Origin of the sequence: Rhizobium sp. Root482 (assembly GCF_001426565.1) — a bacterium.
Taxonomy (GTDB): domain Bacteria; phylum Pseudomonadota; class Alphaproteobacteria; order Rhizobiales; family Rhizobiaceae; genus Pararhizobium.
Map to the genome: position 1 here is coordinate 450765 of NZ_LMFA01000012.1, position 55574 is coordinate 506338.

Genomic DNA, 55574 nt, shown 5'->3' on the forward strand with positions numbered 1-55574 from the left:
CGCCTTCGCCTGTACCCAGCGGATATGCAGGAGCATCGCCTCGTGGCGGCGGATATCGGCCGACAGCATCTTGAAGCGATTGGCCTGGCGCGACTGGCGCTTCAGGCTTTCGATCTGGCTTTCGAGCTGCGAAGTGACGTCTTCCAGCCGCTCCAGATTGGTCTCGGCGCCGCGAAGGCGCAGTTCTGCCTCGTGGCGGCGCGAATGCAGGCCGGAAATGCCGGCCGCCTCTTCGAGCAATTGCCGGCGGGCCTGCGGCTTGGCCGAAATCAGCTCGCCGATCCGCCCTTGCCCGACCATGGAGGGTGAGCGTGCGCCGGTGGAGGCATCGGCAAACAGAAGCTGCACGTCCTTGGCGCGCGCCTCCTTGCCGTTGATCCGGTAGACCGAGCCGTTCTCGCGCTCGATGCGCCGCGTCACCTGGATCTCGTCGCTGTCGTTGAAGGCGGCCGGCGCGGTGCGGTCGTAATTGTCGAGATAGAGGCCGACCTCGGCGGTATTGCGGGCCGGGCGGTTTCCCGACCCGGAAAAGATCACGTCGTCCATGCCGGACGCCCGCATGTTCTTGTAGGAATTCTCCCCCATCACCCAGCGCAGCGCCTCGACCAGGTTCGACTTGCCACACCCATTCGGCCCGACGACGCCCGTCAGCCCGCGCTCGATGACGAATTCGGAAGGCTCGACGAAGGACTTGAAACCGAGAAGGCGCAGCTTGGTGAATTTCATGGGCAACCACTGGTGCGCGCGGCAGCGTACCCCCCTCTGTCCCTTCGGGACATCTCCCCCTCAAGGGGGGAGATTGGCCGCGAACTCTGTGCCTCCCTAAGTGACAGGCCCTCAAGGGAAAAGAATGATCCCCCCCCTTGAGGGGGAGATGTCGGCGAAGCTGACAGAGGGGGGTAAACTCTCCGCTCATCTTGCAGCTTGCCGTCACAAAAAACGGGCGCACCGAGGCGCCCGTCTGGCGTTTGCGGGAAACGCGAGGGATCAGAGCATCGAGTCGATAATGGCCGACATGGAGTCAACCGACATTTCTCCGGAGTAACGCTTGCCGTTGATGAAGAAGGTCGGAGTGGCGGCGACGCCGAATTCCTTGGCGCCCTTCTGCATGGTGGCGTTCACATCATCCAGAAGTTTCTGGTTCGTCAAGCAGGTCTCGAAGCTCTCCTGTGTAAAACCGGCCAGTTTCGACATCTGCAGCAGTGCATCGCGGCCATCCTTGGCTGCGGCCCAGGTTTCCTGCTGCTTGAGCAGCATGGACACCATCGGGAAATACTGGCCTTCCGGCGCGCAGCGCGCCAGCATGAAGGCGGCGGCCGCACGCGGATCGAAGGGAAATTCGCGCATGACGAAGCGGACCTTGCCGCTATCGACATATTTCGTCTTGATCGGCTCGAAGGTCTCGTTGTGGAAGCGGGCGCAATGCGGGCAGGTCATCGACAGATATTCGACCACCGTTACCGGCGCATTCGCCTCGCCGATCGCCATGTCCGGCAACGGACCGGGCGCCATCAGCTTGGCGACATCGACTTCGCCTTCCGGCTGGGGCGCTTCGACCTTCGCGGCCGGTGCGGCAGCCTGCGCGACCTGTGTCTCGCCGGCGCTGGCGGCCGGGGTCGCGGCCTCTTCCGCAGGCTTGGCCTCGGTGGTTGCGGCGGCCATCATGGAATTTTCGGCCGGCTTCACCTCGGTCGTGGTGGTTGCCATCATCGAATTTTCGGCCGGCTTAACTTCGGTCGCCGCCGTATCGGTGGCTTCCTTGGCCGGCTCGGCAGTGGTCTCCTTCTGCTCGTCGCTGCAGGCGACAAGCGTCAGCGCGAGCGCTGCCATGGCAGCGCCGCTCAGGAGGCGCTTGAAGGGGCTGAAATCAGAAAGGGACATGGTTCTCACCTATGTAGGAGATGGACGAAAATGTTGAAAAATCGATAACTTGCCTTGCCGGGGGCGACAAGGGGGTGTTGCCTTCCATTGGTCAAACAATCGTGACCGGCCGATGTTTTGCCGTCATTTCCTCTGCGGCGACAGGACGGCGGTGCCGAGCCGGGTCAGGGCCGCCTTCAGCGCGTCGCTCTCGATCCCCTCGACCAGTTCCTCCAGATGGCGGGCCCGCTCGCCGGTCAAAGGTTTCGGCTTGCGCCAGGGTTTTTGCGGCGGCGAGACGGGTTTCTGCACGATCCGCATCTGGCTGACCGCCGGAAAGCCGAAGAAACCGTTGATCCGCTGGATCAGTTCTCCCTGCGCATGGGTGAGGAACAGGGCCCGGGCGCCTTCGCAGGCAATGATCAGAACGCCCGGCTGATAGCCGCCCTCACCCGTCATTTCGGATGCCCGGCGCGGCCAGGCGATCTTTTCCGGGCGGGTGCAATCGGCGAATTCCTCGCCGGCGATCTCGTCCCAGGAACCGAGCAGCAGCGTGCTGATCCCGGCGCGCTTGGCAAGCACGGGGTCGATCAGGCCATTGGCGATCTCGCTGATCTGGACAACGCCCCTGCGGGTGGAAACATGTTTCAATGCGGCTTTCCGTTCCGATTGCGCCTTGAAGGACGGCGGATATTTCTCCAGATATAGGGCCCGAGCAACCTTCCGGCAAATCATGCAGCAGACGATCAGCGCCCGCGATGCCAGCCAAAAACTCCTTGCCTGGTACGACCGGCATCATCGCGACCTGCCGTGGCGGGTTTCGCCACCCATGGCAAAGGCCGGCGTCACGGCCGATCCCTATCATGTCTGGCTCTCGGAAGTGATGCTGCAGCAGACGACCGTGCAGGCGGTCAAACCCTATTTCCACAAATTCCTTTCGCTCTGGCCAAGGGTGAGCAATCTCGCGGCGGCCGACACCGAAGAGGTGATGAAGGCCTGGGCCGGGCTCGGTTATTACGCCCGGGCGCGCAATCTGAAGAAATGCGCGGAGGTTGTCGCCCGCGAGCATGGCGGCATCTTTCCCGATAGCGAGGACGGATTGAAGGCGCTGCCGGGGATCGGCGATTATACGGCCGCCGCCATTGCCGCCATCGCCTTCAACCGGCGCAGCGCGGTGCTCGACGGCAATGTCGAGCGGGTGATATCGCGGCTCGACAGGATCGAAACGCCCCTGCCCGCCGCAAGAACACAGATGCGGGCGCGGGTGGGCGAGATGACGCCGGCCGGGCGTCCCGGCGATTTCGCGCAGGGGATGATGGATCTCGGCGCGACGATCTGCACCCCGAAACGGCCGGCCTGCGCGCTCTGTCCGCTGAACCACGGCTGCCTTGCCTTCCGCGCCGGCGACCAGGAGGATTTCCCGAAGAAGCCCGTGAAGAAGGCGCGCCCCTTGCGTGTCGGGGCGGCCTTCGTCGCCAGCCGCGCCGACGGCGCCGTCTATCTGCGCAAGCGGGCCGAGGACGGCCTGCTCGGCGGCATGACCGAAGTGCCCGGGACAGCCTGGACCGCACGCAAGGACGGTGGCATCACGCTCGACGCCCGACCTTTCGAGGGCGACTGGGAGGATTGCGGCACGATCAGCCATGTCTTCACCCATTTCGAATTGCGATTATCGGTCTATCGGGCAGAAGTCTGCGCCCGCAACGACAGCGCCAATGGCTGGTGGGAGCCGCTCGCCTCGCTCGAAGCGCAGGCCCTGCCTACCGTGATGAAAAAGGCGATTGCCCGGGCCCTGCCCCATGCGTTTTCGTCCGCCATAAGCCCGTCAGTGAACGAGGGAACACCCGAATGAGCATCGAAATCCGCCACATCGTCTTCGACATCGGCAAAGTGCTGATCCATTACGATCCGAATATTCCCTTCAGCCGGCTGATACCGGACGAGGAGGAGCGCAACTGGTTCTTCGCCAATGTCTGCACCCACGACTGGAATATCGAACAGGACCGAGGCCGCGACTGGCGCGAAGCCGAGGACATCCTGATCGCCGAGCATCCGGCCCATGAGGAGAATATCCGCGCCTTCCGCAAGCACTGGCACGAAATGGTGCCGCATGCCTATGAAGGGTCGGTGGCGATCCTGAAAAGCCTGATCGCCCGGGGCCATGACGTGACCATGCTGACCAATTTCGCCGCCGATACATTCAAGCACGCGCAGGAGCTGTTTCCGTTCCTCGCCCTGCCGCGCGGCGTCACTGTTTCCGGCGAGGCGCGGCTGATCAAGCCGGATGTGGCGATCTATGAAAGCCATGCGAGGACATTCCAGCTGGCGCCGGATGCCACCCTGTTCATCGATGACAGCATAGCCAATGTCGAGGGTGCCCGCGCGGCCGGCTGGCATGCCGTTCACTTTACCGGCCCGCAGAAGCTGCAATCCGATCTCCTGGCCTTCGGGATCAGTGCTTGAGAGGAAATGCTGGTGGCCGATGATCCAGGCGCCATGGTGGCGCAATATCCAGCGCGCCGGGGTCATCGAGTGTCCTTCTAGATGTCACCGAATGGCCGCAATTGGTTCAGCTGGCATTCACCTTGCCGATCGCATGATCGCCACCGGAATTAAACCTCACGAAAGGCTTTCTTCATGGCAACGATCCGCGGCACCGATGGCGACGACCTGCTGAAGCAGAACAGCAGGGTCGAGGTTTCGATCTACGGCTATGACGGCGACGACGACATTTATCTGAACCGCACCGATCGCTATGGCGGCAATAATTTCGTCGATGCCGGCGATGACAATGACCTGGTCGTTAATTATTTCGAAGGCGGCAACGACGTCCTTCTGGGCAATGGCAACGATCTCTACATCGCCGAAATCAAGGCCGGCGCCTCCGGCGAATATGACGTCGTCCGCGGCGGCTATGGCAATGACCGCTTCGAGGTCGATACCTATGCGAGCGACTATTACGGCGATGCGGGCAACGACACGTTCTTCTCCGTCGGCTACGACAATTATTTCAACGGCGGCAGCGGCACCGACACAATCAGCTACCAATTGCAGGATGACTATTCCTCGCAGCGCGGCAAGGGCGTGACGGTCGATCTCGGCCTCAAGAAGGCCACGACAGGCTCCGGCCACCGCGAAGACCTGATCAGCATTGAGAATGCCACCGGCACCAATTCCGGCCACGACGACATTACCGGCAGTTCGGCGGCAAACGTGCTGAAGGGCCTCGGCGGCAATGATATCCTCGAAGGGCTCGGCGGCAACGACGATCTCTATGGCGGCTCCGGCCATGACGATCTCTATGGCGGCTCGGGCAACGACATTCTCGTCGGAAATTCAGGCAGCGATTATCTCCACGGTGGCACCGGCACCGATACGTTCGACTTCAATTCGGTCAAGGATTCCGTCACCGGCTCCAACCGCGACGTCATTGCCGATTTCCATCGGTCGGAAGCCGACGTGATCGACCTGCGGACGATCGACGCCAACGAACTGCGCAGCGGCAACCAGGCCTTCACCTTCATTGGCGGGGCGGCGTTCAGCGGCAAGGCGGGCGAGTTGAGACTGTCCTCGTCGTCCGGCATCCTTGGCGGCGACACCGATGGCGACGGCCGTTCGGATTTCCACATCGACATGAACGGCATCACCAAGATGTATGCCGACGACTTCTTCCTGTAGGTCGATGCAGACATGACGTCTGAGAGCTCCGCTTCGGCGGGCTCGTTTCGTTCAAATAGCCATACGCAAACAGAAACGCCCAGGATCCTCTCGAATCCTGGGCGTTTAAGTCTTCTTCCGGGACTGAAGGTACGAAAACCGGACGAAAACTATCTCTGTGCCGAGCAGCTTTCCGCTGCCCTCGAAGGCGAGATCCGCGGTCTCGCATGGTTGATCACGCGGACTGTGCCTGCCTGTGACCAGACTAGGGGCGGATGGTTAAATTGTTGTAAAGGCCGCGCAATCCACTCCGCAATTCATGTCTGCCATGGTCCTCCTCAAAGCGCGAACGCCGCGCATCGGGGATGCACGGCGTTCCAATTCTCTTGCCGGCAATAGCAGCGGCTGTCAGTTGGCCCTGGCCATTTCGCTGCGGATGACGGCGCGCAGGTCGTCGATCGGGCGCAGGCTCTTGCCGTCCTCGTAGTGCCAGAAGGTCCAGCCATTGCAGGCATCGAGCCCCTGCACCTTGGCGCCGAGCCGGTGGATCGAGCCGGCGTCGCCGCCGCTTGCCACGGTTCCATCGGCGCGCACGATGGCGCTATAGCGGCGCCTTGCATCGGTCAGCACCGTGCCGGGCTTGATCATGCCGCTCTCGATCAGCGTGTTGAAGGCGACGCGCGGTTCGGCCTTCTTGCCGCTGAGCACGGACAGCGTCGCCTTGCCGAGCGGCTCGACGGCGTCGATGCGCTGGGTGGCGGCATCGATATAGGCCTGTTCGCGCTCGATACCGACGAAATGCCGGCCCAGCCGCTTGGCAACGGCACCGGTCGTGCCGGAGCCGAAGAAGGGATCGAGCACCACGTCGCCCGGCTTGGTCGAGGCCATCAGGATGCGAGCAAGCAGGGCTTCCGGCTTCTGCGTCGGATGGGCCTTCTTGCCGTCCTCGCCCTTCAGGCGTTCGCCGCCGGAGCAGATCGGAAACAGCCAGTCCGAGCGCATCTGCACGTCGTCGTTGGAGGCCTTCAGGGCATCATAGTTGAAGGTATAGGATTTTCCCTTGGCGCTCGGGCTTGCCCAGATCAGCGTCTCATGGGCGTTCTGGAACCGGCGGCCCTTGAAATTCGGCATCGGATTGGTCTTGCGCCAGATGATGTCGTTGAGGATCCAGAAGTTCAGGTCCTGCAGCGTGGCGCCGACGCGGAAGATATTGTGATAGGAGCCGATCACCCAGAGCGTGCCGGTGGGCTTCAGCACCCGGCGGCAGGCAAGCAGCCAGGCGCGGGTAAAGGCGTCATAGGCCTCGAAGGACACGAACTGGTCCCAATCGTCGTCGACCGCATCGACCAGCGACTGGTCGGGCCTGGTCAGCGCGCCGCCGAGTTGCAGATTATAGGGCGGATCGGCAAAAACGACATCGACCGAATTGTCGGGAAGCGCTTCAAGCGCTGCAACGCAATCGCCCTTGATGATGCTGTCGAGCCAACCGGACGGGCTGGCGGAGGGGCTGGCGCCACGGGAGATTTCGGCCATTGAAACAACTGTCGACATGGGCAACTCGCAAATACGCTTACTCGGAACTGATCAGCGCTTATGGTTACCGAACTTGGTTACCAAATGCTGAAAGAGGGCGTGAAATTCGCGTGATGATGCTGATGAATGAAATCCGCTGCCGCCATCTCCATCATCCCCGCCAATGGAGCGAGGATGATGGAAGCCGCGAATTATCCTAGCGCGCCGACGCCCGTGCTTCGTGAAACACTTGGCTGTCCTGCGGCGCCTCTTCGCGTTCTTTCATGCCGTAATCGCGGATGACGCCGGCGATTCTCAGGCGGTAATCGGCGAAAACGCCGGATCGGCCGGCGTGCTGGGCGGCGCGGTGTTCGGGGCCATTGCGCCAGGCCGCGATCGCCTTCTCGTCGCGCCAGAAGGACAGCGACAGGATCTTGCCCGGCAATTTCAGGCTCTCGAACCGCTCGATCGACAGGAAACCGTCGACTTTTTCCAGGCGGCTGAGCAGTTGCGCGGCGAGATCGAGATAGGCGGCGCGGCATCCATAGGCCGGGGTGACTTCGAAGATGACGGCGATCATCGCGATATCCTCTTCGCATGCGGTTCGGAGAGATTCTTCAGGAAAATCCGGTCCTCCTTCAGGATGAACCGCTCCCTCTTGGCAAACTGGTAGTTCTCGGCCCCAAGCGGATCGGCGGCAAGCCTTGCGCGATAGGCCTCGTAAGCGGCAAGATCGTCGATATTGTAGACGCCGTAGGCCGTGGTGGCGGAGCCTTCGTGCGGACCGAAATAGCCGATCAGGTCGGCGCCGCAGCGCGGGATCGCTTCGCCCCAGTTGCGGGCATAGGCGGCGAATTCCTCGCGCTTGAACGGGTCTATCTCGTAGCGGATGAAGCAGGTGATCATGGTCGTTTCCTTTCGAAACGGGGTGGATGCGGTATTGCGATGATCCCTTTTGCCAGCTTGATTGCGCTCGATGCTTCGGTTACGATCGAACTATGAAAGAAGGCCCCGACATAGCCCAGATCGGATCGCTGATCGGCGATCCCGCCCGCGCCAACATGCTGACCGCGCTGATGAGCGGCAAGGCCCTGACGGCGACGGAGCTTGCCGGCACGGCCGGCATCACGCTGCAGACGGCGAGTTCCCATCTGTCGAAACTGGAGGCCGGCTCGCTGATCAGCCAGCGCAAGCAGGGCCGCCACCGCTATTTTGCGCTGGCTGACGACGAGGTCGGCCTGCTCCTGGAAAGCCTGATGGGCTTTGCCGCCGATCGCGGCTTTACCCGCCATCGCACCGGTCCGAAGGACCCGGCGCTGCGCAAGGCGCGCGTCTGCTACAACCATCTGGCCGGGGATTACGGCGTGCGCCTGCTCGATAGCCTGGTTGCCGAGGAGGTGATCGCCGGCAGCGGCGACACGCTGGCACTGACCGGCGCGGGTCGCGAGAAGATGGCGGCGCTCGGCATCGACCTTTCGGCACTCACGAAATCGCGGCGGCCGGTCTGCCGCACCTGCCTCGACTGGAGCGAACGCCGCTCGCATCTGGCCGGATCGCTCGGTCAGGCGCTGCTCGGCCTGTTTCTCGACAGGGGCTGGGCCGTGCGCGAACCCGGCAGCCGCGCGGTGCGCTTCACCGGAAATGGCGAAAAGGAATTCGCCAGGCTGTTTCCGTTGCCGGGGTGATTTTGTTGACGGCGGGTTTCGATTTCGCGGAGAGTTTACCCCCTCTGTCCCTCCGGGACATCTCCCCCTCAAGGGGGGGAGATTGGCCGCGAACTTTGGGCGCTCCTCACATGGGCTGCGGGGGGAATGGATGATTTCCCCCTTGAGGGGGAGATGTCGGCGTCGCCGACAGAGGGGGTGAAACTCTCCTCGAATGCGTGGCCGCGATTCCCATCCCACCCCTCCCCGCATGGCAGCCTCCCGCCGGGCGTGGTTGAGGTTTCGGGTGGCATCGTGTACATCGCCAGCGTCTTCTTCCCAAGGATACCGGCATGAACAGCATTGACCTCATCATCTTCGACTGCGACGGCGTTCTGGTCGATTCGGAAATCATCGCCAGCGAGGTCGAGGCCGAACTGCTGACGGAGGCCGGTTATCCGATCAGCACCGAAGAAATGGCCGAGCGCTTTGCCGGCATGACCTGGCACAACACGCTGCTTGCCATCGAGAAGGAAGCGGATATTCCGATTTCAGCCTCGCTGCTCGGCCGCGTCGAGACGATCCTCGACCAGCGCCTTGCGCTCGACGTCCAGCTCATCGACGGCGTCAAGCCGATGCTTGCGCAGCTGAAGCTGCCGCACTGCATCTGCTCGAATTCCACGACGGCGCGGCTCTCGCTGATGCTGTCCAAGGTCGGCATCAAGGCGCATTTCGGCAAGCATATCTATTCGGCGCGCGATCTCGGCGAGGACCGGGTGAAGCCGAAGCCGGACATTTTCCTGCATGGCGCGAAACAGTTCGGCATCGATCCGTCGCGTGTCCTGGTCATCGAGGATTCCGTGCACGGCGTCCACGGCGCAGTGGCGGCCGGCATGCGCGTCGTCGGCTTCACCGGCGCCTCGCACACCTATCCCTCTCATGCCGACAAGCTGACGGAGGCCGGGGCGGAAACGGTGATCTCACGCATGAGCGCTTTGCCGGGCGTAATCGCGGCGCTTTCGGAATGGTCGGAAACGCTGATTGCGTGATTTTGAGCGCGAGCTCAAGTTCGCGCAAGTGGAGGGTTTACCCCCCTCTGTCCCTTCGGGACATCTCCCCCACGAGGGGGGAGATCATTCTTTTTCCTTAAAACTTCTTCGTAAGGCGGGCACTACACTCTCGGCCAATCTCCCCCCTTGTGAGGGAGATGTCACGCAGTGACAGAGGGGTGAAGCCGCAATCACGGAAGCCCCCCGAAGCAGCCCTATTTCTTCTTCTTGCCCGAAGCCGGGCCTTCGTCGAAGCCGATATAGACCTTGGCGAAGTCACCGGCGCCGCCTGGAAGGGCGATATCCGCCTTGGTGAAGATGAACTGGCTGGCGCCGGCGCCGGCCGCGATTTCCACCGGAAACTGTGTCAGCTCGGAATAGAGCGTGTTTTCGCCATCGGTGGCGGCGACGCGGATCGGCAGGTTGACGGTGCCCGGTCCGCCGGCCGGCCCGGAAACGACGCGACCCTGCACGACGACGGTCATCACCAGCTGGCTGTCGCTCTGGATGCACTGGCGGGTCGTATCGGCGAGCGACGCCTGGAAGACGATCTGGGTCGGATCGTCCTTGGCGCCCTTGGCATAGGTGCGGTAATTGGCCGTTCCATCGAGCAGGTAGACCTGCGGGCAGGTTCCCTGGATGACGGCGGGAGTCGGGGCGGCTGCACTGCCGCCGGCGTCGATCGCGCCGCCCGTATCAGTTTTGTTGCAGCCCGCGGCCAGCGCGAGAAGTGAAATTGCGAAAAGACGGCTGGAGACTTTACCGAACACCTGTTTAACCCTCTGCCTTGCACGTTGGATGCCGCGAGGGGCGTGACTGACCGTAAAATAAGGTATTTTTCGGTTTTTCGCCCCTGCAACTGGGTCTTTCAAGACCCTTGGCGATGGTCTATAGCAGCGACGCATCGAAAAATCGATTGGAGTCTGTGACAGGAAGCTCGAATTTTCCGATGCGCTGAACAGGTCGTTCAGAGGGCGGGTCGATGCGGTTCGCCTATGGTGACGAACAATCCCGCCGCGTGCCCGTGGCAGAACTCTATGACGAAGGATGGTCGCGGTGAAATATGTTTCGACACGGGGCGAAGCCCCATCGCTGGGTTTTTGCGACGCGCTTATGGCGGGCCTCGGGCGCGATGGCGGGCTTTACGTACCGGAGCAATGGCCGAGCTTTTCCAAAAGGGAAATCCGGGCGATGCGCGGAAAATCCTACCAGGAGATCGCCTTCACCGTTCTCAGCCCCTTCGTCGACGGCGAGATTGCCGACGACATTTTCCGCGAGATGATCGCCGAGGCCTATGGCACCTTCCGCCATCCTGCGATCGCGCCGCTCGTCCAGACCGGGCCGAACGCCTTCATCATGGAGCTTTTCCACGGCTCGACGCTGGCCTTCAAGGATGTGGCCATGCAATTGCTGGCGCGGCTGATGGACCATGTGCTGACGACGCGCGACCAGCGCGCCACCATTGTCGGGGCGACCTCGGGCGATACCGGGGGTGCCGCCATCGACGCCTTTGCCGGGCGCGACCGCACCGATATCTTCATCCTGTTTCCACATGGCAAGGTTTCCCCGGTGCAGCAGCACCAGATGACCACGTCGAGCGCCACCAACGTCCATGCGCTGGCGATCAAGGGAAATTTCGACGACTGCCAGACCCTCGTCAAGGCGATGTTCAACGACACTGCCTTCCGCGACGGCGTGGCGCTTTCGGGCGTCAACTCGATCAACTGGGCGCGCATCATGGCGCAGATCGTCTATTACTTCACGACCGCGCTTTCGCTCGGCGCGCCCGACCGAAAAATCTCCTTCACCGTGCCCACCGGCAATTTCGGCGATATTTTCGCGGGCTATGTCGCAAGGCAGATGGGCCTGCCGATCGACAAGCTGGTCGTTGCCACCAATGAGAACGATATTCTCGCCCGGGCGCTCAAGACCGGCCGCTACGAGATGCGCGACGTCAAGGCGACGACCTCGCCCTCGATGGACATCCAGATTTCCTCCAATTTCGAACGGCTGCTGTTCGAGGCCAACGACCGCGACGCCTCCAAGGTACGCGCCGCCATGGCGAGCCTGAAACAGTCCGGCGCCTTCGAGATCGAGGAGAAGGCGCTGAAAGCCATCCGCAAGCTGTTTCGCGCCGGCCGAGCCTCGGAGAAGGACGTGGCGCGCACCATCGCCTCGACGCTGGAGGCAACAGGTTACCTGCTCGATCCGCACAGCGCCATCGGCGTCTTCGTGGCCGGCCGCAACGAGAAGCCGGGCGCGCCGATGGTGACGCTCGCAACCGCCCATCCGGCCAAATTCCCCGACGCGGTAAAATCGGCCAGCGGTATTGACCCGGCGCTTCCAACGTGGCTTGCTGACCTGATGGACAAGGAGGAGCGTTTCGATATTCTGGAGGCAGACCTCAAGGCCGTCGAAAGCTTTATCGACGCGCGCGCCCGCATCCGGACATAGGACGCAGAAAGACGTATGATGAAAGTAGAGTGCACCCGGCTCCAATCCGGGTTGACGGTCGTCACCGAGAACATGCCGCATCTGGAAAGCGTGGCTCTCGGGGTCTGGATCAAGTCCGGCTCGCGCGACGAAACGAAGAACGAGCACGGGATTGCCCATCTGCTCGAACATATGGCGTTCAAGGGCACGGCACGACGCACCGCGCGCGATATCGCCGAGCAGATCGAGAATGTCGGCGGCGAGGTGAATGCCGCGACATCGACGGAAACCACCTCCTATTATGCCCGCATCCTCCAGGACGATGTTCCGCTGGCGGTCGATATCCTGGCCGATATCCTGACGGAATCCTCCTTCGACGAGGACGAACTGCAGCGGGAAAAACACGTCATCCTGCAGGAAATCGGCGCCGCCGACGACACGCCGGACGATGTGGTCTTCGACAAATTCGCGGAAACCGCCTTTGCCGACCAGCCTGTGGGGCGCCCGATCCTCGGCACGCCGGAAACCGTTCTCTCCTTCACGCCCGACCAGATCCGCGCCTATCTCGGCCGCAACTATACGACCGACCGCATGTTCGTCGTCGGTGCCGGTGCGCTCGATCATGACCGCTTCGTGCGCCAGGTCGAGGAGCGTTTCGCGAGCCTGCCGCAAAAGCCGGCGGAATCCCCGATCGCGGAAGCCGCCCGCTATATCGGCGGCGAGGTGCGCGAGGACCGCGACCTGATGGATGCGCAGGTGCTGCTCGGCTTCGAGGGCAAGGCCTATCATGCCCGCGATTTCTACTGTTCGCAGATTCTCGCCAATATTCTCGGCGGCGGCATGTCCTCGCGGCTGTTCCAGGAGGTGCGCGAGCATCGCGGCCTCTGTTATTCGGTCTATGCCTTCCATTGGGGCTTTTCCGATACCGGCATTTTCGGCGTGCATGCGGCGACCGGCGGGGAGAACCTGCCGCAACTGATGCCCGTCATCATCGAGGAACTGCGCAAGTCGTCGATGAATATCGAGCAGCAGGAAATCGACCGGGCCCGCGCCCAGATCCGCGCGCAATTGCTGATGGGCCAGGAAAGCCCTGCCGCCCGCGCCGGCCAGATCGCCCGGCAGATGATGCTCTACGGCCGCCCGATCCCCAACGAAGAACTGATGGAGCGCCTGTCCGGTATCACCGTCGAGCGCCTGACCGACCTTGCCGGCCGGCTGTTCTTCGACACGGTGCCGACGCTTTCCGCCATCGGCCCCTTGGAGAAACTGGCGCCGATCAACGACATATTGAGCGGACTGACGAGCGCCAACGCGACCCGCAAGGCCGCCGGCATGTGATCCGGTCTCCTTTGCGCGCGCTCGGCCTTCTCCCTGAGGGCAGAGCCCCATCGGAGACGACGATTGCAGCGAACGGGAAAAGAACGATCCCCCCTCTTGGGGGAAATGTCACGGAATGGCGGAGGGGGCTGAGCCGCAGGGCGCTCGCTCCGTCGAAACAATGCGCGGAGGCTTGCATGACACGATCGGTCTTTCGGTTTCTGTCAAGGCAGCCGGAGCCGGTCGAGATTGCCAGTGCGACGCACTTGCTGCGCCTGCCGAAAATGAGCGACTACCGGCAGTGGTACGCGCTGCGCAGCGAAAGCCGCGCCTTCCTCGAGCCCTGGGAGCCGGTCTGGCGTGCCGAGGACATGACCGAGAGCGCCTTTCGTACCCGCGTGGTGCGCAACGAGCAGGAATTTTCCTCCGGCCAGGCCGTTCCCCTGTTCATTCTCTCGCGCAATGACAACCAGCTGCTCGGCGGGCTGACGATCGGCTATATCCGGCGCGGCGCCTCCCAATGCTGCATGATCGGATACTGGATGGGCGAGCGTTTTGCCGGCAAGGGCCATATGGCCGAGGCCGTCAAGCTCGTTGTTCCCTATATCTTTTCGAGCCTTCAGTTGCACCGTATCGAAGCAGCCTGTATTCCCGGGAACCACAGAAGCATCCGGCTCCTTGAAAAGGCCGGGTTTCAACGCGAAGGCTATTTGCGGAAATATCTGAAAATCAATGGAGAATGGCAGGATCACCTGATGTTCTCCCTGCTTCCGCAAGACAGCTTTCCAACGAAGAATTCGAGCGACTGATGTATTTGAATCGCCTGCCGTTTCGCCTGCCCGTTCAAAGGCTCCTGGTGCTCTTCTGCGCCGTGACGGCGATGATCGGCTTTCTGGGCGGCGGCACGGCGATGGCGACGGAGCCGGTCAAGATTTCCCGGGAGGACACCGCGCTCGACCTGACGGCGACGACGGAGATCTATACCGGGCGCGGCGAGGCGTTCCAGGTGTCGACGGCGCCCGGCACCGACGGCATCGTCCGGCGCATCGAAGTGCGCTCCAGCACCGAGAACCACCAGGGCGACTGGGCGGTGTTCGCGCTCGCCAATGTCTCGGAAGAACAGCTCGATCGCGTCATCGTCGCGCCGCATTTCCGGCTGGTGAATTCAAAACTGTTCTGGCCGGATCTCGGCTCGCAGCGTATCCTGTCGATCACGCCATCGGAAGGCTTTGCGCTCGACAGGCAGCCGAGCGACGAGGCCGACGTCTTCCGCATCACGCTCAACCCCGGCTCCGTCATCACCTTCGTGGCCGAACTGGCGGGGCCGGACCTGCCGCAGATCTATCTCTGGCAACCGGACGCCTACAAGGACACGGTCAACGCATTCACGCTCTATCGCGGCATCGTGCTTGGCATTGCCGGGCTGCTGGCGGTGTTCCTCACCATCCTCTTCGTCGTCAAGGGCACGTCGATGCTGCCGGCGACGGCGGCGCTCGCCTGGGCGGTGCTTGCCTATATCTGCGTCGATTTCGGCTTCCTGTCGAAGCTGATCTCGATCACCGCCGGCGACGAGCGCATATGGCGGGCGGGAACGGAAGTCTTCCTGGCCGCAGGGCTGGTGGTCTTCCTCTTCACCTACCTCAACCTCAACCGCTGGCACCAGCATCTTTCCTATGCGACGCTCGCCTGGATTCTCGGGCTCGGACTGCTGTTCGGCGTCGCCATCTACGACCCGGCGATCGCCTCGGGCATTGCGCGCCTGTCCTTTGCGCTGACGGGAACGGCCGGCATCGTGCTCATCGCCTATCTCGGCTTCAAGAGCTATGATCGGGCGATCCTGCTCGTGCCCGCCTGGCTGCTGATCCTCGTCTGGCTGTTCGGGGCCTGGCTGACCGTGACCGGGCAGTTGGCCAACGACATCGTCCAGCCGGCGCTCGGCGGCGGTCTGGTGCTGATCGTGCTCCTGATCGGCTTCACGGTGATGCAGCACGCCTTTGCCGGCGGCGCCTATAGCCAGGGCCTGTTTTCCGACCTCGAGCGCCAGTCGCTGGCCCTGACGGGTGCCGGCGATACGGTCTGGGACTGGGACGTGGCGCGCGACCGTGTGGTGACCATTCCCGATATTTCCGCGCAGCTCGGCCTTTCGCCCGGCACCATGCACGGCCCGGCGCGCAACTGGCTGCCGCGCCTGCATCCGGACGACCGAGACCGTTTTCGCGCGACGCTCGACGTGCTTTTGGAGCACCGCAAGGGCCGCCTCAACCACGAATTCCGCGTCCGCGCCGAGGATGGCCATTATCACTGGCTGTCGATCCGCGCCCGGCCGGTTCTTGGCGCTAATGGCGAAATCATCCGCTGCGTCGGCACCATCAGCGACATTACCGAGCAGAAGAACTCGATCGACCGGCTGTTGCACAATGCGCTCAACGACAACCTCACCGGCCTTCCCAACCGGCAGATCTTCCTCGACCGGCTGCAATCCATTCTGTCGCTGGCGCCGGGTGCCAGCGCCGTTCGCCCCACCGTCATCACCGTCGATATCGATCGCTACAAGCAAGTGAACGAGGCACTGGGCATCGCCGCCGGCGACAATATCCTGATCGCGCTGACGAGGCGCCTGCGGCGGCTCTTAAAACCGCAGGACACGCTCGCCCGTCTCGGCGGCGACGAATTCGGCCTGATCCTGATGTCGGAGCGCGATCCCGCCAAGGTCGCTGATTTCGCCGACGCAGTCTCCAAGGCGATCATGGTGCCGCTCAATTTCGGCAACAAGGAAATCAACCTGACCGCCTCGATCGGGCTTGTCTCCTGGGTCGACCAGCAGGAAAACGCCGCCGGGCTGCTCGACGATGCCGAGCTGGCGATGTTCCGCGCCAAGAAGGCCGGCGGCAACCGGGTGGAACCGTTCCGACCCGCCTTCCGCGCCTCCGGCACCGACCGGCTGCAGCTGGAAAACGACCTGCGCCGCGCCATCGAGCGAAAGGAACTGAGCCTCGTCTACCAGCCGATCGTGCGGCTTGCCGATGCCGAGATCGCCGGTTTCGAGGCGCTGATGCGCTGGGAGCACCCGAAGCGCGGCAGCATTTCGCCGACCGAATTCATTCCCATTGCCGAAGGCTCGGACCTGATCAACCAGCTCGGCATGTTCGCCTTCGAAAGGGCGACCAGCGATCTTGTGGAATGGCAGATCCAGACCGGCGAACTGCCGATCTTCGTTTCCGTCAACCTGTCGAGCGCGCAATTGCTCAACAATGACCTCTATGACGATGTTCGGGCGGTGCTCAACAAGAACCGCTGCGACGCGCACAAGGTCAAGGTGGAACTGACCGAATCGGTGGTGATGGAAAATCCGGAACAGGCGCGGCTGGTGCTGCAGAAGCTGAAGGATGCAGGCCTCAAGCTGGCGCTGGACGATTTCGGCACCGGCCATTCCTCGCTCGCCTATCTCACCCGCTTCCCCTTCGACACGATCAAGATCGACAAGGCGCTGGTTAAGGATCCGAGCGACAAGCGCGCGATCCTGCTGCGCTCGGTGATCACCATGGCACGCGACCTGGAGATGCAAGTGGTGGCCGAGGGCATCGAATCCGAGGAGGACGCCATCCAGCTTTCGCAAATGGGCTGCGACTTCGGCCAGAGCTTCCTCTTCGGCCCGCCGATCGGCTCGGAATCCATCCAGCGGCTGCTGAAGGAGCGCTTTCCACTGATGAAAAGGGCTTAGGTTATGTGGCCCGATGATATCATATAAACCGATATTTATTGATCCCGCGTTTGAATGCAGCCGTTCGGATATGGTCGATTTGGTGTGGAAGAAGGGTAGGCTCGATGCCTATTTTCTTGTCCCGGACGATGCCCACCGCCTGCGAGTGAGCTTTGACCAAACGGAAACATTTCGCGTGATGGACGAGATGCCGTTGAGTACGGAGGAGCCGCATTTTGACGATGAAGGGCTTATATCGGACCATTTTTCGTACACGGTTGAAAATACCGCTTTTTGGAACATGCAATCGGAAGCTTTCATAGCGTGCAAGCCAAGGATGAAGCACTACCGCTTCATAACAGGCCGGACATGCCTGGACGTCCTGTCCGATCACGAGCCATTATTCAAAATGGTGGCTATTGAGTCTCCGTAGACTTGCCAACTATCATCCATTCCCTCCCCGCCTTATCAACCCGTTGACGAACTCCAGTTTCCGGATCACCGGAGGTGGCAGGACGAAGGGGTAGCTGTCGCGCTGGCCCATCGAGCGTTGGACGGCGTTGAGCGCGACGCTGAGCGGCACCCAGGCATCCACGAGCATCTGGGCATTGTCGGCGCGATAGGGATCGACATCGATCTCCACCGCCATCTCGTGGTGATGGCGCGGATCGGTGGACAGGCCGAAGGACCGGGCTGTGTCGAGCGTATCGACGATATGTGAGAAATGGGCCCAGCATTCGGCAAAATCCTCCGAAGGGTGGCTGCTGGCATAGACGCTGATATAGTTTTCCTGCCAGCCGGGTGGCGGCCCCTGCTGGTAATTGCGCTGCAGCGCTTCGTTGTAATCGGCTCTTTCATCGCCGAACAGCGCGCGCGCCGCGTTCAACGTCTCGTCGTCGCGCACGAGCTGGCTCCAATAGAAGTGGCCGATCTCGTGGCGGAAATGGCCAAGCAGGGTGCGGTAGGGCTCGTTCATCGACACGCGCACGCTTTCGCGTGTCGCATCATTGGCCTCGGCGGCACGCAGGCTGATCAGCCCGTCCTGATGGCCGGTCATGGCTGGCACGAGATTGCCGTTGGCATCGACCTCGTCGGCCAGAAAATCGAAGACCAGCCCGCCTTGCGGATCGACGTCGCGGCCCGGTCGCGGCAGGTTCCAGCGCAGCAGCGAGTAGAACAGGTGCCGCTGCGCCTGGCCGATCTTCTGCCAGCGCGACAAGCCCTCGGGATCGGTGACCGGCACGATCCGGTTATGGCGGCAGGCCTGGCAATAGGGATGATCGTCATCAGACGAGACCAGCCAGTTGCAGACATCGGTCAGTGCATTGGCACAGAAGCGTACAGTGGTCTTCGGGTCGGAGACGAGCGCCCAGAGATCCCCGCCAGCCGGAGCGAGTGCTTCCATTGCCATGGTCTTAGGCAGGAAGCCGAGCAGCGATCCGCAATTGACGCAGTTGCGATTGTCGAAATGAATGCGATTGCCGCAATGGGCGCACGAATAAAGCTTCATGAAATTCTCGCCTGATGATTCCGCCGAGCGGCTGCATGAAAATACAAGCTGGACCGGCGCGACAGAAAAATGCCCGCCGGCACAAGGCACAGCGGGCATCGGCGCTAGTATCTTCCATCCAGTTGAACCCGTCAGGACAGTCGATCTGCGCACGCTTTAGCCACGACCGGCGTCTTGCCGGCGCGGCAAGCCGGATTAAAGCCGATCGACGGCGCCCTTTACGGCATCCTTGGCATCGCCGGTGGCCTTCTGCACCTTGCCCTTGACTTCCTGGCCCTTGCCTTCGGCCTGCAGTCTCTCATTGTCGGTGGCTGAGCCTGCAGCCTGCTTGGCCTTGCCGGCCATCTGGTTGGCGACGCCGGAAATCTTGTCGGAAGTGCTACCCATTTCGGTCTCCTAGAAAGGTGGTAGACATGGTAAACTGTTCATGTCCTTGCCACCGGAAAACGGCGGGCAGTTCAAATTGTTCCGTTGAAAAGAAAGGGTCGTCGCGGAATTTAACCGGTCAGGCGTGGCCGGCATCGACGGACAGCATGGCGGGCGCAACGCCCATCAATGCGAGCGCGCGATCATATTTATCGCCGAGACCGCGGTCGAAGATCAGCTCTTCGTTTGCCGGGCAGTTCAGCCAGCCATTGCTGGCGATTTCGCTCTCGAGCTGCCCTGCCCCCCAGCCGGCGTAGCCGAGCATCATCATCGCCTTTTCCGGCCCCTCGCCGCGCGAAATGGCGCGCACGATGTCAAGCGTCGCCGTCAGGCAGATATCGTCGCTGACCGGTATGCTGGATTCGCTTAGATAGTCGTCGGAATGGAGAACGAAGCCGCGACCGGTCTCGACCGGGCCGCCGGTCTGGATCTGGAAATCGCGGGTCACACCCGGCAGCCGGATCGCCTGAGCCTGGTCGATGATCTGCAGATGCAGCAGCACATCCGGGAAGGTGAGTTGCTGGGGGCGATTGAGCACGAAGCCCATGGCGCCATCCTGCGAATGGGCGCAGACGAAGATCACAGTGCGGGCAAAATTGCTGTCGAACATGCCCGGCATGGCGATCAGGAACTGGCCGTCGAGCACGCCGCGTTCACGTTTCTTCTGGAAATCTGCCATCATGGTCTTAGCCTATCAATTCGGGGTCAAATGAAAAGCGTTGCCACATCGCCGCCTTGACCGGCAAACCCCGCCGGCCTCGCCTGCCGCCGCCATCAAGCAAAAATGATCTTGAGGTGAAGGCAGGCGCCTTTCAAACATGCCGCGAAACCGCTAAGCCTCTGCGCCATGAAAACTCGTCGTCCTGTAAAGAATGTGACGCATTTGGCAGCGCTGGCAAGCCTTGCTGCATATTTTTTTATCATGCCCGGTGCCGAGGCCGCCCAGAGCGAATGGCTGCGTTCGGAAGGCGGCGATGTCCGGATCGTTGCCGACAGCGCCGGAGACGATGGAACGATCCCCGCCATTCTCGACATCAGGCTGAAGCCGGGCTGGAAAACCTATTGGCTGGAACCGGGCGCCAGCGGTATTACCCCGCAGGTGACGGTGGATGCGGGGGCCGGCATTTCGCTTTCAGGCCTGCGCTTTCCACCACCCCGGACATTCGACGACGGCGTGGTGCGCTATACGGGCTACGACCAATCCGTGGCCTTCCCTCTGGCTTTGAAACGCGAGAAACCGGGCGACCTCATGCTTGAGGCATCGGTCTTTCTCGGCATCTGCAAGGATATCTGCATTCCGGTCCAGGGCAAGCTGACACTGGCCTTGCCGCAGAACGGCGTGGAGAACCCGCTAGATGGGGCGAGGATAAAGGCCGCCATCGCCGCCCTGCCGGAAAAGCCGTCCGACGACTTCAAGCTGGCGTCCGCCTCTTTCGATCCCGCAGCGAAGCGCCTGCGCGTCGCGCTTACCGTGCCTGCGAATGCCGGCGGAGCGACGCCGGACCTGTTCCTTGCCGGTCCGCCCGGCTATGGTTTCGGCAAGCCGGAAAAGATCACCAATGTCGATGGCCAGGTGACGGCCGAGGTGCCGGTGCGCGTCTCGTCCAAGGGCGGCGCCTTGAAGAGCGGTGCGGTGCTTCTTCTGGCCCGTATAGGCGGGCGCAGCATGGAAACCCCGCTTGCCTTTGACTGAGGCAAAACTATATTCCCATCAGTCCCGGCAGAGCCTTGCGCTGCCGCCTTCCCGAAAATCAGGGCTAAAAGCCCGTGGCCAGAAGCCCAAGGAGAGAACCCCGTGACCATTTCCGTCGGAGACAAGCTGCCTGCCGCGACCTTCAAGGAAAAGACCGCCGACGGCCCGGTCGAAATCACCACCGAACAGCTGTTTTCGGGCAAGAAGGTCGTTCTCTTCGCCGTTCCCGGCGCCTTCACGCCGACCTGTTCGCTCAACCACCTGCCGGGCTACCTTGAAAACCGCGATGCCATCCTTGCGCGCGGCATCGACGATATCGCCGTGGTCGCCGTCAACGACCTGCATGTGATGGGTGCCTGGGCGACCGCATCCGGTGGCATGGGCAAGATCCATTTCCTGTCGGACTGGAACGCCGCCTTCACCAAGGCACTCGGCATGGACATCGACCTATCCGCCGGCACGCTTGGCCTGCGCTCGAAGCGCTATTCGATGCTGGTCGAGGACGGCGTGGTGAAAAGCCTCAATGTCGAGGAAAGCCCGGGACAGGCGACCGTTTCAGGCGCCGCCGCCATGCTGGAGCAGATCTAAACCCGTGACTGGATAGGCTCAAGCGAGATGAAGCAGAACCTGGCACTGATCGCGCTTGTCGTTCGCGACTATGACGAAGCGATCGCCTTCTATGTCGGAAAGCTCGGCTTCGTCCTTGTCGAAGACAGCTACCAGCCGGAACAGGACAAGCGCTGGGTTGTCGTCAGGCCTCCGGGAGAGCCCGGCGGCACCGGCATTCTCCTGGCGCGCGCGTCATCGCCGCTGCAGGAGAATTTCATTGGCAACCAGGCCGGTGGCCGGGTCTTCCTGTTCCTGCAGACCGATGATTTCTGGCGGGACCATGCGGTAATGGTAGACGCGGGCATCCATTTCGTCCGCGAACCGAAGCAGGCGGATTACGGCACAGTTGCGGTATTCGAGGACCTCTACGGCAATCTCTGGGATCTCGTTCAGTTCAGCGACAGCCGCTGAGAACGGAGCCGGCTGCGGCGGCGCGGCTTACCGCTTCTTCTTGAAGGGCTCCATGCCTTTGCGTGCCAGTTCGTCGGCCCGCTCGTTCTCCGGATGGCCGGCATGGCCCTTGACCCAGTGCCAGGTGACCTTGTGGCGCTGGTTGGCGAGATCAAGCGCCTGCCAGAGTTCGCCGTTCTTCACCGGCTTCTTGTCTGCCGTCTTCCAGCCGTTCCGCTTCCAGCCATGGATCCACTTGCCGATGCCGTCCATGACATATTTCGAATCGGTGTGCAGATCGACCTCGCAAGCGCTCTTGAGGCTGTCGAGCGCCGTGATCGCCGCCAGAAGCTCCATGCGATTGTTGGTCGTGTCCGGCTCGCCGCCGCAAAGGTCCTTCTCGATGTCGCCGTAGCGCAGCACCGCGCCCCAGCCGCCCGGGCCCGGATTTCCAGAGCAGGCGCCGTCCGTGTAGATATCGACGTGTTTCATGCGGGCAGTGTCTCTTCAGTCAGGCCATATTCGGCGGCGGTTGCGACGGAACGGTGGAATTGCAGTTTCTTCAGATATTCGAGCGGGTCCTTCTTCACCACCAGCGCCCCTTCCGGCGTCATCAGCCAGTCATAGAGCCTCGTCAGGAAGAAGCGCAGCGCCGATCCGCGGGCCAGCAGCGGCAGCGCCTTTACCTCCCCCGCCGTCAGCGGGCGCAGGCTCTGATAGCCTTCGAGGAGCGCCATGCTCTTGGTGACGTTGAAGGCGCCGTCCTTCTCGAAGCACCAGGCATTGAGGCAGATGGAGACATCATAGGCGAGCAGGTCGTTGCAGGCGAAATAGAAGTCGATCAGGCCCGAAAGCCCATCGCCGAGGAAAAACACATTGTCGGGAAAGAGATCGGCGTGGATGACGCCTTCCGGCAGGTTTTTCGGCCAGTTCGCCTCGAGGAGATCGAGTTCGCCGGCGATTTCGTCTTTGAGACCCGGCTGGACCTCGTCGGCTCGCTCGCGCGAATTGTTCCACAGCGGCCGCCAGCCCGTGACAGAGAGCGCATTGGGGCGGCGGATGGCAAAGTCGCCGCCTGCCAGATGCATCGCCGCCAGCGCGCGGCCGACCTCGCGGCAGTGATGAGCCTCCGGCTTCCTCAGCCACATGCCTTCGAGGAAGGAAATGACGGCAGCTGGCCGGCCGGACAATTGGCCGAGCAGCTCGCCATCGGCGCGCGGCAGGGGCAGCGGGCAGGAAAGCCCCTTTTCGGCGAGATGATGCATCAGCCCCAGGAAGAACGGCAGGTCGTCGCGCTCCACCCGCTTTTCATAGAGCGTCAGGATATAGGAGCCCTTGGTGGTATGGAGCAGGAAATTGGTATTTTCGACGCCCTCGGCAATGCCCTTGTAGGAGGTGAGCGTGCCGACGTCATAGGCCGCCAGGAACCGGGCAAGGTCGTCTTCCGTGATGTCGGTGTAAACTGCCACGTCTGTTTCTCTAGGTTCGCATTGATGGAGGGTCTTTGGATCCTCGGGTCAAGCCCGAGGATGACGGAGGCGGGAGGTTCGAGATCAGGATATTATATAGCTGATAGTATGCGACGGCCTCCAAGGTCGTCATCCTCGGGCTTGACCCGAGGATCCATGCCGCCAGCACCCCAATCTCTAGTCTCCCTTAACGAAGGCCATGTCCGACGTCGTCAGCGGCACGTGGCGGAGTTCGCGGTTGACTAGGAAATTTTCGGTTTCCTCGACCGTGTCGGCCAGCTCGACCACGGCGCCGTAACGCACTCGAAACGCCTCTATGATCTCGTTGACGATGACCTCCGGCGCGGATGCCCCGGCAGACAGGCCCACCGTAGAGACATCGGCGAAATCATCCCAGTCGATTTCCGAGGCGCGTTGGACAAGCACCGATTTTTTCGCACCGGCGCGTAAGGCAACCTCTACCAGCCGCTTGGAATTGGACGAATTCGGCGCACCGACGATAATGAAATGATCGCAGCCGGGTGCCGCCTGCTTGACCGCTTCCTGGCGGTTGGTGGTGGCATAGCAGATCGAGTCGGCGGCAGGCGCCGTCAGGTTCGGGAAGCGTTCGTGCAGGCGTTTGATGACGCCGGCCGTGTCATCGACGGACAGCGTCGTCTGGGTGACGAAACCGAGATTGTCCGGGTCCGGCGGCATATAGATATCCGCGTCTTCCACCGTTTCGACCAGCGAGACCGCGCCTTCGGGCAATTGCCCCATCGTGCCGATGACCTCGGGATGGCCGGCATGGCCGATCAGCACCACATGACGACCGAGGCGCTGGTGGCGCATGGCCTGCTTGTGAACCTTGGAGACCAGCGGGCATGTGGCGTCGAGATAGAAGAGATTGCGGCTGTCGGCATCGGCCGGAACGGATTTCGGCACGCCATGGGCGGAAAAGACCACAGGCTGCTTGCGGTGCTCTGCCGGGATTTCATCCAGTTCTTCGACGAAGATCGCGCCCTTGGCCTCGAGCCCCTCGACCACGTAGCGATTATGGACGATCTCGTGGCGGACATAGACCGGGGCGCCGAATTCCTTCAGCGCCAGCACGACGATCTGGATCGCCCGATCGACGCCGGCGCAGAAGCCGCGCGGGCCGCACAGGCGGATGGTGATCGGGGACTTTTCGCTGAAAGAGATGGTCATTTGTCAGGATGCCAGAAACAGGAACAGGAGCGCCAGGAGTGCCGGCCCGCCCTGCACCACAAGAATGCGCGGGCTGACAGACCACGCGCCATATATAGCGGCAACGACCACGCACACAAGGAAGAAGAGCTTCAACTGGACGCCAAGGTCAGGCGGAGAAGCGATGAGCGACCAGAAAAGCCCGGCGGAGAGGAAGCCATTATAGAGCCCCTGATTGCCGGCCAGCACCTTCGTCGCATCGGCCTGTTGCTGCGACATGCGAAAGACCCGGCGCCCCAGCGGCCCCGTCCATAAAAACATTTCAAGCACGAGGAAGCCGAGATGCAGCAGCGCGGTCAGGGCGATCAGGATATTTGCGGTAAGAGCCATTCGAACGTTTCCCCCAGTTGATCGCCGAAACCTATGTCCTGCGCCGCAGGATGAACATTCCGCCCACGCCGACCAGGGCCGCGGCCAGGCCGTACCAGGTCACCGCATATTGAAGATGGTTGTTGGGCAGGTCGAACTGGGTGACGCCGCCGATCGGCAGTCCGCCGGGATTGGGCGTCGCGTCCGCATCCATGAAGAAAGGCACGAGCTGGTCAGGATCGAGACCGGCGCTTTGCGCCATGACGTCGAGATCCTTCCAGTAGAAGATGTTCTTGGCGACATCATTGTCCGGCACGACCCAGGAGGGCTTTTCGGCAAGTTTTGCCCGGGCAAGACCGGTTACCACCTGCTCGCCGGTCAATTGCCCCTGTTTGCGCATTTCCGGTTCCTTGCGCTCGAAGGGCACGAAACCGCGATTGACGAGAAGGAAGCGCCCATCAGCCAGCTGCAGCGGCGTATAGACATAGTAGCCGGTGCGGCCCTGGTAGGTTGCGAAGAAATGGCGCTCTTTGTCATTGAGGAAAGTGCCGGTCACGCGCAGGCTGCGGTAGTCGACATCCTCGCCGGCACCCGCCATGGCCTCGACCGCCGCCAGTTCGGCCGGCGGCGCGGTGCGGCGCTCCGAGATCGAAGCGAGCAGGCTTTCCTTCCAGTGCAGCCGCTGCACCTGCCAGGTGCCGAGCGCCAGGAGCACGGCCAGGGCCACCAGAAAAACCACGATGCTGGCGATCCGGCCTATCATGCGGCCTCCCCTTCCTGTCGGCATGGTCTCAACCACGGTCGATCTCGCCCGGCCGCGCCGCGTGGCGGAATTGAAGATTGATCAGGATGCCCTTGAGCATGCGCATGAGCGCGAGGCTGAAGACCGTGGCGAGCGGCGCCCACAGGAGGAAATGCAGCCAGAGCGGCGGATTGAGAGTAACCTCCATCCATAGCGCCGCGCCGACGACGACGAAGCCGACGATCAGGATGACGAAGACCACCGGTCCATCGCCGGAATCGGCAAAGGAGAAATCCAGTCCGCAATTGGCGCAGGCCGGCCGGACCGCGAGAAAGCCGTCAAACAGCTTCCCCTCACCGCAGCGCGGGCAAAGCCCCTTCACTCCAGCCTTCACCGGTTCGACCGGCGGAAAATGGGCGCTGTCTTCGTTCATGCCTGCTTCCGCTCCTGTTGTGATCCGGTGCCGTGACGCATCTGTACACCGGCCAGATATCGGGGGGGCGTCCCACACGGGCGCTCCCGCCGACGAAAAAGGCGGGCGTCGATGCGCCCGCCTTTTCTATTTCAATGGCCTTGACCGATCAACCGTGAGCGATCGGTGCGCCCCAGCTGCCCCAGATATAGATCGAGAAGAACAGGAACAGCCAGACCACATCGACGAAGTGCCAGTACCAAGCAGCGGCTTCGAAGCCGAAATGCTGTTTCGGCGTAAAATCGCCCTTCAGGGCCCGCAGCAGGCAGACCAAAAGGAAGATGGTGCCGACCAGCACGTGGAAGCCATGGAAGCCGGTCGCCATGAAGAAGGTGGCACCATAGATGGAATCCTTGAAGGCAAAGGGCGCATGGATATATTCATAGGCCTGCACGAAGGAGAACAGCATGCCGAGCAGGACGGTCAGCGTCAGGCCGTTGATCAGGCCCTTGCGGTCGTTATGCAGCAATGCGTGATGCGCCCAGGTGACCGTGGTGCCGGACAGGAGCAGGATGACGGTGTTATAAAGCGGCAGGTGCCAGGGATCGAGAACCTCGATGCCGACCGGCGGCCATTGCCCACCCGTAAAGGTGTTGCGCGCTGCCTGGATGGCCTCGCCCGGAAACAGGCTGGCATCGAAATAGACCCAGAACCAGGCGACAAAGAACATCACCTCGGAGGCGATGAACATGATCATGCCGTAGCGCAGATGCAGCGACACGACGCGGGTGTGATGCCCCTCATGCGCTTCCTTGATCGTGTCCGCCCACCAGCCGTACATCGTGTAGAGCACGATCGCGAGGCCGCCGAAGAACAGCCAGGGGTTTGCCCAGTCCATCCCGAACAGGCTGAACGAGCCGCCGGAGAGATAGCGCATATAGCCGATGCCGCCAAAGGCCATGACGAACGCGCCGATCGAGGCCAGAAGCGGCCAGGGGCTGGGGTCGATGATGTGGTAGTCGTGGTTTTTCTGGTGCGCATCGGCCATGGCAAATATCCCCGATAAGTCTTTCCTGTCGTCGCCTCCGGCTTAGCCGAAAACGGTGATCTGTCAAAGTTTACTGTCAGTCCCGGCCGGATCGGCGGTCAAGGCCGCCACCGGCTTGGAGGGTTCGTGGGCGTAGAAGGTATAGGACAAGGTGATGGTGCCGATATTCTTCGTCTCGACCGCCTTGACGATTTCCGGATCGATGAAGAACACCACCGGCATCTCCATTTCTTCGCCCGGCTTGAGCGTCGTCTCGGTAAAGCAGAAGCACTCCACCTTGTTGAAATAGGCACCGGCCGCCATCGGCGTGACGTTGAACACCGCCTGTCCGGTGGTCGGCGTGGATGCAAGGTTCTTCGCCTTGAACGCCACCTGCACCGTCTCGCCGATCTTCAACTCGATATCGCGATCCACCGGCTTGAAATCCCACGGCAGGTCGGAGGCCATATTGGCATCGAAGGTCACCTTGATGGTCTTGTCGAGGATGACCTCGGAGGCCTGCTCGACCCGTTTCGTCGTGCCGTTATAGCCGGTTACCCGGCAAAACATGTCGTAGAGCGGAACGGCCGCATAGGACATGCCGACCATGGCAAAGACGAAGGCGACGCAGGAGGCGACGATGACGCCGTTTGCCCGTTCCTTGCCCTGCACCGGCCTCTTCTGCGTTCCCTGGTTCGTTTCCGTCATGACCGCGCGCTCCTATTGGACCATGCCGTTGCTGAACTTGACCAGCGTGACGACATAGAAGGCGACGACGAGGCCGAACAGCACGACACCGAGCGCGATATTGCGACCGCGACGCGATTTCTTCTGGGCGGGCGTGAGCGTGAGGAGTTCCATCAGACGGCCTTTCCGGCAGCGAGCCACAGGGTGGCAACCAGGTGATCGATCATCAGCGCGGAGAAGATCGCGAAGAGATAAAGGATCGAGAAGGCAAAGAGTTTCTTGGCCGGCAGCATCCTGGCGTCGCCCTCAGGCATGCGGTGGACGCCCAGCGAATACCAGATGAAGATGAGGCCGAGCACGGCTGCGAAGACGCCGTAGACGGTGCTGGCAAAGCCGAGTGCCGTCGGCACCACGCCGATGATGGCGGTCAGGACCGCATAGATGACGATCTGGGTCTTTGTGACCGCCTCGCCGCAGACATTCGGCATCATCGGCACGCCGACGGCGCCATAGTCGCGCATCTTGAACAGGGCCAGCGCCCAGAAATGCGGCGGCGTCCACAGGAAGGTGATGAGGAAGAGGACGATGCTCTCGACCGACACGCCGCCGGTAACGGCGGCCCAGCCGATCATCGGCGGAAAGGCGCCGGCAGCGCCGCCGATGACGATGTTCTGCGGCGTCGAGCGCTTCAGCCAGATCGTATAGATGACGGCGTAGAAGAAGATGGTGAAGGCGAGCAGCCCGGCCGACAGCCAGTTGACGACGACGCCGAGGATGCAGACGGAAAAGGCCGACAGCGTCAGGCCGAAGGCGAGCGCCTCCCCAGGCAGGATCTTGCCCGCCGGGATCGGCCGGCTGGCGGTGCGGGTCATCACCGCGTCGATATCGGCGTCGTACCACATATTGAGGGCACCGGAAGCACCGGCGCCGACGGCGATACAGAGAATGGCGATGAAGCCGATGACGGGATGGATATGGCCGGGCGCCATGACCATGCCGGCAAGCGCCGTGAAGACCACCAGCGACATGACGCGCGGCTTCAGGAGCTCAAAGAAATCGCGCGCAGTGGCCTCCGAAAGGCGAACCGCGCCTTCGCTGCCGATTGCTTCGTGATTGTCGATGACCGTCATATCGTGTCCACTCTATCATCCGAAAGGGGCGGCCTGCGGCCTCCCTCTCACTCGTCATCCTCGGGCTTGACCCGAGGATCCATGCCACATCCTCGGGTCAAGCCCGAGGATGACGGAGGGTGGGGTTGCTGGGCGTGCCCAACGAACCTTCTGCTCCGTGGTATCGCGTACCATTTTTCAGGGAGCCGCCGTTTCCGGCGACCCCAGCCTCAAAGTCTTACTTGATACGCGGCAGCTGTTCCCACTGGTGGAACGGCGGCGGCGACGACAGCTGCCATTCCAGCGTATTGGCACCCTCGCCCCACGGATTGTCGCCGGCGATGCGCTTCTTGGAGAAGGCTTCGAAGACGCCGTAGAGGAAGATCAGCACCGCGAAGGCGGACATATAAGAGCCGTAGGACGACACCATGTTCCAGCCGGCATAGGCATCCGGATAGTCGATATAGCGGCGCGGCATGCCGGCAAGTCCGAGGAAATGCTGCGGGAAGAAGATCAGGTTGACGCCGATGAACATCACCCAGAAATGCAGCTTTCCGATAAACTCGTTGTACATGTAGCCGGTCATCTTCGGGAACCAGTAGTACCAGCCGGCGAAGATCGCGAAGACGGCGCCGAGCGACAGCACGTAGTGGAAATGGGCAACCACGTAATAGGTGTCGTGCAGCGAACGGTCGAGGCCGGCATTGGCAAGCTGGACGCCGGTGACGCCGCCGACGGTGAACAGGAAGATGAAGCCGATCGCCCAGATCATCGGCGTGGTGAAGCGGATCGAACCGCCCCACATCGTCGCGATCCAGGAGAAGATCTTCACGCCCGTCGGAACCGCGATGACCATCGTCGCGAAGACGAAGTAACGCTGCGTGTCGAGCGACATGCCGACCGTGTACATGTGGTGCGCCCAGACGATGAAGCCGACGGCGCCGATCGCCACCATGGCGTAGGCCATGCCGAGATAACCGAAGATCGGCTTTCTCGAGAAGGTGGAAACGATATGGCTGACCATGCCGAAGCCGGGCAGGATGAGGATGTAGACTTCCGGGTGACCGAAGAACCAGAACAGGTGCTGGAACAGGATCGGGTCGCCGCCGCCTTCAGGCGCGAAGAAGGCCGTGCCGAAATTGCGGTCGGTCAGCAGCATGGTGATGCCGCCTGCAAGCACCGGCAGCGAGAGCAGAAGCAGGAAGGCGGTGATCAGCACCGACCAAGCGAACAGCGGCATCTTGTGCATGGTCATGCCGGGAGCGCGCATGTTGAGGATGGTGGTGATGAAGTTGATCGCGCCGAGGATCGACGAGGCGCCGGCGATATGCAGGCCAAGAATGACCATGTCCATCGCTGGCCCGGGCTGTCCCGACGTCGAGAATGGCGGATAGATCGTCCATCCACCTCCCGACCCGTAGCCGCCGGCCGGACCTTCGACGAACATCGAAAGCAGCACGAGCAGGAAGGCCGGGATGATCAGCCAGAAGGAGATATTGTTCATGCGCGGGAACGCCATGTCCGGCGCGCCGATCATGATCGGCACCATCCAGTTGGCAAAACCGCCGATCATGGCAGGCATGACCATGAAGAAGATCATGATCAGCGCATGCGCGGTGGTGAACACGTTGAACATGTGCTTGCCGCCGTCGATGGCAGCATCGCCCTCGAAGCCGTAGACCATCTGCGCCAGACCGTGGAAGATCTGGATGCCGGGCTCCTGGAGTTCGGCGCGCATGAACACCGACAAGGTGCCGCCGATGATGCCCGCGAAGATCGCGAAGATCAGGTAGAGCGTACCGATATCCTTGTGGTTGGTCGACAGGAACCAGCGCTGGAAGAAGGACAAGGGCTTGTGGGCATGATCATGGTCATGCCCGTGATCCTGGGCGTGGTCATGAAGGTGATCGTGTTGAGCGGATGTTCCGGCCATGGGTCAATTCCCCCTAGAATTACTGTGCGGCGTTTTCAGCGACGTCGACGGCCTTCGCCGCGCCGTCGATGGAAGCCATGAGCGCCTTGTTCGCGTCGCCCACATTGGTGGCGGCGGCGGCAAGCCAGGTATCGTATTTCTCCTGGCTGACCACGCGGACGGCGATCGGCATATAGGCATGATCCTTGCCGCAAAGCTCGGAACACTGGCCATAATAGAGGCCTTCACGGTCCGCCTTGAACCAGGTTTCGTTGAGGCGGCCGGGAACGGCGTCGATCTTCACGCCGAAGGCCGGCATGGCGTAGGCATGGATCACGTCGGAAGCGGTGACGAGAAGCCGGACGGTCTTGCCGACCGGGACGACGACTTCGTTGTCGACGGCCAGGAGGCGCGGATAGGCGGCCCTGTCGTCCTTGCCGAGCGCTGCGCGATCCTCGTCCTTCAGGAGAAGGCTATCGAAGGACAGCGGGTTTTCGCCGACTTCATATTCATAGGACCAGTACCACTGGTTGCCGGTCGCCTTCAACGTCAGGTCCGGATTCTGCGGCGGCGTCAGCTGCGCGGTCAGAAGCTGGAAGGACGGAATGGCCAGGAAAAGAAGAACGAGCACCGGACCGAGCGTCCAGACGATCTCGATCGCCGTGTTGTGGCTGGTCTTGGAGGGAACCGGGTTCACCTTCTCGCGGAATTTGACCACGATGTAGACCAGAAGGAAGAGAACGAACAGGGTGATCGGTATGATGAACCAGAGCGTATAATGTTCGAACCAGGTAATTTCTTCCATGATTCCGGTGGCAGCCGGCTGAAAATTGGTCTGCCAAGCAACCGGCTGGTCGGCAAAAGCGCTCGAAGCAAAAAGCAGAGAGGCAATCGACGCCAAAACTGCATAAGCTTTGTTTTTCACAATAATATCTCCCTGGCGTTTGATCTACATCAAACCAAAACGCAGAATCCCTGCGATACTGAAGCGCTTCAAACCACAGTTTGACCGACGCCGCAACATCTGAGCCGCGGAGCCCATGCGGCATTTTTGCGCAAACCGGTCTTTTCACACAGGCCGTCCGTCGCGGCGGGCATTTGCGGCAATTGTCCCGGACCCGATCCCACCGTCCCGTCAGTGCCGAGCTATAGCATATCCGTGGCAGCCGGCGCCATCGTGGATGGCTCGCAACAATGGGGAACGCCCTGTTTGCGGCTGCCGGCACCCGCCAAGAGCCCCATTTCCGCCACACCCGGCTGGAATGTACCCCGGCAGGGCTTTTCATTTGCGCGCCCGCGCTTCAAGAATAGCCGACTGATTCTTACGTTTGAGGTTTACATGGGCCTGCCCCTCCTTTCCCGGCTGCCGTTCGCGGCTCTCGGACTTGCTGCCGCTCTCATGTGTCCCACGGCTTTCGCCCAGCAGCAGACCGGAACGCCACAGCCGGGCGCTCAGCAGCCGGGGACCCCGGGCACGGTGAAATCCAACCACGGCGCCTGGTCGATCGTCTGCGACCAGCCGGCAGGTGCTTCCGGCGAGCAATGCGCGCTGATGCAGAACGTCATCGCCGAGGACCGGCCGGAGGTCGGTCTTTCGGTGGTCGTCTTGAAGACCGCCGACCGCAAGGCAAAGATATTGCGCGTGCTGGCGCCGCTCGGCGTGCTGTTGCCCAACGGGCTCGGCCTCAATGTCGATGGCAAGGATATCGGCCGCGCCTATTTCGTGCGCTGCTTCTCCGACGGCTGCTATGCCGAGGTGGTGCTGGAGGAAGAACTGCTCAAGACCTTCCGCAACGGCGCCACCGCGACCTTCATCGTCTTCCAGTCTCCGGAAGAAGGCATCGGCATCCCCGTCGACCTCAAGGGGTTCGGTCCGGGCTATGACGCGCTGCCGTAATTGGTTTTTCTCTTCTCCCCCGTGGGGAGAAGAGCCGGGCCTAGCGAGGCGATGAGGGGCCTTCGGCAAAGCCGGAGTTAAACGGAGGCTGCCTCCCCTCATCCGACGCTTTGCGCCACCTTCTCCCCGCTGGGGAGAAGAGGAAGCAGACGGCTCCCTGCATGTCAGCCGGAACGAGGAGAGTGAGTGACGTTCTCCGCCATAGGCTTATATCTCCGCTTGCCCCTACCTGCACCTGACCCTACATAAGCACCACATTCCCCAGCGTCCGGAGCCGTCGCCATGAACACCGATCTCCTCACATTGTTCGATAGCGACGAGGCCGCCGTGCGTGACGTGCTGGCGCAGTCCCTCTCAGGCGCCGACGACGGCGAGTTGTTCATCGAGCATAGCCAGTCGGAATCGCTGTCCTTTGACAATGGCCGCCTGAAGGGCGGCAGCTTCAACACCGACCAGGGGTTCGGCCTGCGCGCCGTTGCCGGCGAAGCGGTCGGTTATGCCCATGCCGGCGATCTTTCGCTTTCCGCCCTGAAGCGCGCCGCCGATGCCGTTGGCGCCGTTACCCGCGGCTTTTCCGGAACCTATGCGGCGGCGCCGCAGCGCACCAACCGCAAGCTCTATGGCGACGAGAACCCGATCGGCGAGCCGAGTTTCGAGGCAAAGGTCTCGCTGCTGCAGGAGATCGACGCCTATCTGCGCGGCAAGGATGCAAAGGTGCGCCAGGTCTCCGCCTCGATCGCCGCCAGCTGGCAGGTTGTGGACATCCTGCGCGCCGATGGCGAGCGCATGCACGATATCCGGCCGATGACGCGGCTGAACATCTCCGTCGTCGTCGGCGAGGGCGACCGGCAGGAATCCGGCTCCTACGGCGTCGGCGGCCGGCGCGGCTTCGGTGATTTCATCGCCATTGACAATTGGCAAGGCGGTGCCGACGAGGCGCTGCGCCAGGCACTCGTCAATCTCGAAGCCATCGACGCGCCGGCCGGCACCATGGATGTGGTGCTTTCCTCCGGCTGGCCCGGCGTGATGCTGCACGAGGCGGTGGGGCATGGGCTCGAGGGCGATTTCAACCGCAAGAAGACCTCCGCCTTCGCAGGCCTGCTCGGACAGCAAGTCGCCGCCAAGGGCGTCACGGTCGTCGATGACGGCACGATCGAATCGCGGCGCGGATCGCTGACCATCGACGACGAGGGCACGCCGTCTGCCTATAATGTGCTGATCGACGACGGCAAGCTGGTCGGCTACATGCAGGACCGCCAGAACGCCCGGCTGATGGGCATGACGGCAACCGGCAATGGCAGGCGCCAATCCTATGCGCATGTGCCGATGCCGCGCATGACCAATACCTATATGCTGGCCGGAACCCGGACGCCGGACGAGATCATCGCCTCGGTGAAGAAAGGTATCTATGCCGTTTCATTTGGCGGCGGCCAGGTGGATATCACCTCCGGCAAATTCGTCTTCGGCTGCACGGAAGCCTATCTGATCGAAAACGGCAAGATCGGCGCGCCGGTCAAGGGCGCCATGCTGATCGGCAACGGCCCCGACGCGATGCAACGCATCACCATGATCGGCAACGACATGAAGCTCGACACCGGCATGGGCAATTGCGGCAAGGGCGGCCAGTGGGTGCCGGTCGGCGTCGGCCAGCCGCATCTACGCATGAACGACATGACGGTCGGCGGCACCCAGGCCTGACCCATCCGTAAGGCTCGGCGCAATGCCGGCGCGCAAGCCATGAAGGGCTGCGCCGGCTTGCCCGCCTGACAGATCAGGCCGGGCAAGCCCATTACCATTCCGCACTCTGTTGCGCGGTTGCCGCCCTGCCCTTGCGAGCGGCTTCATGCGCGGGTCTCGACCTTTTCCCCTCGCCTTGCCCGATCTCCTCCTCTCAAAAGCGTCGCCGTGCCTCCGGCAGGAGCAACGGAACAAAGATGCCTGATCGGCGTTTCCGCATCAGATCGCATAACTGCTTGAAAACGCGGTCGGTTAAACGCAAGGAGAGAGATTATGGGACGTGGAATTCTGCTCTGGCTGCTGGGGGTTCCGATCCCCATTATCATTCTTCTCGCGCTCTTCTTCCGATAGGTGGCGCGATGACGATACCAGTCTCAACGGCGCCAGCCATCACCACGACGGAAGCTTCCGGTTCCGCCGTCAGCTGGGCGGCCATCATCGCCGGGGCGGTCGCGGCAGCCGCCGCCACGCTTCTCCTCACCCTGCTCGGTTCCGGCTTCGGCCTCACCATGGTTTCACCCTGGTCGAGCGAAGGCGTATCGCTGACGACCTTTGCCGTCTCGACGGCCATCTGGCTGGTGATCGTCCAATGGATCTCGTCGGGTCTCGGCGGATATATGACCGGCCGCCTGCGCACCAAATGGACCGGCGTCCACACCGACGAGGTCTTCTTTCGCGACACGGCCCATGGCGTGCTTGCCTGGGCGCTTGCAACGCTGATCGTCGCCGGCTCGCTCGGCTCGGTGGTTTCCTCCACGATCGGCGCCGGCGCGCAGGCCACGGCAACGATTGCCGCGGGTGCGACAACGGCGGGCGCCGCCGCCGCGACGTCCGACGAGGCCGGCAATGCGACCTCCTATTTCGTCGATTCGCTGCTGCGCCCGGCTGATCCGCGGGCCGCTCCGGCGGCCGCCGAAGCCGGCGACACAGCCGGCGAGGTTTCGCGCATCCTGCTCAACAGCGCCACCAGCGGCGAAATGTCCGAGGCCGATCGCACCTATCTCGGTCAGGTCGTCGCCGCCCGCACCGGCCTGTCGGATGCCGATGCAACGGCGCGTGTCGATGAAGTGCTGAAGAGCATCGAGGATGCCAAGGTTGCAGCCAAGGAGGCAGCCGACACGGCCCGCAAGGCCAGCGCCACATTCGCCCTCCTTGCCGCTCTCTCACTGCTGATCGGCGCTTTCATCGCCGGCGTTGGAGCGGCACTTGGTGGCCGACAGAGAGACGATGTCGACGGCGTCTATATCGTTTCCTGACCGGACAGACAGCAGATAACGCAGGAGGCGGATCGCAACAGCGGTCCGCCTTTTCCCTGTCCGCACACACGGCTGCGATTCAACCCGCGTTAAGCAGCCGTGGATAAAGTGCCCGAACCGGCACCCTTTCGACAGGCCGGCCAGTTGCGGGACCCGTCATGAAAGCCAGGCTGAAACCACTTGCCAAACGCGCGGCCATCACCGGCGGCCTTCTTGCCGCGCGGGGACTGCAGGCAGCCGGCATGATGGGGGCTGCGCGCGGACGCGGCGCCATCTTCACGCTTCATCATGTGCGACCGAAAAAACCGCGGCTGTTCGATCCCAACGCCCATCTGGAGATCACGCCCGATTTTCTCGACGCGGCGATCCTGCGGCTGAAGCGTGACGGCTACCGGTTCATCGCGCTCGATGCCTTGCCCGCCCACCTCGCCTCCGATGACCGTCAGCCGGTTGCCCTGTTTACCCTCGACGACGGCTACCGCAACAATCTCGAGCATGCAGCGCCGGTCTTCAGCCGTCACGGCGTGCCTTTCACCGTGTTCGTCGCCGGCGGCTTCATCGACCGCACCCACACGCTCTGGTGGGAGACTTTGGCCGATCTGCTGGAGAAACAGGCGAGCCTGTCCTTCGATTTCGGCACCGGCATCGAGACTCTGCAGAGTGCCACCGTGAGCCAGAAGCAGGCCGTTTTCGAACGGGTGGCGACCTTCATCCACAGAGCCGACGAGGCAATTGCCATTGCCCGCTTGAACGATCTCGCTCTCCGTCATGGCATCGATGCCGCCGCCATCACGGACGAATTGACGCTCGACGAGCGCGGATTGAAGCGGCTTGTTGAAAACCCGTTGGCGAGCCTCGGCGCCCATACGATCAGCCACCGGGCCGTGGCACGCCTGACCGACGAGACGGCGCGGGCGGAAATGGAGCGCTCGGCGGCACGGATCGAAGCGATTACCGGCAGCCGGCCGGTGTCGCTTGCCTATCCCTATGGCGACCGGGCTTCCGTCTCGCTGAGAGACCGGCAATTGGCCAGGGCGCTCGGATTTACCGTCGCGGTGACCACCGACCCGGGAACGCTTGCTGGTGATTGCGACAGGGCCGCCCTCCCACGCATTTCGCTCAATGGCCATTTCCAGAAGCCCGGCCATGTCGGCGCGCTGGCATCGGGCATTCCGTTCCGGTTGATGGGGCGCGGTTAGCCGGGTCCGGTCAGGGGTAGAGCCTGTCCTTGCTCCAGTCGCCCTGCGGGTCGTCGCGGGTGAACAGGATGCGGTCGTGCAGCCGGAAGGCGCCATCCTTCCAGAATTCGATCGAGGTCGGGCGGATGCGGAAACCGGACCAGTAATCCGGACGGGGAATGTCGCCGATGGCGTAGCGGGCGGTATATTCGGCGACCGACTTCTCCAACGCGAACCGGCTTTCCAGCGGCCGCGACTGTTTCGAGGCCCAGGCGCCGATGCGGCTGCCGCGCGGGCGGCTCTTGTAGTAGGCGTCGGCCTCCGAATTGCTGACGATCTCCACCGGCCCGCGGATCCGCACCTGGCGGCGCAGGGTCTTCCAGTGAAAGCACATGGCAGCCTTCATGCTGGAAAGGATCTCCTCACCCTTTCGGCTTTCGAAATTGGTGTAGAAGACGAAGCCCTTCGGATCGAAGCCCTTCAGAAGCACCATGCGCACGTCCGGGAGACCGTCGCTGTCCACCGTGGCAAGCGCCAAGGCATTGGGATCGTTGAGCTCCGTCGCCTGCGCTTCCTCCAGCCATTTGCCGAAGAGCGAGAAAGGCTCGTTCTCCTGCGTGAAGTCACCAGTTGTTAACCCAGATTCGGTCATATTGTGTTCCGTTGCCGTCATGAGTGGCGCAAAAGCAGCCCGGTTGATCGGCCGACGCTGCAAAATGTCAGAGCTTGCCTGAACCGCCCGCGCCGGGCGTCAAGCCGCTCTTTCGAGTCTGACAGGTATGCCATTGCAAGACATAGCAAAGTGGATCGATGACACAAAGGCCTTATCCCGGATGACGGGTGCGACATTCCTGTGTCTGGCCGCGCTGATGCTGACCGGCTGCATGGGCGCCGGCCTCGACCTTGCCGCTTCGGCCGATATCGACAAATCGCTTGCCACCGGCTCCATTCCGCGTGCCGTGGATGGCGAGAACCCCGATGCAGCCACCATCCGCAATGCGGTGACCTCCGCCGATCTCGCCACCGTGCCGACAAATCCCATTCCCTGGGCCAATGCGCGCTCGGGCAGCGCCGGCGTCATCGGCAGCATATCCGAGGAACAGGTGAACGGCGTGCCCTGCCGCCGCTTCACCACGACGCGCCATTCCTATCAGGGCATCGCCCAGTTCGATGGCAATGCCTGCCAGCTTGGCAATGGCGACTGGGTGCTGACCAGTTTCGGGCGGCGCAGCTAGGCCGCCGACCATACCGGCCATTAACCACATTTCGGCAAAGTCGGCCCGGAGCCGGCTTCAAAGGCTGATCAATGGCTGTTCCGGACCTGCGACTAACCCTTATTTAAGCACCGGCTTCCCATCATCGCCAAAGAGGAAAACGGCCGTTTGGGGCTGGTCTTTCCCGTGATTCAACGGCCGGAGCGAACCGCGAGTGCGGCGCTCGCCATCATGAACGGTGATCGATGCGCGACCCCTATTCAGTTCTCGGCGTCAGACGCAATGCCCAGCCGGACGAAATCAAGGCCGCCTGGCGCAATATTGCCAAGGCCGTGCATCCCGACCAGAACAGGGACGATCCGCTTGCCACCGCCCGCTTCGCCGAAGTGGGCCGCGCCTATGAAGTGCTGAAAAACCCGAAGCTGCGCAACCGCTACGACCATGCCCGCCGCGAGGCCGAATTGCGCCGCATGGAAGAGATGAAGCGCAAGAGCGCCAGAACCGAGGAGGAGACCGTCGATCCGGAAACGGCCGAGGAGATGATTTCCCGCCTGTTCGGCGCCGATGGCCGCGCAAAGCCATCCGCGCCCCCGCGCCCGGCGGCGGCAAAGCCGGCCAGCCCGGCGGCCGAGGCACGGCCGGAGGCCAAGCCCGCGGCTGACGCCGCAGACGCACCCGAGGCCAAACTGGAGGAAAAAGCCGACATCGCCGAAAAGCCGGCGCCCTTTGCCTTTCCGCGCGCCGCAGCACCCGCCGCCGAACTGGTTTCGGCGATCGTGCGGCGCATCCGCGGTCGCACCGGCCGGACGCCCGAAAAGACACCCGACAAAGTGCCTGACATCTTCTGCGAGGTTCTGGTTTCCGTCGAAGACATCTTCCGGCGCGAAAAGGCGACGGCCACCTTGCCGGATGGCCAGATATTGAAAGTGAGCCTGCCGGCAGGCACGACCGACGGCAGCGTCGTGCGCCTCAAGGAGCAGGGTTATATCCTCAACGGCATGCTGCGCGGCGATGTCGTCGTGACCGTGCGCATCGCCCAGGACGGCCGTTTCCGCACCGATGGTCATGATCTGCGCACGACGCTGCCGGTCAATATCCAGGATGCCGTGCTGGGCTGCGAGACGACGGTGGAGACATTGACCGGTGCCGTCCCTGTTACCGTGCCAGCCTGGTCGAGCTCCGACCAGGTCATTCGCCTCGAAGGCCAGGGCCTGCCGACGGCGGAGGGCAAGCGCGGCGACATCCTCGTGGAACTGCGGCTGATGCTGTGGGAAACACCGGATGAAAAGGTCACCGATCTCATGCGCAGCCTGCGCGGCGGGCTTTTCCTGTAGACATTCGCTACATTGCCGGTGGCCACCGCCCCGTGCGGCGCTGACCCAATATTACGGGGACTAACAGTTCCTGATCCGCCGTGCGCTTGAACCACAATGGCGGCTATGCCATAGCCAGTGCTCGAAAAAACAGGACCGACGCGACCGCAAGGGCGCGAGGGTTCCGCAGGTACAACATATGCGGTCTTTCCGGTCGGCCGTCGCCATCGGAAAGATGGGCAATATTGGGGGCATAAAATGTCGCAAGCATCCGGCCTGATGAACGGCAAACGCGGCCTTATCATGGGCGTGGCAAACAACCGGTCGATCGCCTGGGGCATTGCCAAGGCAATCCACGCGCAGGGCGGCGAACTCGCCTTCACCTACCAGGGCGAGGCGCTGAAGAAGCGCGTCGAGCCTTTGGCCAACGAACTGGGCGCCGTGCTCGCCGGCCATTGCGACGTCACCGACGAGACCACCATCGATGCCGTGTTCGACCATCTGGAAAAGATCTGGGGCAAGATCGACTTCATCGTCCACGCCATCGGCTTTTCCGACAAGGACGAATTGACCGGCCGCTATGTCGATACGACGGCGGCGAATTTCGCGATGACCATGCAGATCTCGGTCTATTCCTTCACCGCCGTTGCAAGACGCGCCGAGAAGCTGATGACCGACGGCGGCTCTATGCTGACCATGACCTATTACGGCGCCGAGAAGGTGATGCCGAACTACAATGTCATGGGTGTCGCCAAGGCGGCGCTCGAGGCCAGCGTCAAATATCTGGCGGTCGATCTCGGCCCGAAGAACATCCGCGTCAATGCCATTTCCGCCGGCCCGATCAAGACGCTTGCCGCCTCCGGCATCGGCGATTTCCGCTATATCCTCAAATGGAACGAATATAACGCGCCGCTGCGCCGCACCGTCACCATCGAGGAAGTCGGCGATGTCGGCCTCTACATGCTGTCGGACCTTTCGCGTTCGGTGACCGGCGAGGTCCATCACGCCGATAGCGGCTATCATGTCGTCGGCATGAAGGCCGTCGATGCGCCCGATATCGCCGTCGTCAAGGACTGATCGTTCCGCATGAATTCCGGGGTGCCGCGAAGGCGCGCATCCCGGCTCCCAGCCTCGGGCCCCATGGCCCCTGCCCCGGAGTTCTTCCCGTGACCATCTACATGATCCGCCACGGACAGACCGACTGGAATGCCCAGATTCGCCTGCAGGGCCAGAAAGACATTCCGCTCAACGACACCGGCAGGACGCAGGCGAGCGGCAATGGCCGCGCGCTCGCACGCCTTGTCGGCGACGATCCGGACCGGGATTTCGATTTCGTCTCAAGTCCTCTCCACCGAACCCGCGAGACCATGGAACTGCTGCGCGGCGCCATGGGGCTTGCGCCGGCCCGCTACCGGATCGACGAGCGGCTGAAGGAGGTTTCCTTCGGGGACTGGGAGGGCTACACGCTGGCCGAACTCCAGATGGAAATGCCCGAGCGGGTGGCGGAGCGCGAATTGTCGAAATGGGATTTCATCCCGCCTGGCGCCGATGCCGAAAGCTACGAAATCCTCTCCTGGCGGATCGGTGCCTGGCTGGCGGACGTCAACCGACCGACCGTCTGCGTCAGCCATGGCGGCGTCATCCGCACGCTGTTCAAGCTTCTCGGCGCGATGGATGCCGAGGAAGCAGCGCTCGGCGCCATTCCCCAGGACCGCATCCTGAAGATCGAAGACCGAACGATCGGCTGGCTGTGAATCCGGACCCTGACAGGGTGATGAGCGGAACCTACTGGACGATTTCCAAATCGTTGATGACGCGCTTGCCATCCACCTCGGTATAGAAGACCAGAACCTTGACGCCTTCCTGGAGGCCGTCGAAATTGAACTCCTCGGGCGCCTGGTAGTTCTTGCCATCGTCGAGCGAGAGGCTGAGCTTGTCGGTATCGACGCCGGTGATGACCGCCTCGACATCGGCACTTTCGGCAAAGACCGAAAGGGGTGAGAAGAAGCCTGCGGCGGCCATCAATGCAGCAACGACGAAACGCATCTTTCTTGCCCTCTTCCCGACTTCATTCAATTTCCTGATGCTCATTGTTTGACCCCCGAATGTGGCAAAAATCGCCCGCTGCCGTGACTTTTAAAAGTTTAGCCGATTTATCGTTCCATTATTTTGGCCGCTTGCCCCGCCTCCTCGACAGGTCCCGTGGCTGAAAGCCATTTCCCTAGCAGGAACAAACTCTAAAGCCAATCTTAAGACTCCGGCGTTACCGTTAAAACGGGGAGTATGGGGCGCATGACCATTGGCTAAAAGTACGAGAATTCTTCGCCGCGCCCGGGCCATCGCCGCCCTGGCGAAGCCATCGCTATTGCCGGCCTTCGTCGCGGCCGCCGTGGTCCTTTCCGGCGGCTACCTGTTCAAGCAGCAGCACCGCGAGAACTTCCGCGGCGAATTGAAGAGCAATGTCGAGAGCGAGCTCAACCTCATCTCGACCCGGCTGCAGAGCGAGATCAACAGCAATATCTCGGCCCTTCGCGTCTTCGCCAACACGATTGCCGTCGATCCCCACATGCCCGGCGCGCTTTTCGACCAGCTGGCCTCCAAGCTGCTTCTCCAGAATCCGCAGATGCTGCGCATCAGCGCCGCCCCGGACGCGGTCATCGCCATGACCTATCCGCTTGCGGGCAACGAACGGATGATCGGCACCGACTTCAAGAAATTCGGCTCCTCAAGGATCGCCGTCGACCGGGCTCAGTCGAAGGCCAGGCCTGTCATTGCCGGCCCGGTTCGCCTGCCGAGCGGCCGGACCGGTTTCACCCTGTTTACACCTGTCTTCACCCGCCTTGGCGGCGCCGTTGCCTTCTGGGGTTTTATGGAGGCGGTCGTCGACGAGAAGGAACTCTACCGGAATGCGCGGTTGACCGAAGCGGGCCTGCCCGAAACCGGAGCCGAGAACGGCCATCGGCATGTGGATATCCACCTGGCGATCCGCGATGCCTCGGTCGATAACAATATCCAGGACGCCTTTTTCGGCGATACGGACATTTTCGAGAAGCCGGCGGTCGTGCGACAGCTCCGCCTGCCCGGCGGCACCTGGGAACTGGCGGCGCTGCCAGCGGGAGGCTGGGAGCAGGAACCGGCCAATGACAGCTGGATCGACCTGATGATCCTTGCCGCCGCCGCCATCGTTGTCCTTCCCATTTTCCTCACCGGGGGCCTGGTCAACGAACGCCAGCGCAACATGGCCGCCCTCAGGGCACGCGAACGCGAGCTTCGGACCGTGTCGCACCGGCTGGACCTGGCGCTGGAATCTTCGAGGATCGGCATCTGGGAAATCGACCTAGACACGCAGGAACGGTCCTGGGACGAGCGAATGTACCATCTGCACAGCCTGCCGCCGGGTGCCGGCGAACCGGGCTATGCCGAATGGCAGCGAACCCTCCATCCCGACGACCTGACGGACGCCGCGCTTACCCTTTTCAAGGCGCTGGACGAGGGCCAGGACTATCGTTCGCAATATCGCGTCCTGGCGCCCGATGGCAGTGTCCGTCATGTGCGCAATGTCGGCACCACCCATGCGGGCTCCGACGGCAAGGCGAAGATCACCGGCCTCAGCTGGGATGTCACCGATGACGTGCTGATGACCGAGCAGTTGCGGACCGCCAAGGCGGTGGCCGACGAGAGAAATGCCGAACTGGCCGAGGCCAAGGACCGCATCGAGCACAATGCGCTGCACGATCCACTGACCGGGCTCGGCAATCGCCGCATGCTCGATACCGAGCTGGAGGCGCTGTCGGCCGCGCGCAAGGGGGGCCTGCGCAATATCGCCATCCTGCATATCGACCTCGACCGCTTCAAGCAGATCAACGACACACTCGGCCATGCCGCAGGCGACGCGATGCTGGTACATGCGTCGAGAATCCTCAGCTCCAATGTGCGGCCCGGCGACATGGTGGCCCGCATCGGCGGTGATGAATTCGTCGCCTTGATCGCCGACCCGCCCGACAAGGATTTCCTGAGCGACCTCTCCCGGCGGATCATCGCTGAGATGCGCCAGCCGGTGGACTACAACGGCTTTCCCTGCCGCTTCGGCGTCAGCATCGGCATCGCGGTTGCGGGCGAGTTCGAGCTCGAAGAGCGCCAGTTGCTGGTCAATGCCGATATCGCGCTCTATCGAGCCAAGGAGAACGGCCGCAACCGCCACGAATTCTTCACCGAGGCGCTACAGGCCGAGATCGTCACCACCAAGCGGATCGCCGACGAGATCCTCGAAGGCATCGAGAAGAACCAGTTCACCGCCTGGTACCAGCCGCAATTCTCCGCCGGCACGCTGCAACTGACCGGCGTCGAGGCGTTGATCCGCTGGAACCATCCGCGCGACGGCGTGCTCACCCCCGACAAATTCCTCGGCATCGCCGAGGAACTGAATGTCGTGGCAACGCTCGACCGCATCGTGCTCGACCGGGCGCTGATCGACGCGATGCGCTGGGCGGCCGCCGGCATCGAAGTGCCGAAAATTTCCGTCAATGTCTCGGCCAAGCGGCTTGCCGACGATATGTTGCTAAATTCGCTGCAGGGATTGAGCTTCAAGCCCGGCCAGCTTTCCTTTGAGCTGGTGGAATCCATCTTCCTCGACGAGAGCGACGACATCGTCACCGCCAATATCGAAGGCATCAAGAAACTCGGCATCGACATAGAGATCGACGATTTCGGCACCGGCCATACGTCGATTGTCAGCCTGTTGAAGATCAAGCCGAAGCGGCTGAAGATCGACCGCCAGCTGGTCGCGCCGATCCTCAAATCGCGCCGCGAGCAGGCACTGATCCGCTCGATCATCGAAATCGGCCGATCGCTGGGTATCGAAACGGTGGCGGAGGGCGTGGAGACCATGGACCATGCCGAAATGCTGGGGCTGCTCGGCTGCGACCTGCTTCAGGGCTATGCCTTCGCCCGGCCATTGAGCTTCGATAAATTCGTCGCCTTCGCCAGTGACGAGGCCATCAGGCTCGCTTCCTGAGGGCCGGAGCGGCACCGCCGGTCAAATCGCGTCTTTCGTCCAGAAAGGCTTTTCCCTTTCCGGCATTTTCCATTATGAGTCTGCGCCAAATGAAGGCGCCCGTCATCTGGCGGGCACCGCTTCTTCTTTCCGGTTGCCTGATAAATGTCGCATAACACGTTCGGTCATCTTTTCCGCGTCACCACATGGGGCGAAAGCCACGGGGTGGCGCTCGGCTGCGTCGTCGATGGCTGCCCTCCCGGCATCCGCTTCACGCTTTCCGAATTGCAGGCCTGGCTCGACCGGCGCAAGCCCGGCCAGTCGCGGTTCGTCACCCAGCGCCGCGAGGACGATCTGGTCAAGGTGCTGTCCGGCGTGATGATGGATGCCGATGGCGAGACGATGGTGACCACCGGCACCCCGGTCTCGATGATGATCGAGAACACCGACCAGCGCTCCAAGGACTATTCCGAGATCGCCAAAAGCTATCGCCCGGGCCATGCCGACTACACCTATGACCTCAAATACGGCATCCGCGACTATCGCGGCGGCGGCCGTTCCTCGGCCCGCGAGACGGCGGCCCGGGTTGCGGCCGGCGGCCTTGCCCGCAAGGTGGTGCCGGGGCTTCTCGTGCGCGGCGCGCTGGTGCAGATCGGCAAGCACAAGATCAACCGTGCAAACTGGGACTGGAACGAGACCGGCAACAATCCGTTCTTCTGTCCAGACCCTGAAATGGTTCCCGTCTGGGAAGACTATCTCGACGGCATCCGCAAGGCCGGCTCCTCGGTCGGCGCCGTCGTCGAGGTGATCGCCGAGGGCGTACCCGCCGGCATCGGCGCGCCGATCTATGCCAAGCTCGACCAGGACATCGCCGCCAACCTGATGTCGATCAATGCCGTCAAGGGCGTGGAGATCGGCAACGGTTTCGGCGCCGCCGAAATCACCGGCGAGGAAAATGCCGACGAGATGCGCATGGGCAATGACGGCAATCCGATCTTCCTATCCAACCATGCCGGCGGCATTCTGGGCGGCATTTCCACGGGGCAGCCGGTGATCGCCCGCTTCGCGATCAAGCCGACCTCCTCGATCCTCACGCAGCGCCAGTCGATCGACAGCGATGGCAACAATGTCGATGTGCGTACCAAGGGCCGCCACGACCCTTGCGTCGGCATCCGCGCCGTGCCGATCGGCGAGGCCATGCTTGCCTGCACCATTGCCGATCACTACCTGCGCGATCGCGGCCAGACGGGCCGACTGAAATGACGGGCCGCCTGAAATGATCGGCCGCCCGAACCTGCTCATTTGAACCTGCAAGGAATATCCCATGCCCTTTGACCAGAAGCGCGTCGCCGATGCCATCCGGGCCTTCGAGGCCGGCGAGATCGTCGTCGTCACCGATGACGACGGCCGCGAGAACGAGGGCGACCTGATCGTCGCCGCCGTCCACTGCACGCCGGAAAAGATGGCCTTTATCGTCCGCCACACATCCGGCATCGTCTGCGCGCCGATGCCCAAGGAAGAGGCCAAGCGGCTGAACCTCAATGCCATGGTGGCGGAAAACGACAGCGCCCATACGACGGCGTTCACCGTCACCGTCGATTTCAAGCACGGCACGACCACAGGCATTTCCGCCGACGACCGGACGCTGACGGTGCGCAATCTTGCCAATCCGAATGTCGGACCCGCGGATTTCGTCCGCCCCGGCCATATCTTCCCGCTGGTGGCGCGCGAGGGCGGCGTGCTGATGCGGTCCGGCCATACGGAAGCCGCCGTCGACCTCTGCCGGCTTGCCAGCCTGCCGCCGATCGGCGTCATCTGCGAACTGGTCAACGACAATGGCAGCGTCATGCGTGGCCCGCAGGTGGTGGATTTTGCAGAGACCCATGGCCTGAAGCAGGTCTCCGTCGCCGACCTCATCGCCTATCGCCAGCGCAAGGAAACACTGATCGAACTCGGCTCTAGCTTCGACATCGACACGCCCTACGGCAAGGCGAAGGGCCACAGCTATTCCCTGCCCTGGGACCCGATGCAGCACCTGGCGGTCGTCTTCGGCGATATCCGCGACGGCATCGATATTCCGGTGCGCCTGCATCTCGAAAATGTCGCGACCGATGTGTTCGGCAAGGACTGCCAGCTCGACGCGATCATGAAGCGCATGGGCGAAGAGGGCCGCGGCGTCATCGTCTATCTACGCGAGGGCTCGGTCGGCGTCGGCGTATCGAAGACCGCCCGCACCGGCAAGCATGACAAGGAAGACCATGACGAGGCGCAGCAGCGCGAAAGCGAATGGCTGGAAATCGGGCTCGGCGCGCAGATTCTCAAGGATCTCGGCATCACCTCGATCCGGCTGATCTCGTCACGCGAACGCCACTATGTCGGCCTCGAAGGCTTCGGCATCCAGATCGCGGCGACGGATATCATGTGATGGCAAAGGATTGGCCGCTCCGGGGGGTGCGGCCAACCGGTCATCATGCGCGCTGTCTCAGCCGCCCTGCCACCCATCCTGAAAAACCACCTGTTCGACGCCGGCGAACTTCGCCACGCGGGCGAGTTCCGCTTCCAGCCGTTCGGTGCGGCCCGATGAGGGGCGCACGCCCTTTTCCCACCAGAGGCGCTTGACGTTGAGCGCGCCCGTCTTGCGGTCGGCCTTCATGTCGATGCGGCCGACCAGGCGGTCTCCTTCCAGCAGCGGGAAGACGTAATAGCCGTATTCCCGTTTCGGCTCGGGTACGAAAATCTCGATTCGGTAATAGAATCCGAACAGGCGTTCGGTGCGGTTGCGGTCGCGGATCAGCGGATCGAAGGGGCTGAGCACCCGCAGGCGGGCGGGCGGATCATTGAGCGTACCGAGCGTGTCGGGAAAACCGGCAAAGGCATAGGATGGGCGTGGCTTTTCGCCATCGGCCGGCTCGATCATCACTTCGGTCAGTTCGTCGCGATGGGCGGCGACCCAGGCCTTGGCTTCCTCTGGCGAAATCAGGGCGAAGAAGGCGGCGATTTCGCCATGGGTGGCAAAGCCGAGACGCGTCAGCGCGGCCCGGCAGGCCCAGTCGACGAAATCTTCGCCGCTGACCTCCGGTTCATAGTGATGGGCCGGCAGGACGCGCTCCGCGAGATCATAAATCTTCTGGAAATTCTGCCGGCCGGCAATGGCGAGCTTGCCGGTATGCCAGTAATATTCGAGCGCCGTCTTGTTGGGGTGCCAGTTCCACCAGCCGCCGGACTTGTGATCGGCGTCCTTGAGGTCGCGCGACATCACCCCCCCGCCCTCGGCAATCCGCTGCAGGGTCTCCTCGAAGGTGCTGTCGAACCCCTCGCCCTGCCATTTGCGCCAGCGTTCCCTGAGGACAGGCTCGCGCCGGGCGAAGCGGTGCTTCCAGTAGCGGAAGAAGGCGGACGGCAGGATCGACGCATCATGCGTCCAATGCTCGAACAGTGCGCCGTCCTTCTCCAGCAATTCCGTCAGATGCTCGCGCCGATAAGTCTGGTTGCGTGAAAACAGGATCTGGTGATGGGCGCGCTCGACCGTCGAAATACTGTCGATCTGGACGAAGCCGAGATCGTGGATGAGATCGAGCAGGCCCTGCTTGCCGAGCGCCCGGTTGGGCGGCGCGGCGAGGCCCTGCCTGTTGAGGAAAATTCGCCGTGCATCGGTGTTCGAAACGAGAATCGCCATGTCCGGAGCATAGGCTTATATTCCCAGCTTTTCCAAGGGGGCTTGCATTTGTCTTTGCTGAAAACTGCTCTATAGAACGGCCGTCACAGGAAACACGCGCTTGGCCATCGAGTTCACCGACTGCACGGTCCGCTTCGGACAGAAGACCGCCCTCTTTCCCCTGACCCTGACGCTCGGCGAGCGGCGCATCGGCATTATCGGCCTCAACGGTTCCGGCAAAACGACATTCGCACGGCTGATCAACGGTCTTGTCAAACCGAGCGAAGGCCGCGTTTGCGTCAACGGGCTGGACACGGCGGGCGACGCGAAGGCGGTGCTCGGCGAAGCCGGCTTCATCTTCCAGAACCCGCAGCATCAGTTGATCATGCCGATCGTCGCCGAGGATATCGCTTTCGGACTGAAGAACCGGGGGCTTTCGGCAGCAGAGATAGAGGAGAGGACGCAGGCCGTGCTTGCCCGTTTTGCCGTCTCCCATCTCGCCAAGCGCCGCGTCCACGAGCTTTCCGGCGGCGAAACGCAGCTGGTGGCGATTGCCAGCGTTGTGGTGACCGCACCGAAAATCCTCATTCTCGACGAACCCACAAACCAGCTGGACCTGAAGAACCGCCGGCTGGTGGAACAGGCGATCGCCGGGCTGGAGCAGCAGGTGCTGGTGATCAGCCATGATCTCGGGCTGGTGGCCGATTTCGACCGCGTGCTCCTGTTCCACGAGGGAAGGCTGGCCGCCGATGGCAGCGCGGAGGAAACGATCCGCCACTATCATGGGATCGCCGGATGCTGAAAACTCTCTATGTCGAGGGCGCAACGCCGTTCCACCGGGTTCCCCTTCGCGCCAAGCTCATCCTCCTGATGACGGCGAGCATCGTGCTGTTCTTCGTCTCGTCGCCGGCGATCCTCGCCCCGGTATTCCTTGCCTGCCTCTGCCTCTATCTGACGCTCGGCCTTTCGTGGCGCGACGCGCTCGGCCGCATCGGCTGGATCGGCTTTGCGGTGCTCGTGCTGGCGCTTGCCACCTGGTTCTTCAACGGCCTCAATGAGGCGATTGCCCTTTCGCTGCGCATCATCACGCTGGTGCTTCTGGCGGCAGCGATCACCGCCACCGCGACGATCGGCGCCTTCATGGACGAGATCACGGTGATGCTGATGCCGCTGGAGCGGAGGGGCCTGTTGAACGCCGCCGATGTGGGCCTGGCGCTCGGGCTGGTGCTGCGCTTCGTTCCCGAAATCGCCGCGCGCTACGACAATATCCGCGAGGCGCACCGCGCCCGTGGCCTGCCGGTACGGCCGCTGACGCTGTTCGTGCCGCTGATCATCCTGACCCTCAAGGACGCCGACACGATCGCCATGGCCATTGACGCGCGCGGCTTCAGGCGGCAGTAGTCAAGCACATTCTTATAGACCATCCGATTGATTCCCCGCGGAGAAGACCATGACCACCAGAGACCTCGTGCTGATCGCCCTGTTTGCCGCCATCATCGTTTTCCTCGGCATCATCCCGCCGATCACGCTCGGCTTCGTGCCGGTGCCGATCACGGCCCAGTCCATGGGCGTGATGCTGGCCGGCTGCATTCTCGGCGCAAAGCGCGGTGCGCTCGCCTATGTGCTGGTCATCCTGATGGTCGCGGTCGGCCTTCCGGTCCTCTCCGGCGGGCGCGGCGGCCTGGCGGTCCTGGCCGGTCCGACGGCCGGCTATATCGCCGGCTGGGTCGTCGGCACCTATGTCACCGGCTTCATCGCCGAGCGGCTCGTCAATGAGAACCAGGGCGGCGCCCGCCAGATGGCCGGCTTCTTCATCGCCAGCATCGTCGGCGGCATCGGCGTCGTCTATCTCCTCGGCAATCTGTGGCTCGCCTTCATCACCGGCATCGGCCTCGACAAGGCGTTCCTCGCCTCGCTCGCCTTCATCCCCGGCGACCTGATCAAGGCCGGCATCGCCACGCTGGCCGCCCGCGCCATCCTGGTCGGCTATCCGCTCCTGCCGCAGCGCGCCTGAACGGCGCTCATCCGGCGGCGCTGTTGAAAACAGCGGCAAGGTCCATGTTCCTGCATGGACCTTGCGGTGCCAAAGCCATAGTCTGGCCCCATGACCACGATCCTGTTCGAACATCCGGTCTTCCTGGAACACAAGGTTCCAGAAGGCCATCCGGAGCGGCCCGACCGGCTGAAGGCGCTCAACCTGGCGCTCGAACATCAGCGGTTTTCTACGCTGACGCGGCTTGAAGCACCGCAGGCCAACGAGGACCTGGTGCTCCTGGCCCATCCGGAAGAGCATCTGCGCGCCGTCATGTCGGCCATTCCCGAAGAGGGGATCAATTCCTTCGAGGCGGATACACATGCAAGCCCGGCCAGCCTGCAGGCGGCGCTGACAGGCATCGGCGGCGCGGTCGCAGCCGTCGATGCCGTGTTTTCCGGCAAGGCCGACAACGCCTTCGTCGCCTCGCGCCCGCCCGGCCACCATGCCGAAAAGAACAGGGCGATGGGCTTCTGCTTCTTCAACAACATCGCCATCGCCGCCCGCCATGCACAACGCAAACACGGCGCCGAGCGGGTCGCCATCGTCGATTGGGACGTGCATCACGGCAATGGCACGCAGGATATTTTCTGGGACGATCCTTCTGTGCTGTTCTGCTCCACCCACCAGATGCCGCTCTATCCTGGCAGCGGCGCCAAGAGCGAGACCGGTGCCGGTAATATCGTCAACGCGCCGCTGTCGCCCGATACCGGCAGCGATCATTTTCGCGAGGCCTTCAAGTCGCGCGTCCTGAAAGCGCTTGATGACTTCCACCCGGACCTGATCCTGATTTCCGCCGGCTTCGATGCCCATCACCGCGATCCGCTGGCGCAGATCAACCTCGTTGCCGACGATTTCGACTGGGCGACGGGGCGGCTGCTGGACGTCGCGGGCAACACAGCCAACAATCGCGTCGTCAGTCTGCTCGAAGGCGGCTACGACCTGGAAGCGCTGGCCGAATCGGCCGGCACCCATATCTATCGCCTGATGAGAGGATGACCATGACCAATACACCGCAAACACCTGTTCCGACCGAGGTTTCGTCTCTCTCCTTCGAAAAGGCGGTAGAGGAACTGGAGGCGATCGTCTCGGCGCTCGAGCGCGGCGACGTGGCGCTCGACCGGTCGATCGAGATCTACGAGCGCGGCGAGGCGCTGAAGAAGCATTGCGAGGCGCTCTTGAACGCCGCCGAAAATCGCATCGAGAAGATCAGGCTCGACCGCGCCGGCAAGCCGCAAGGCACCGAATCGCTCGATGGCGAATGAGGAAATATCGCCCTCCTCATTTCGAGGTTTTGCAGGGCGTGACGGGAAAGCATTGCAAAAAACGCATATCTGCGATTGACGCGGCCATGCGGCGTCGACCATGATGACGCATTGACAGACGGGTTGGGAGGCCTTTCACCAGATGAAGACGACGAAATTTGCCACCGTTCTTGCCGGCGCGCTTGCGCTTTCCACCGTGCTCGGTACGGCCTCGGCCAAGGCCGAGGAATTCATCAACGTGCTGACCGGCGGCACCTCGGGCGTCTATTATCCACTCGGCGTCGCGCTGTCGAAGATTTACGGCGACAATATCGAAGGTGCCCGCACCCAGGTGCAGGCCACCAAGGCTTCGGTGGAAAATCTCAACCTGCTGCAGGCCGGCCGTGGCGAAATCGGCTTTTCGCTGGGCGATTCGGTGCAGATGGCCTGGGAAGGCAACACGGAAGCCGGTTTCCCCGGCAAGCTCGACAAGCTGCGCGGCATCGCCGCCATCTATCCGAACTATATCCAGATCGTTGCCAGCCAGGAATCCGGCGTCAAGACGCTGGCAGACCTGAAAGGCAAGAGCCTTTCCGTCGGCGCACCTAAATCCGGCACCGAACTCAATGCCCGCGCCATCCTGAAGGCGGCCGGCATGAGCTATGACGATCTCGGCAAGACCGAATATCTGCCCTTTGCCGAATCCGTCGAGCTGATGAAGAACCGCCAGATCGACGCCACGCTGCAATCGGCGGGCGTCGGCGTCGCCTCGATCCGCGACCTCTCCACCTCGGTCAAGATCAATGTCGTTTCGGTTCCGAAGGAAACCGTCGAGAAGATCGGCGCGCCCTATCTTCCGGTGGAAATCCCTGCCGGTACCTATGAGGGCCAGACGGAAGCCGTACCGACCGCTGCCGTCGGCAATTTCCTCATCACCCATGACGGGGTTTCCGACGAAACCGCCTACCAGATGACCAAGCTCCTGTTCGAAAACCTGCCGGCGCTGAGCGCCGCCCATGCCGCCGCCAAGGCGATCGACGTGAAGAAGGCGATCGAAGGCATGCCGGTGCCGCTGCATCCCGGCGCCGAACGCTACTACAAGGAAGTCGGCGTTCTGAAATAAGGCCGCACCGAAGCGACAGGCCGCCGCCTTTCGCCGACGCCGTCTCCCTTGCGCAAAGCGGGGAGACGGATAGGCCGCTCCCACAGGCTGTCTGAACGCAAGCGACAAAGGTGGATGGACGGGATCGGTCACGCGCCGTCCCGCCTGCTGCCGCCGATGGCGGAAAGAGGCGCGCGGGACCGACGACGACGCCAGGAGAGACAATGTCCGAAACGACGACGATGCACAGCCCGCCCGCCCCCCATTCGGCCGAAGAGGCGATCGAGGGGCTTCCCTCCGGCTTCGGCGCGGGTCTGCCCGGGCAGGCCGCCTTCGGCATTGCGCTCGCCTTCTCGCTCTTCCAGCTCTGGACCGCCGCCTATGGCGCGCTGCCGAGCCAGGTGGTGCGCGCCATGCATGTCGCCTTCCTGCTTTTGCTGGGATTTTCGCTGTTCGGCAATCTCGTCGCAAAGAGCACGGCCGGGCGTGTCTGGTTCTGGTCGCTTGGCATCCTCGGCTTCCTGACGGGCATCTACAACTGGGTGTTCTACGAAGACCTGATCCAGCGATCCGGCTTTCTCACCCATGTCGATCTCGCCGTCGGCGCGATCATGGTCGTTCTGGTCTTCGAGGCGGCCCGCCGGTTGATGGGCCTGCCGCTCACCATCATCGCGGGCCTGTTCCTCGCCTATTGCTTCTTCGGGCAGTACCTGCCTTCGCCTTTCGTCCATCGCGGCTATGATTTCGAGCTGATCACCGAGCATTTCGCCTTCGGCACGGAAGGCATATACGGTACGCCGATCTATGTTTCGGCCGCCTATATCTTCATCTTCGTCGTCTTCGCCGCCTTCCTTGAAAAGGCCGGGATGCTGGGACTGTTCAACGATTTCGCGCTTGGGCTGGTCGGCAGCTGGAAGGGCGGACCGGCGCAGGTCTGCATCCTCTCCTCGGCACTGATGGGCACGATTTCCGGCTCTGGTGTCGCCAATGTGGTGGCCAGCGGCCAGTTCACCATTCCGCTGATGAAGCGCTTCGGCTTCCGCTCGGCCTTTGCCGGGGGCGTCGAGGCGACGTCCTCTATGGGCGGGCAGATCATGCCGCCGGTGATGGGCGCCGTCGCCTTCATCATGGCCGAAACGCTCGACGTTCCCTATGCGGCGGTCGTCAAGGCGGCACTGATCCCGGCGGTCCTCTATTTCGGCGTCTGCTTCTGGATGGTCTATCTGGAGGCCGGAAAGGCGGGGCTGAAGGGCATGCCCAAGGCCGAATTGCCCAATCCCTGGTTGGCGCTGAAGGAACACTGGCCGCTCGTCCTGCCGCTGGGCGCGCTTGTCTATCTTCTCTTTGCCGGCTTCACGCCGATCTTTGCCGGCACCATGGGCCTTGCCCTGGTGGTCGTGCTGATCCTCGGCACGCCGCTCGCCGCCCTGATCGGCCCCTTCGCATTCCGCGTCGTCTTCTGGCTGGCGCTCGGATTGGCGGCGGCGGCCTTCCTCGAATATGGCGTCAATATCCTGCTCCTGGTGATCGGCGCGCTGGTGATTGCCTGCGCCCTGTTCAAGGGCGGGCGGGAGACGCTCGCCATCTGCCGCGATTCGCTGGCGGAAGGCGCCAAGAACGCGCTTCCCGTGGGCATCGCCTGCGCCATCGTCGGCATCGTCATCGGCACGCTGACACTGACCGGCATCGCCTCGACCTTCATCGGCGCCATCATCGAAATCGGCCGCGACAATCTCTTCCTGTCGCTTGTGCTGACCATGATCACCTGCCTCATCCTCGGCATGGGCATCCCGACAATCCCCAACTACATCATCACCTCGTCGCTGGCCGGCCCGGCGCTGCTGGAGCTTGGCGTCCCGCTCTTGGTCAGCCATATGTTCGTCTTCTATTTCGGCATCATGGCGGACCTGACCCCGCCGGTGGCGCTCGCCTGCTTTGCCGCCGCGCCGATGGCAAAGACCTCCGGCCTCAAGATCTCGCTGCAGGCGACCAAGCTCGCCACCGCCGGTTTCGTCGTGCCCTTCATGGCGGTCTATACACCGGCGCTGATGCTGCAGGACGCCGGCCCGATGGCGGCCGCCTGGGGCTATCCGGTCGAGGTCGCCTATGTGTTCTTCAAGGCCTGCTTCGGCATCGCACTCTGGGGCATGGCCGTCGTCGGTTTCCTGTTCCGGCCGCTGTCGATCATCGAGCGCATCATCGCCTTCGTGGCCGGCTTCAGCGTGGTGCTGGCGCTTCCCTGGACGGACGAAATCGGTTTTGCGCTTGGCGGCCTGCTGATCGCCTTCCATTGGTGGCGCAGCCGCAATTCCAGCATGGCCGCCACCGTTCCATGAGCCTGTGCATCCTCGCCGGCGCGAAGATGACGACCCTTGCGGTCACGCTCTTTTCGCTCGGCTGGACTCATTCGGTGCAGAAGAGCGAATGGCGCGAGGACTGGAAGGTGACATCAGCCGGGCTGGAACTCGTCAAGGCCCGCATCAAGGGCTCCGGCGCCGGCATGGAGCCCGGCGAAGGCGCGGTCCTGAAGGACGGTTGGTGGGAATGGCAGCCGCAGGGCGCGCCGCTCGAACGGCTGCTGCTTGCCGCCTCCGGCAAGACCGGCGCCGGCTGGACGCTCTGCCATGCCGGCGGCTGCCTTGAACTCGGCGCCAGGGCCGGCGACGACGTGGTGCTCGAGCCCTGCCCGGCCGGCACGCCGCTTCCAGCCAAGGACAACTGAGAACACAGTGTCCGCAAGCGGGAACTGCATCGGCGGCGGCACCGTGCTAGGATCGCCGTCATCTCAGAGAGGAGCCGCCCATGTCCTTCTTCCCCGGACCCGACCCGCTTGCCGGCGATGCGCCCGCCTGCGACGCGATCGAACAGCTGATCATTCCGCGCACCAGCGATATCGGCGGCCTGCAGGTGCGACGCGCCCTTCCGACGGCGCGGCGGCGGCTGGTCGGGCCGTTCATTTTCTTCGACCGCATGGGACCGGCGCTTTTGAGGGCCGACCAGGCGCTGGACGTGCGGCCGCATCCGCATATCGGGCTCTCCACCGTCACCTATCTGTTCGACGGTGAAATCAAGCATCGCGACAGCCTCGGCACCGAAATGGTCATCCGGCCGGGCGACATCAATTTGATGACGGCGGGGCGCGGCATCGTGCATTCGGAACGCTCGCCCGAAAAGCTGCGCGGAAAACCGCAATCGATCTCCGGGCTACAGACCTGGCTGGCGCTGCCCGACCGGCAGGAGGAGATGGACCCGGTCTTTGC

The 55574-nt window shown here is 62.6% G+C and carries 59 protein-coding genes (2 of these 59 cut by a window edge); 34 read left to right on the forward strand and 25 right to left on the reverse strand.

Annotated elements, in window-relative coordinates:
• From ASD31_RS10165 to ASD31_RS10175, 3 genes are all read right to left on the reverse strand, one after another.
• Positions 1 to 726: the start of a chromosome segregation SMC family protein gene (locus tag ASD31_RS10165; RefSeq protein ID WP_056332425.1), read on the reverse strand. Its footprint begins 2739 nt before the window's first position; only the first 726 of its 3465 coding nucleotides appear in the window; the start codon lies at positions 724 to 726; the stop codon falls past the left edge of the window.
• Between the two features lie 261 nt (positions 727 to 987).
• Complete coding sequence (locus ASD31_RS10170; RefSeq protein WP_082520502.1) at positions 988 to 1881, reverse strand: DsbA family protein; 894 nt, start codon at positions 1879 to 1881, stop codon at positions 988 to 990.
• Between the two features lie 123 nt (positions 1882 to 2004).
• A complete protein-coding gene (locus ASD31_RS10175) occupies positions 2005 to 2511 on the reverse strand; it encodes a DUF721 domain-containing protein (RefSeq protein ID WP_056333203.1) in 507 nt (168 codons plus the stop codon).
• Positions 2512 to 2593: 82 nt separating this feature from the next.
• On the opposite strand from ASD31_RS10175, the gene mutY reads away from it, so the two are divergent.
• The 3 genes from mutY to ASD31_RS10190 all read left to right on the forward strand — a co-directional run bounded on the left by mutY (position 2594) and on the right by ASD31_RS10190 (position 5538).
• Complete coding sequence (mutY, locus tag ASD31_RS10180; RefSeq protein ID WP_056332428.1) at positions 2594 to 3712, forward strand: A/G-specific adenine glycosylase; 1119 nt, start codon at positions 2594 to 2596, stop codon at positions 3710 to 3712.
• A complete protein-coding gene (locus ASD31_RS10185; protein WP_056332429.1) occupies positions 3709 to 4323 on the forward strand; it encodes an HAD family hydrolase in 615 nt (204 codons plus the stop codon). The genes mutY and ASD31_RS10185 overlap by 4 nt, the downstream gene beginning before the upstream one ends.
• A 174-nt stretch (positions 4324 to 4497) precedes the next feature.
• Positions 4498 to 5538 carry a calcium-binding protein gene (locus ASD31_RS10190; RefSeq protein WP_056332431.1) on the forward strand — a complete coding sequence of 347 codons (1041 nt, stop codon included), beginning with the start codon at positions 4498 to 4500 and terminating at the stop codon, positions 5536 to 5538.
• A gap of 387 nt (positions 5539 to 5925) precedes the next feature.
• Here ASD31_RS10190 and ASD31_RS10195 read toward each other — a convergent pair whose 3' ends face one another.
• On the reverse strand, positions 5926 to 7050 hold the full coding sequence (locus tag ASD31_RS10195) for a site-specific DNA-methyltransferase (RefSeq protein WP_413813812.1): 1125 nt from the start codon (positions 7048 to 7050) through the stop codon (positions 5926 to 5928).
• Between ASD31_RS10195 and ASD31_RS25915 the strand changes: the two genes are divergently transcribed.
• Positions 7050 to 7250, forward strand: coding sequence for a hypothetical protein (locus ASD31_RS25915; RefSeq protein ID WP_156392579.1), 201 nt, complete (start codon positions 7050 to 7052; stop codon positions 7248 to 7250). The genes ASD31_RS10195 and ASD31_RS25915 overlap by 1 nt on opposite strands.
• Here ASD31_RS25915 and ASD31_RS10200 read toward each other — a convergent pair.
• Both ASD31_RS10200 and ASD31_RS10205 read right to left on the reverse strand, forming a co-directional pair.
• Entirely contained in the window at positions 7247 to 7609 is a 363-nt protein-coding gene (locus ASD31_RS10200) for an antibiotic biosynthesis monooxygenase family protein (protein WP_056332435.1), read from the reverse strand. The genes ASD31_RS25915 and ASD31_RS10200 overlap by 4 nt on opposite strands.
• Complete coding sequence (locus tag ASD31_RS10205; RefSeq protein WP_056332436.1) at positions 7606 to 7935, reverse strand: NIPSNAP family protein; 330 nt, start codon at positions 7933 to 7935, stop codon at positions 7606 to 7608. The genes ASD31_RS10200 and ASD31_RS10205 overlap by 4 nt, the downstream gene beginning before the upstream one ends.
• Before the next feature lie 92 nt (positions 7936 to 8027).
• Here ASD31_RS10205 and ASD31_RS10210 point away from each other — a divergent pair, with 92 nt between their 5' ends.
• Together ASD31_RS10210 and ASD31_RS10215 are read left to right on the forward strand one after the other, a co-directional pair.
• Positions 8028 to 8714 (forward strand): ArsR/SmtB family transcription factor, encoded by a 687-nt coding sequence (locus tag ASD31_RS10210; RefSeq protein ID WP_056332438.1) that lies wholly within the window; start codon positions 8028 to 8030, stop codon positions 8712 to 8714.
• A gap of 311 nt (positions 8715 to 9025) precedes the next feature.
• On the forward strand, positions 9026 to 9721 hold the full coding sequence (locus ASD31_RS10215; RefSeq protein WP_056332440.1) for an HAD family hydrolase: 696 nt from the start codon (positions 9026 to 9028) through the stop codon (positions 9719 to 9721).
• A gap of 215 nt (positions 9722 to 9936) precedes the next feature.
• On the opposite strand, the gene ASD31_RS10220 is transcribed toward ASD31_RS10215, so the two are convergent.
• On the reverse strand, positions 9937 to 10491 hold the full coding sequence (locus tag ASD31_RS10220) for a hypothetical protein (RefSeq protein WP_056332442.1): 555 nt from the start codon (positions 10489 to 10491) through the stop codon (positions 9937 to 9939).
• A gap of 277 nt (positions 10492 to 10768) precedes the next feature.
• Between ASD31_RS10220 and thrC the strand changes: the two genes are divergently transcribed.
• The 5 genes from thrC to ASD31_RS10245 all read left to right on the forward strand — a co-directional run bounded on the left by thrC (position 10769) and on the right by ASD31_RS10245 (position 17604).
• The gene (gene thrC / locus ASD31_RS10225; protein WP_200952161.1) at positions 10769 to 12175 is read left to right on the forward strand and encodes a threonine synthase; all 1407 of its coding nucleotides are present in this window, start codon (positions 10769 to 10771) and stop codon (positions 12173 to 12175) included.
• A gap of 15 nt (positions 12176 to 12190) precedes the next feature.
• Positions 12191 to 13492: a M16 family metallopeptidase gene (locus tag ASD31_RS10230; RefSeq protein ID WP_156392580.1), complete on the forward strand. Its 1302-nt coding sequence runs from the start codon at positions 12191 to 12193 to the stop codon at positions 13490 to 13492.
• A gap of 176 nt (positions 13493 to 13668) precedes the next feature.
• A complete protein-coding gene (locus ASD31_RS10235; RefSeq protein WP_056332443.1) occupies positions 13669 to 14280 on the forward strand; it encodes a GNAT family N-acetyltransferase in 612 nt (203 codons plus the stop codon).
• A complete protein-coding gene (locus tag ASD31_RS10240) occupies positions 14280 to 17192 on the forward strand; it encodes an EAL domain-containing protein (RefSeq protein ID WP_056332445.1) in 2913 nt (970 codons plus the stop codon). The genes ASD31_RS10235 and ASD31_RS10240 overlap by 1 nt, the downstream gene beginning before the upstream one ends.
• Before the next feature lie 13 nt (positions 17193 to 17205).
• Positions 17206 to 17604: a hypothetical protein gene (locus ASD31_RS10245; protein ID WP_056332447.1), complete on the forward strand. Its 399-nt coding sequence runs from the start codon at positions 17206 to 17208 to the stop codon at positions 17602 to 17604.
• 12 nt (positions 17605 to 17616) lie between these two features.
• Here the strand turns inward: ASD31_RS10245 and ASD31_RS10250 are convergent, their stop codons facing one another.
• The 3 genes from ASD31_RS10250 to ASD31_RS10260 all read right to left on the reverse strand — a co-directional run bounded on the left by ASD31_RS10250 (position 17617) and on the right by ASD31_RS10260 (position 19789).
• A complete protein-coding gene (locus ASD31_RS10250) occupies positions 17617 to 18681 on the reverse strand; it encodes a putative zinc-binding metallopeptidase (protein WP_056332449.1) in 1065 nt (354 codons plus the stop codon).
• Positions 18682 to 18876: 195 nt separating this feature from the next.
• Entirely contained in the window at positions 18877 to 19068 is a 192-nt protein-coding gene (locus tag ASD31_RS10255; protein ID WP_056332450.1) for a CsbD family protein, read from the reverse strand.
• Positions 19069 to 19186: 118 nt separating this feature from the next.
• Positions 19187 to 19789, reverse strand: a complete 603-nt coding sequence (locus tag ASD31_RS10260) for a YqgE/AlgH family protein (protein WP_156392581.1) — start codon at positions 19787 to 19789, stop codon at positions 19187 to 19189.
• A gap of 240 nt (positions 19790 to 20029) precedes the next feature.
• Between ASD31_RS10260 and ASD31_RS10265 the strand changes: the two genes are divergently transcribed.
• The 3 genes from ASD31_RS10265 (at position 20030) to ASD31_RS10275 (ending at position 21820) form a co-directional block, all read left to right on the forward strand.
• A complete protein-coding gene (locus ASD31_RS10265; protein ID WP_244483806.1) occupies positions 20030 to 20800 on the forward strand; it encodes a protein-disulfide reductase DsbD domain-containing protein in 771 nt (256 codons plus the stop codon).
• Between the two features lie 102 nt (positions 20801 to 20902).
• Complete coding sequence (locus ASD31_RS10270; RefSeq protein WP_056332454.1) at positions 20903 to 21388, forward strand: peroxiredoxin; 486 nt, start codon at positions 20903 to 20905, stop codon at positions 21386 to 21388.
• A 27-nt stretch (positions 21389 to 21415) separates the two neighbouring features.
• Positions 21416 to 21820 (forward strand): VOC family protein, encoded by a 405-nt coding sequence (locus tag ASD31_RS10275; RefSeq protein ID WP_056332455.1) that lies wholly within the window; start codon positions 21416 to 21418, stop codon positions 21818 to 21820.
• Positions 21821 to 21847: 27 nt separating this feature from the next.
• Here the strand turns inward: ASD31_RS10275 and rnhA are convergent, their stop codons facing one another.
• The 12 genes from rnhA to coxB form a co-directional block, all read right to left on the reverse strand.
• Positions 21848 to 22291 carry a ribonuclease HI gene (rnhA, locus tag ASD31_RS10280; RefSeq protein ID WP_056332456.1) on the reverse strand — a complete coding sequence of 148 codons (444 nt, stop codon included), beginning with the start codon at positions 22289 to 22291 and terminating at the stop codon, positions 21848 to 21850.
• Positions 22288 to 23268: a homoserine kinase gene (locus ASD31_RS10285; RefSeq protein ID WP_056332457.1), complete on the reverse strand. Its 981-nt coding sequence runs from the start codon at positions 23266 to 23268 to the stop codon at positions 22288 to 22290. The genes rnhA and ASD31_RS10285 overlap by 4 nt, the downstream gene beginning before the upstream one ends.
• A gap of 177 nt (positions 23269 to 23445) precedes the next feature.
• Entirely contained in the window at positions 23446 to 24456 is a 1011-nt protein-coding gene (gene ispH, locus ASD31_RS10290) for a 4-hydroxy-3-methylbut-2-enyl diphosphate reductase (RefSeq protein ID WP_056332458.1), read from the reverse strand.
• Between the two features lie 3 nt (positions 24457 to 24459).
• A complete protein-coding gene (locus ASD31_RS10295; protein ID WP_056332460.1) occupies positions 24460 to 24825 on the reverse strand; it encodes a DUF1304 domain-containing protein in 366 nt (121 codons plus the stop codon).
• A gap of 31 nt (positions 24826 to 24856) precedes the next feature.
• Positions 24857 to 25567: an SURF1 family protein gene (locus ASD31_RS10300; RefSeq protein WP_244483807.1), complete on the reverse strand. Its 711-nt coding sequence runs from the start codon at positions 25565 to 25567 to the stop codon at positions 24857 to 24859.
• A gap of 28 nt (positions 25568 to 25595) precedes the next feature.
• Positions 25596 to 25979 carry a DUF983 domain-containing protein gene (locus tag ASD31_RS10305; protein WP_056332468.1) on the reverse strand — a complete coding sequence of 128 codons (384 nt, stop codon included), beginning with the start codon at positions 25977 to 25979 and terminating at the stop codon, positions 25596 to 25598.
• Positions 25980 to 26127: 148 nt separating this feature from the next.
• Positions 26128 to 27006: a cytochrome c oxidase subunit 3 gene (locus ASD31_RS10310; RefSeq protein WP_056332470.1), complete on the reverse strand. Its 879-nt coding sequence runs from the start codon at positions 27004 to 27006 to the stop codon at positions 26128 to 26130.
• A gap of 63 nt (positions 27007 to 27069) precedes the next feature.
• Positions 27070 to 27693 (reverse strand): cytochrome c oxidase assembly protein, encoded by a 624-nt coding sequence (locus ASD31_RS10315; protein ID WP_056332471.1) that lies wholly within the window; start codon positions 27691 to 27693, stop codon positions 27070 to 27072.
• A 12-nt stretch (positions 27694 to 27705) separates the two neighbouring features.
• The gene (locus ASD31_RS26330) at positions 27706 to 27846 is read right to left on the reverse strand and encodes a hypothetical protein (RefSeq protein WP_056332475.1); all 141 of its coding nucleotides are present in this window, start codon (positions 27844 to 27846) and stop codon (positions 27706 to 27708) included.
• On the reverse strand, positions 27846 to 28802 hold the full coding sequence (locus ASD31_RS10325) for a heme o synthase (protein WP_056332477.1): 957 nt from the start codon (positions 28800 to 28802) through the stop codon (positions 27846 to 27848). The genes ASD31_RS26330 and ASD31_RS10325 overlap by 1 nt, the downstream gene beginning before the upstream one ends.
• A 217-nt stretch (positions 28803 to 29019) precedes the next feature.
• Complete coding sequence (gene ctaD, locus ASD31_RS10330; protein WP_056332480.1) at positions 29020 to 30714, reverse strand: cytochrome c oxidase subunit I; 1695 nt, start codon at positions 30712 to 30714, stop codon at positions 29020 to 29022.
• Between the two features lie 19 nt (positions 30715 to 30733).
• Positions 30734 to 31618 (reverse strand): cytochrome c oxidase subunit II, encoded by an 885-nt coding sequence (coxB, locus tag ASD31_RS10335; RefSeq protein ID WP_056332482.1) that lies wholly within the window; start codon positions 31616 to 31618, stop codon positions 30734 to 30736.
• Positions 31619 to 32032: 414 nt separating this feature from the next.
• On the opposite strand from coxB, the gene ASD31_RS10340 reads away from it, so the two are divergent.
• From ASD31_RS10340 to ASD31_RS10355, 4 genes are all read left to right on the forward strand, one after another.
• Positions 32033 to 32590: an invasion associated locus B family protein gene (locus tag ASD31_RS10340; RefSeq protein WP_056332484.1), complete on the forward strand. Its 558-nt coding sequence runs from the start codon at positions 32033 to 32035 to the stop codon at positions 32588 to 32590.
• Between the two features lie 282 nt (positions 32591 to 32872).
• On the forward strand, positions 32873 to 34288 hold the full coding sequence (gene tldD / locus ASD31_RS10345) for a metalloprotease TldD (RefSeq protein ID WP_056332486.1): 1416 nt from the start codon (positions 32873 to 32875) through the stop codon (positions 34286 to 34288).
• 398 nt (positions 34289 to 34686) lie between these two features.
• Positions 34687 to 35583 carry a hypothetical protein gene (locus ASD31_RS10350; RefSeq protein WP_056332487.1) on the forward strand — a complete coding sequence of 299 codons (897 nt, stop codon included), beginning with the start codon at positions 34687 to 34689 and terminating at the stop codon, positions 35581 to 35583.
• Between the two features lie 158 nt (positions 35584 to 35741).
• The gene (locus ASD31_RS10355) at positions 35742 to 36782 is read left to right on the forward strand and encodes a polysaccharide deacetylase family protein (RefSeq protein ID WP_056332489.1); all 1041 of its coding nucleotides are present in this window, start codon (positions 35742 to 35744) and stop codon (positions 36780 to 36782) included.
• A 10-nt stretch (positions 36783 to 36792) separates the two neighbouring features.
• Here ASD31_RS10355 and pdxH read toward each other — a convergent pair whose 3' ends face one another.
• Entirely contained in the window at positions 36793 to 37413 is a 621-nt protein-coding gene (pdxH, locus tag ASD31_RS10360; protein ID WP_056332495.1) for a pyridoxamine 5'-phosphate oxidase, read from the reverse strand.
• A gap of 181 nt (positions 37414 to 37594) precedes the next feature.
• On the opposite strand from pdxH, the gene ASD31_RS10365 reads away from it, so the two are divergent.
• The 4 genes from ASD31_RS10365 (at position 37595) to ASD31_RS10380 (ending at position 41042) form a co-directional block, all read left to right on the forward strand.
• Positions 37595 to 37996 carry an RT0821/Lpp0805 family surface protein gene (locus ASD31_RS10365; RefSeq protein WP_244483808.1) on the forward strand — a complete coding sequence of 134 codons (402 nt, stop codon included), beginning with the start codon at positions 37595 to 37597 and terminating at the stop codon, positions 37994 to 37996.
• Between the two features lie 224 nt (positions 37997 to 38220).
• Positions 38221 to 39309 carry a DnaJ C-terminal domain-containing protein gene (locus ASD31_RS10370; protein ID WP_056332497.1) on the forward strand — a complete coding sequence of 363 codons (1089 nt, stop codon included), beginning with the start codon at positions 38221 to 38223 and terminating at the stop codon, positions 39307 to 39309.
• A 237-nt stretch (positions 39310 to 39546) separates the two neighbouring features.
• On the forward strand, positions 39547 to 40365 hold the full coding sequence (fabI, locus tag ASD31_RS10375; protein ID WP_056332499.1) for an enoyl-ACP reductase FabI: 819 nt from the start codon (positions 39547 to 39549) through the stop codon (positions 40363 to 40365).
• A gap of 89 nt (positions 40366 to 40454) precedes the next feature.
• Positions 40455 to 41042: a histidine phosphatase family protein gene (locus ASD31_RS10380; RefSeq protein WP_056332501.1), complete on the forward strand. Its 588-nt coding sequence runs from the start codon at positions 40455 to 40457 to the stop codon at positions 41040 to 41042.
• A 31-nt stretch (positions 41043 to 41073) separates the two neighbouring features.
• Here the strand turns inward: ASD31_RS10380 and ASD31_RS10385 are convergent, their stop codons facing one another.
• Complete coding sequence (locus ASD31_RS10385) at positions 41074 to 41334, reverse strand: DUF1344 domain-containing protein (protein WP_056332503.1); 261 nt, start codon at positions 41332 to 41334, stop codon at positions 41074 to 41076.
• A gap of 253 nt (positions 41335 to 41587) precedes the next feature.
• Between ASD31_RS10385 and ASD31_RS10390 the strand changes: the two genes are divergently transcribed.
• The 3 genes from ASD31_RS10390 (at position 41588) to ribB (ending at position 46706) form a co-directional block, all read left to right on the forward strand.
• The gene (locus ASD31_RS10390) at positions 41588 to 44302 is read left to right on the forward strand and encodes an EAL domain-containing protein (RefSeq protein ID WP_082520504.1); all 2715 of its coding nucleotides are present in this window, start codon (positions 41588 to 41590) and stop codon (positions 44300 to 44302) included.
• A gap of 144 nt (positions 44303 to 44446) precedes the next feature.
• Entirely contained in the window at positions 44447 to 45544 is a 1098-nt protein-coding gene (aroC, locus tag ASD31_RS10395; RefSeq protein WP_056332509.1) for a chorismate synthase, read from the forward strand.
• A 61-nt stretch (positions 45545 to 45605) separates the two neighbouring features.
• A complete protein-coding gene (gene ribB / locus ASD31_RS10400) occupies positions 45606 to 46706 on the forward strand; it encodes a 3,4-dihydroxy-2-butanone-4-phosphate synthase (RefSeq protein WP_056332513.1) in 1101 nt (366 codons plus the stop codon).
• A 57-nt stretch (positions 46707 to 46763) separates the two neighbouring features.
• Here the strand turns inward: ribB and ASD31_RS10405 are convergent, their stop codons facing one another.
• Positions 46764 to 47957, reverse strand: coding sequence for a winged helix-turn-helix domain-containing protein (locus ASD31_RS10405; protein ID WP_056332516.1), 1194 nt, complete (start codon positions 47955 to 47957; stop codon positions 46764 to 46766).
• A 100-nt stretch (positions 47958 to 48057) separates the two neighbouring features.
• Here ASD31_RS10405 and ASD31_RS10410 point away from each other — a divergent pair, with 100 nt between their 5' ends.
• The 9 genes from ASD31_RS10410 to ASD31_RS10450 form a co-directional block, all read left to right on the forward strand.
• On the forward strand, positions 48058 to 48738 hold the full coding sequence (locus ASD31_RS10410; protein WP_056332519.1) for an energy-coupling factor ABC transporter ATP-binding protein: 681 nt from the start codon (positions 48058 to 48060) through the stop codon (positions 48736 to 48738).
• Positions 48732 to 49337: an energy-coupling factor transporter transmembrane component T family protein gene (locus ASD31_RS10415; protein ID WP_082520505.1), complete on the forward strand. Its 606-nt coding sequence runs from the start codon at positions 48732 to 48734 to the stop codon at positions 49335 to 49337. The genes ASD31_RS10410 and ASD31_RS10415 overlap by 7 nt, the downstream gene beginning before the upstream one ends.
• A 49-nt stretch (positions 49338 to 49386) precedes the next feature.
• The gene (locus ASD31_RS10420; RefSeq protein ID WP_056332522.1) at positions 49387 to 49950 is read left to right on the forward strand and encodes a biotin transporter BioY; all 564 of its coding nucleotides are present in this window, start codon (positions 49387 to 49389) and stop codon (positions 49948 to 49950) included.
• Between the two features lie 90 nt (positions 49951 to 50040).
• Entirely contained in the window at positions 50041 to 50967 is a 927-nt protein-coding gene (locus ASD31_RS10425; protein ID WP_056332527.1) for a histone deacetylase family protein, read from the forward strand.
• A gap of 2 nt (positions 50968 to 50969) precedes the next feature.
• Positions 50970 to 51233 (forward strand): exodeoxyribonuclease VII small subunit, encoded by a 264-nt coding sequence (locus tag ASD31_RS10430; protein WP_056332530.1) that lies wholly within the window; start codon positions 50970 to 50972, stop codon positions 51231 to 51233.
• A 142-nt stretch (positions 51234 to 51375) separates the two neighbouring features.
• Entirely contained in the window at positions 51376 to 52335 is a 960-nt protein-coding gene (locus ASD31_RS10435; protein WP_056332532.1) for a TAXI family TRAP transporter solute-binding subunit, read from the forward strand.
• Positions 52336 to 52538: 203 nt separating this feature from the next.
• Entirely contained in the window at positions 52539 to 54650 is a 2112-nt protein-coding gene (locus tag ASD31_RS10440; protein ID WP_056332535.1) for a TRAP transporter permease, read from the forward strand.
• On the forward strand, positions 54647 to 55036 hold the full coding sequence (locus ASD31_RS10445) for a DUF1850 domain-containing protein (protein WP_056332538.1): 390 nt from the start codon (positions 54647 to 54649) through the stop codon (positions 55034 to 55036). The genes ASD31_RS10440 and ASD31_RS10445 overlap by 4 nt, the downstream gene beginning before the upstream one ends.
• Before the next feature lie 80 nt (positions 55037 to 55116).
• Positions 55117 to 55574, forward strand: partial view of a pirin family protein gene (locus ASD31_RS10450; protein ID WP_056332540.1) — the start only. Its footprint extends 466 nt past the window's final position; 458 of the gene's 924 nt are visible here — the first part of the coding sequence; its start codon is at positions 55117 to 55119; its stop codon lies beyond the right edge, outside the window.

Coding starts and splice junctions, on each gene's coding strand:
- ASD31_RS10170 (WP_082520502.1), bottom strand. CDS start 1,881: ATGTCCCTTTCTGATTTCAGCCCCTTCAAGCGCCTCCTGAGCGGCGCT.
- mutY (WP_056332428.1), top strand. CDS start 2,594: ATGCAGCAGACGATCAGCGCCCGCGATGCCAGCCAAAAACTCCTTGCC.
- ASD31_RS10185 (WP_056332429.1), top strand. CDS start 3,709: ATGAGCATCGAAATCCGCCACATCGTCTTCGACATCGGCAAAGTGCTG.
- ASD31_RS10190 (WP_056332431.1), top strand. CDS start 4,498: ATGGCAACGATCCGCGGCACCGATGGCGACGACCTGCTGAAGCAGAAC.
- ASD31_RS10195 (WP_413813812.1), bottom strand. CDS start 7,050: ATGGCCGAAATCTCCCGTGGCGCCAGCCCCTCCGCCAGCCCGTCCGGT.
- ASD31_RS10200 (WP_056332435.1), bottom strand. CDS start 7,609: ATGATCGCCGTCATCTTCGAAGTCACCCCGGCCTATGGATGCCGCGCC.
- ASD31_RS10205 (WP_056332436.1), bottom strand. CDS start 7,935: ATGATCACCTGCTTCATCCGCTACGAGATAGACCCGTTCAAGCGCGAG.
- ASD31_RS10210 (WP_056332438.1), top strand. CDS start 8,028: ATGAAAGAAGGCCCCGACATAGCCCAGATCGGATCGCTGATCGGCGAT.
- ASD31_RS10215 (WP_056332440.1), top strand. CDS start 9,026: ATGAACAGCATTGACCTCATCATCTTCGACTGCGACGGCGTTCTGGTC.
- thrC (WP_200952161.1), top strand. CDS start 10,769: ATGGTCGCGGTGAAATATGTTTCGACACGGGGCGAAGCCCCATCGCTG.
- ASD31_RS10230 (WP_156392580.1), top strand. CDS start 12,191: ATGATGAAAGTAGAGTGCACCCGGCTCCAATCCGGGTTGACGGTCGTC.
- ASD31_RS10235 (WP_056332443.1), top strand. CDS start 13,669: ATGACACGATCGGTCTTTCGGTTTCTGTCAAGGCAGCCGGAGCCGGTC.
- ASD31_RS10240 (WP_056332445.1), top strand. CDS start 14,280: ATGTATTTGAATCGCCTGCCGTTTCGCCTGCCCGTTCAAAGGCTCCTG.
- ASD31_RS10245 (WP_056332447.1), top strand. CDS start 17,206: ATGATATCATATAAACCGATATTTATTGATCCCGCGTTTGAATGCAGC.
- ASD31_RS10250 (WP_056332449.1), bottom strand. CDS start 18,681: ATGAAGCTTTATTCGTGCGCCCATTGCGGCAATCGCATTCATTTCGAC.
- ASD31_RS10255 (WP_056332450.1), bottom strand. CDS start 19,068: ATGGGTAGCACTTCCGACAAGATTTCCGGCGTCGCCAACCAGATGGCC.
- ASD31_RS10260 (WP_156392581.1), bottom strand. CDS start 19,789: ATGATGGCAGATTTCCAGAAGAAACGTGAACGCGGCGTGCTCGACGGC.
- ASD31_RS10265 (WP_244483806.1), top strand. CDS start 20,030: ATGCCCGGTGCCGAGGCCGCCCAGAGCGAATGGCTGCGTTCGGAAGGC.
- ASD31_RS10275 (WP_056332455.1), top strand. CDS start 21,416: ATGAAGCAGAACCTGGCACTGATCGCGCTTGTCGTTCGCGACTATGAC.
- rnhA (WP_056332456.1), bottom strand. CDS start 22,291: ATGAAACACGTCGATATCTACACGGACGGCGCCTGCTCTGGAAATCCG.
- ispH (WP_056332458.1), bottom strand. CDS start 24,456: ATGACCATCTCTTTCAGCGAAAAGTCCCCGATCACCATCCGCCTGTGC.
- ASD31_RS10295 (WP_056332460.1), bottom strand. CDS start 24,825: ATGGCTCTTACCGCAAATATCCTGATCGCCCTGACCGCGCTGCTGCAT.
- ASD31_RS10300 (WP_244483807.1), bottom strand. CDS start 25,567: ATGATAGGCCGGATCGCCAGCATCGTGGTTTTTCTGGTGGCCCTGGCC.
- ASD31_RS10305 (WP_056332468.1), bottom strand. CDS start 25,979: ATGAACGAAGACAGCGCCCATTTTCCGCCGGTCGAACCGGTGAAGGCT.
- ASD31_RS10310 (WP_056332470.1), bottom strand. CDS start 27,006: ATGGCCGATGCGCACCAGAAAAACCACGACTACCACATCATCGACCCC.
- ASD31_RS10315 (WP_056332471.1), bottom strand. CDS start 27,693: ATGACGGAAACGAACCAGGGAACGCAGAAGAGGCCGGTGCAGGGCAAG.
- ASD31_RS26330 (WP_056332475.1), bottom strand. CDS start 27,846: ATGGAACTCCTCACGCTCACGCCCGCCCAGAAGAAATCGCGTCGCGGT.
- ASD31_RS10325 (WP_056332477.1), bottom strand. CDS start 28,802: ATGACGGTCATCGACAATCACGAAGCAATCGGCAGCGAAGGCGCGGTT.
- ctaD (WP_056332480.1), bottom strand. CDS start 30,714: ATGGCCGGAACATCCGCTCAACACGATCACCTTCATGACCACGCCCAG.
- ASD31_RS10340 (WP_056332484.1), top strand. CDS start 32,033: ATGGGCCTGCCCCTCCTTTCCCGGCTGCCGTTCGCGGCTCTCGGACTT.
- tldD (WP_056332486.1), top strand. CDS start 32,873: ATGAACACCGATCTCCTCACATTGTTCGATAGCGACGAGGCCGCCGTG.
- ASD31_RS10350 (WP_056332487.1), top strand. CDS start 34,687: ATGACGATACCAGTCTCAACGGCGCCAGCCATCACCACGACGGAAGCT.
- ASD31_RS10355 (WP_056332489.1), top strand. CDS start 35,742: ATGAAAGCCAGGCTGAAACCACTTGCCAAACGCGCGGCCATCACCGGC.
- pdxH (WP_056332495.1), bottom strand. CDS start 37,413: ATGACCGAATCTGGGTTAACAACTGGTGACTTCACGCAGGAGAACGAG.
- ASD31_RS10365 (WP_244483808.1), top strand. CDS start 37,595: ATGACGGGTGCGACATTCCTGTGTCTGGCCGCGCTGATGCTGACCGGC.
- ASD31_RS10370 (WP_056332497.1), top strand. CDS start 38,221: ATGCGCGACCCCTATTCAGTTCTCGGCGTCAGACGCAATGCCCAGCCG.
- fabI (WP_056332499.1), top strand. CDS start 39,547: ATGTCGCAAGCATCCGGCCTGATGAACGGCAAACGCGGCCTTATCATG.
- ASD31_RS10385 (WP_056332503.1), bottom strand. CDS start 41,334: ATGCGTTTCGTCGTTGCTGCATTGATGGCCGCCGCAGGCTTCTTCTCA.
- aroC (WP_056332509.1), top strand. CDS start 44,447: ATGTCGCATAACACGTTCGGTCATCTTTTCCGCGTCACCACATGGGGC.
- ribB (WP_056332513.1), top strand. CDS start 45,606: ATGCCCTTTGACCAGAAGCGCGTCGCCGATGCCATCCGGGCCTTCGAG.
- ASD31_RS10405 (WP_056332516.1), bottom strand. CDS start 47,957: ATGGCGATTCTCGTTTCGAACACCGATGCACGGCGAATTTTCCTCAAC.
- ASD31_RS10415 (WP_082520505.1), top strand. CDS start 48,732: ATGCTGAAAACTCTCTATGTCGAGGGCGCAACGCCGTTCCACCGGGTT.
- ASD31_RS10420 (WP_056332522.1), top strand. CDS start 49,387: ATGACCACCAGAGACCTCGTGCTGATCGCCCTGTTTGCCGCCATCATC.
- ASD31_RS10425 (WP_056332527.1), top strand. CDS start 50,041: ATGACCACGATCCTGTTCGAACATCCGGTCTTCCTGGAACACAAGGTT.
- ASD31_RS10430 (WP_056332530.1), top strand. CDS start 50,970: ATGACCAATACACCGCAAACACCTGTTCCGACCGAGGTTTCGTCTCTC.
- ASD31_RS10435 (WP_056332532.1), top strand. CDS start 51,376: ATGAAGACGACGAAATTTGCCACCGTTCTTGCCGGCGCGCTTGCGCTT.
- ASD31_RS10440 (WP_056332535.1), top strand. CDS start 52,539: ATGTCCGAAACGACGACGATGCACAGCCCGCCCGCCCCCCATTCGGCC.
- ASD31_RS10445 (WP_056332538.1), top strand. CDS start 54,647: ATGAGCCTGTGCATCCTCGCCGGCGCGAAGATGACGACCCTTGCGGTC.